This is a genomic window from Nocardia mikamii NBRC 108933 (assembly GCF_001613505.1).
Classification (GTDB): Bacteria; Actinomycetota; Actinomycetes; order Mycobacteriales; family Mycobacteriaceae; genus Nocardia; species Nocardia mikamii.
Map to the genome: position 1 here is coordinate 1 of NZ_BDCM01000024.1, position 54,330 is coordinate 54,330.

General features: G+C 68.7%; 60 protein-coding genes and 1 pseudogene. 38 read left to right on the plus strand and 23 right to left on the minus strand.

What is annotated here, in order from left to right; translation table 11 throughout:
• Positions 1 to 246: 246 nt before the first annotated feature.
• The 8 genes from NMI01S_RS35465 (at position 247) to NMI01S_RS30465 (ending at position 7,123) form a co-directional block, all read left to right on the plus strand.
• Positions 247 to 1,299, plus strand: coding sequence for an Rv0497 family membrane protein (locus tag NMI01S_RS35465; RefSeq protein ID WP_439956323.1), 1,053 nt, complete (start codon positions 247 to 249; stop codon positions 1,297 to 1,299).
• 14 nt (positions 1,300 to 1,313) lie between these two features.
• Complete coding sequence (locus NMI01S_RS30440) at positions 1,314 to 2,198, plus strand: sugar phosphate isomerase/epimerase family protein (RefSeq protein ID WP_245717091.1); 885 nt, start codon at positions 1,314 to 1,316, stop codon at positions 2,196 to 2,198.
• Positions 2,199 to 2,316: 118 nt separating this feature from the next.
• Positions 2,317 to 3,207 (plus strand): thioesterase family protein, encoded by an 891-nt coding sequence (locus NMI01S_RS30445; protein WP_084513408.1) that lies wholly within the window; start codon positions 2,317 to 2,319, stop codon positions 3,205 to 3,207.
• 89 nt (positions 3,208 to 3,296) lie between these two features.
• Positions 3,297 to 4,115 (plus strand): pyrroline-5-carboxylate reductase, encoded by an 819-nt coding sequence (gene proC / locus NMI01S_RS30450; RefSeq protein ID WP_084513400.1) that lies wholly within the window; start codon positions 3,297 to 3,299, stop codon positions 4,113 to 4,115.
• Between the two features lie 167 nt (positions 4,116 to 4,282).
• A complete protein-coding gene (locus NMI01S_RS30455; RefSeq protein WP_030516190.1) occupies positions 4,283 to 4,510 on the plus strand; it encodes a helix-turn-helix domain-containing protein in 228 nt (75 codons plus the stop codon).
• A 230-nt stretch (positions 4,511 to 4,740) separates the two neighbouring features.
• On the plus strand, positions 4,741 to 4,842 hold the full coding sequence (locus NMI01S_RS34510; protein WP_003402602.1) for a 30S ribosomal protein bS22: 102 nt from the start codon (positions 4,741 to 4,743) through the stop codon (positions 4,840 to 4,842).
• Between the two features lie 191 nt (positions 4,843 to 5,033).
• Positions 5,034 to 6,116: an NAD-dependent epimerase/dehydratase family protein gene (locus NMI01S_RS30460; protein WP_063002210.1), complete on the plus strand. Its 1,083-nt coding sequence runs from the start codon at positions 5,034 to 5,036 to the stop codon at positions 6,114 to 6,116.
• Positions 6,113 to 7,123 (plus strand): lysophospholipid acyltransferase family protein, encoded by a 1,011-nt coding sequence (locus NMI01S_RS30465; protein ID WP_063002211.1) that lies wholly within the window; start codon positions 6,113 to 6,115, stop codon positions 7,121 to 7,123. Before NMI01S_RS30460 ends, NMI01S_RS30465 begins: the two co-directional genes overlap by 4 nt.
• A gap of 73 nt (positions 7,124 to 7,196) precedes the next feature.
• On the opposite strand, the gene NMI01S_RS30470 is transcribed toward NMI01S_RS30465, so the two are convergent.
• Positions 7,197 to 8,234, minus strand: a complete 1,038-nt coding sequence (locus NMI01S_RS30470; RefSeq protein ID WP_369974802.1) for an HAD family hydrolase — start codon at positions 8,232 to 8,234, stop codon at positions 7,197 to 7,199.
• A gap of 81 nt (positions 8,235 to 8,315) precedes the next feature.
• On the minus strand, positions 8,316 to 8,576 hold the full coding sequence (locus tag NMI01S_RS30475; RefSeq protein ID WP_036505996.1) for a glutaredoxin family protein: 261 nt from the start codon (positions 8,574 to 8,576) through the stop codon (positions 8,316 to 8,318).
• Positions 8,577 to 8,928: 352 nt separating this feature from the next.
• Here NMI01S_RS30475 and NMI01S_RS30480 point away from each other — a divergent pair, with 352 nt between their 5' ends.
• From NMI01S_RS30480 to NMI01S_RS30495, 4 genes are all read left to right on the plus strand, one after another.
• Positions 8,929 to 9,804 carry a redox-sensing transcriptional repressor Rex gene (locus NMI01S_RS30480; RefSeq protein WP_036506067.1) on the plus strand — a complete coding sequence of 292 codons (876 nt, stop codon included), beginning with the start codon at positions 8,929 to 8,931 and terminating at the stop codon, positions 9,802 to 9,804.
• Positions 9,801 to 11,189, plus strand: coding sequence for a glutamyl-tRNA reductase (locus tag NMI01S_RS30485; RefSeq protein ID WP_063002212.1), 1,389 nt, complete (start codon positions 9,801 to 9,803; stop codon positions 11,187 to 11,189). Before NMI01S_RS30480 ends, NMI01S_RS30485 begins: the two co-directional genes overlap by 4 nt.
• 62 nt (positions 11,190 to 11,251) lie before the next feature.
• Positions 11,252 to 12,256, plus strand: a complete 1,005-nt coding sequence (hemC, locus tag NMI01S_RS30490) for a hydroxymethylbilane synthase (RefSeq protein ID WP_063002270.1) — start codon at positions 11,252 to 11,254, stop codon at positions 12,254 to 12,256.
• Positions 12,253 to 13,815, plus strand: coding sequence for a bifunctional uroporphyrinogen-III C-methyltransferase/uroporphyrinogen-III synthase (locus NMI01S_RS30495; RefSeq protein WP_036505992.1), 1,563 nt, complete (start codon positions 12,253 to 12,255; stop codon positions 13,813 to 13,815). Before hemC ends, NMI01S_RS30495 begins: the two co-directional genes overlap by 4 nt.
• 62 nt (positions 13,816 to 13,877) lie before the next feature.
• Here NMI01S_RS30495 and NMI01S_RS30500 read toward each other — a convergent pair whose 3' ends face one another.
• Complete coding sequence (locus tag NMI01S_RS30500; protein WP_039781183.1) at positions 13,878 to 14,147, minus strand: hypothetical protein; 270 nt, start codon at positions 14,145 to 14,147, stop codon at positions 13,878 to 13,880.
• Between the two features lie 329 nt (positions 14,148 to 14,476).
• On the opposite strand from NMI01S_RS30500, the gene hemB reads away from it, so the two are divergent.
• The 5 genes from hemB to NMI01S_RS30525 all read left to right on the plus strand — a co-directional run bounded on the left by hemB (position 14,477) and on the right by NMI01S_RS30525 (position 17,652).
• On the plus strand, positions 14,477 to 15,454 hold the full coding sequence (gene hemB, locus NMI01S_RS30505; RefSeq protein WP_063002213.1) for a porphobilinogen synthase: 978 nt from the start codon (positions 14,477 to 14,479) through the stop codon (positions 15,452 to 15,454).
• Positions 15,451 to 15,969, plus strand: a complete 519-nt coding sequence (locus NMI01S_RS30510; RefSeq protein WP_063002214.1) for a hypothetical protein — start codon at positions 15,451 to 15,453, stop codon at positions 15,967 to 15,969. Before hemB ends, NMI01S_RS30510 begins: the two co-directional genes overlap by 4 nt.
• A gap of 358 nt (positions 15,970 to 16,327) precedes the next feature.
• Entirely contained in the window at positions 16,328 to 16,990 is a 663-nt protein-coding gene (gene mce1N / locus NMI01S_RS30515; RefSeq protein ID WP_439956320.1) for a transport-regulating membrane protein Mce1N, read from the plus strand.
• Positions 16,987 to 17,226: a hypothetical protein gene (locus NMI01S_RS30520; RefSeq protein WP_157126446.1), complete on the plus strand. Its 240-nt coding sequence runs from the start codon at positions 16,987 to 16,989 to the stop codon at positions 17,224 to 17,226. Before mce1N ends, NMI01S_RS30520 begins: the two co-directional genes overlap by 4 nt.
• Positions 17,227 to 17,316: 90 nt before the next feature.
• On the plus strand, positions 17,317 to 17,652 hold the full coding sequence (locus tag NMI01S_RS30525) for a hypothetical protein (RefSeq protein ID WP_157126447.1): 336 nt from the start codon (positions 17,317 to 17,319) through the stop codon (positions 17,650 to 17,652).
• Between the two features lie 32 nt (positions 17,653 to 17,684).
• Here NMI01S_RS30525 and NMI01S_RS30530 read toward each other — a convergent pair whose 3' ends face one another.
• Entirely contained in the window at positions 17,685 to 18,068 is a 384-nt protein-coding gene (locus NMI01S_RS30530) for a hypothetical protein (RefSeq protein WP_063002217.1), read from the minus strand.
• Between the two features lie 249 nt (positions 18,069 to 18,317).
• Here NMI01S_RS30530 and hemL point away from each other — a divergent pair, with 249 nt between their 5' ends.
• The 6 genes from hemL to ccsB all read left to right on the plus strand — a co-directional run bounded on the left by hemL (position 18,318) and on the right by ccsB (position 24,612).
• A complete protein-coding gene (gene hemL / locus NMI01S_RS30535) occupies positions 18,318 to 19,655 on the plus strand; it encodes a glutamate-1-semialdehyde 2,1-aminomutase (RefSeq protein ID WP_063002272.1) in 1,338 nt (445 codons plus the stop codon).
• Positions 19,656 to 19,855: 200 nt separating this feature from the next.
• Positions 19,856 to 20,461: a histidine phosphatase family protein gene (locus NMI01S_RS30540; protein ID WP_051025203.1), complete on the plus strand. Its 606-nt coding sequence runs from the start codon at positions 19,856 to 19,858 to the stop codon at positions 20,459 to 20,461.
• A gap of 26 nt (positions 20,462 to 20,487) precedes the next feature.
• Positions 20,488 to 21,066: a TlpA disulfide reductase family protein gene (locus tag NMI01S_RS30545; protein ID WP_039781250.1), complete on the plus strand. Its 579-nt coding sequence runs from the start codon at positions 20,488 to 20,490 to the stop codon at positions 21,064 to 21,066.
• A gap of 20 nt (positions 21,067 to 21,086) precedes the next feature.
• Positions 21,087 to 21,908, plus strand: coding sequence for a cytochrome c biogenesis CcdA family protein (locus NMI01S_RS30550; RefSeq protein ID WP_063002271.1), 822 nt, complete (start codon positions 21,087 to 21,089; stop codon positions 21,906 to 21,908).
• A gap of 5 nt (positions 21,909 to 21,913) precedes the next feature.
• Positions 21,914 to 23,617 (plus strand): cytochrome c biogenesis protein ResB, encoded by a 1,704-nt coding sequence (gene resB, locus NMI01S_RS30555; RefSeq protein WP_063002218.1) that lies wholly within the window; start codon positions 21,914 to 21,916, stop codon positions 23,615 to 23,617.
• Positions 23,618 to 23,619: 2 nt separating this feature from the next.
• Entirely contained in the window at positions 23,620 to 24,612 is a 993-nt protein-coding gene (gene ccsB / locus NMI01S_RS30560; protein ID WP_063002219.1) for a c-type cytochrome biogenesis protein CcsB, read from the plus strand.
• Here the strand turns inward: ccsB and NMI01S_RS30565 are convergent.
• On the minus strand, positions 24,609 to 25,976 hold the full coding sequence (locus tag NMI01S_RS30565; protein WP_063002220.1) for a wax ester/triacylglycerol synthase domain-containing protein: 1,368 nt from the start codon (positions 25,974 to 25,976) through the stop codon (positions 24,609 to 24,611). The genes ccsB and NMI01S_RS30565 overlap by 4 nt on opposite strands.
• Before the next feature lie 273 nt (positions 25,977 to 26,249).
• On the opposite strand from NMI01S_RS30565, the gene NMI01S_RS30570 reads away from it, so the two are divergent.
• From NMI01S_RS30570 to NMI01S_RS30580, 3 genes are read left to right on the plus strand one after another with little or no spacing between them, the layout of a single operon-like run.
• Positions 26,250 to 26,594, plus strand: a complete 345-nt coding sequence (locus tag NMI01S_RS30570; RefSeq protein WP_063002221.1) for a DUF1801 domain-containing protein — start codon at positions 26,250 to 26,252, stop codon at positions 26,592 to 26,594.
• Positions 26,595 to 26,609: 15 nt separating this feature from the next.
• Positions 26,610 to 27,035, plus strand: a complete 426-nt coding sequence (locus tag NMI01S_RS30575; protein WP_063002222.1) for a YciI family protein — start codon at positions 26,610 to 26,612, stop codon at positions 27,033 to 27,035.
• A 9-nt stretch (positions 27,036 to 27,044) separates the two neighbouring features.
• Positions 27,045 to 28,295 carry an RNA polymerase sigma factor gene (locus tag NMI01S_RS30580; RefSeq protein ID WP_063002223.1) on the plus strand — a complete coding sequence of 417 codons (1,251 nt, stop codon included), beginning with the start codon at positions 27,045 to 27,047 and terminating at the stop codon, positions 28,293 to 28,295.
• A gap of 674 nt (positions 28,296 to 28,969) precedes the next feature.
• Here NMI01S_RS30580 and NMI01S_RS30585 read toward each other — a convergent pair.
• Positions 28,970 to 29,182, minus strand: a complete 213-nt coding sequence (locus tag NMI01S_RS30585; RefSeq protein ID WP_063002224.1) for a helix-turn-helix domain-containing protein — start codon at positions 29,180 to 29,182, stop codon at positions 28,970 to 28,972.
• Entirely contained in the window at positions 29,179 to 29,484 is a 306-nt protein-coding gene (locus NMI01S_RS30590) for a hypothetical protein (protein WP_063002225.1), read from the minus strand. The genes NMI01S_RS30585 and NMI01S_RS30590 overlap by 4 nt, the downstream gene beginning before the upstream one ends.
• Before the next feature lie 106 nt (positions 29,485 to 29,590).
• Between NMI01S_RS30590 and NMI01S_RS30595 the strand changes: the two genes are divergently transcribed.
• On the plus strand, positions 29,591 to 30,751 hold the full coding sequence (locus NMI01S_RS30595; RefSeq protein ID WP_063002226.1) for a helix-turn-helix domain-containing protein: 1,161 nt from the start codon (positions 29,591 to 29,593) through the stop codon (positions 30,749 to 30,751).
• A gap of 350 nt (positions 30,752 to 31,101) precedes the next feature.
• Here the strand turns inward: NMI01S_RS30595 and NMI01S_RS30600 are convergent, their stop codons facing one another.
• The 4 genes from NMI01S_RS30600 to NMI01S_RS30615 all read right to left on the minus strand — a co-directional run bounded on the left by NMI01S_RS30600 (position 31,102) and on the right by NMI01S_RS30615 (position 33,990).
• Positions 31,102 to 31,554 carry a nuclear transport factor 2 family protein gene (locus NMI01S_RS30600; protein WP_084513401.1) on the minus strand — a complete coding sequence of 151 codons (453 nt, stop codon included), beginning with the start codon at positions 31,552 to 31,554 and terminating at the stop codon, positions 31,102 to 31,104.
• Between the two features lie 152 nt (positions 31,555 to 31,706).
• Positions 31,707 to 31,934 (minus strand): deoxyribodipyrimidine photolyase, encoded by a 228-nt coding sequence (locus NMI01S_RS30605; protein ID WP_245717092.1) that lies wholly within the window; start codon positions 31,932 to 31,934, stop codon positions 31,707 to 31,709.
• A 163-nt stretch (positions 31,935 to 32,097) separates the two neighbouring features.
• Positions 32,098 to 33,072, minus strand: a complete 975-nt coding sequence (locus NMI01S_RS30610) for a quinone oxidoreductase family protein (RefSeq protein WP_063002228.1) — start codon at positions 33,070 to 33,072, stop codon at positions 32,098 to 32,100.
• Positions 33,073 to 33,111: 39 nt separating this feature from the next.
• A complete protein-coding gene (locus NMI01S_RS30615) occupies positions 33,112 to 33,990 on the minus strand; it encodes a helix-turn-helix transcriptional regulator (RefSeq protein WP_245717093.1) in 879 nt (292 codons plus the stop codon).
• Between the two features lie 160 nt (positions 33,991 to 34,150).
• On the opposite strand from NMI01S_RS30615, the gene NMI01S_RS30620 reads away from it, so the two are divergent.
• Both NMI01S_RS30620 and NMI01S_RS30625 read left to right on the plus strand, forming a co-directional pair.
• Positions 34,151 to 34,813: a lysophospholipid acyltransferase family protein gene (locus NMI01S_RS30620; RefSeq protein WP_063002229.1), complete on the plus strand. Its 663-nt coding sequence runs from the start codon at positions 34,151 to 34,153 to the stop codon at positions 34,811 to 34,813.
• Between the two features lie 84 nt (positions 34,814 to 34,897).
• Entirely contained in the window at positions 34,898 to 35,545 is a 648-nt protein-coding gene (locus NMI01S_RS30625; protein WP_063002230.1) for a hypothetical protein, read from the plus strand.
• 120 nt (positions 35,546 to 35,665) lie between these two features.
• On the opposite strand, the gene NMI01S_RS30630 is transcribed toward NMI01S_RS30625, so the two are convergent.
• Complete coding sequence (locus NMI01S_RS30630; RefSeq protein ID WP_063002231.1) at positions 35,666 to 36,562, minus strand: LysR family transcriptional regulator; 897 nt, start codon at positions 36,560 to 36,562, stop codon at positions 35,666 to 35,668.
• A 71-nt stretch (positions 36,563 to 36,633) separates the two neighbouring features.
• Here NMI01S_RS30630 and dapA point away from each other — a divergent pair, with 71 nt between their 5' ends.
• Positions 36,634 to 37,512 carry a 4-hydroxy-tetrahydrodipicolinate synthase gene (gene dapA, locus NMI01S_RS30635; protein ID WP_063002232.1) on the plus strand — a complete coding sequence of 293 codons (879 nt, stop codon included), beginning with the start codon at positions 36,634 to 36,636 and terminating at the stop codon, positions 37,510 to 37,512.
• 65 nt (positions 37,513 to 37,577) lie between these two features.
• Here dapA and NMI01S_RS30640 read toward each other — a convergent pair whose 3' ends face one another.
• Both NMI01S_RS30640 and NMI01S_RS30645 read right to left on the minus strand, forming a co-directional pair.
• Entirely contained in the window at positions 37,578 to 37,781 is a 204-nt protein-coding gene (locus NMI01S_RS30640; RefSeq protein WP_036506051.1) for a hypothetical protein, read from the minus strand.
• 78 nt (positions 37,782 to 37,859) lie between these two features.
• Positions 37,860 to 38,093 (minus strand): BldC family transcriptional regulator, encoded by a 234-nt coding sequence (locus NMI01S_RS30645; RefSeq protein ID WP_051025198.1) that lies wholly within the window; start codon positions 38,091 to 38,093, stop codon positions 37,860 to 37,862.
• Between the two features lie 222 nt (positions 38,094 to 38,315).
• On the opposite strand from NMI01S_RS30645, the gene NMI01S_RS30650 reads away from it, so the two are divergent.
• The 5 genes from NMI01S_RS30650 to NMI01S_RS30670 all read left to right on the plus strand — a co-directional run bounded on the left by NMI01S_RS30650 (position 38,316) and on the right by NMI01S_RS30670 (position 41,224).
• Positions 38,316 to 38,654 carry a DUF4229 domain-containing protein gene (locus tag NMI01S_RS30650; RefSeq protein ID WP_063002233.1) on the plus strand — a complete coding sequence of 113 codons (339 nt, stop codon included), beginning with the start codon at positions 38,316 to 38,318 and terminating at the stop codon, positions 38,652 to 38,654.
• 155 nt (positions 38,655 to 38,809) lie between these two features.
• Entirely contained in the window at positions 38,810 to 39,895 is a 1,086-nt protein-coding gene (gene cds1, locus NMI01S_RS30655) for an L-cysteine desulfhydrase Cds1 (RefSeq protein WP_063002234.1), read from the plus strand.
• Positions 39,896 to 39,990: 95 nt separating this feature from the next.
• On the plus strand, positions 39,991 to 40,212 hold the full coding sequence (locus NMI01S_RS30660; protein ID WP_036505955.1) for a helix-turn-helix domain-containing protein: 222 nt from the start codon (positions 39,991 to 39,993) through the stop codon (positions 40,210 to 40,212).
• A complete protein-coding gene (locus NMI01S_RS30665) occupies positions 40,212 to 40,802 on the plus strand; it encodes a Clp protease N-terminal domain-containing protein (protein ID WP_063002235.1) in 591 nt (196 codons plus the stop codon). The genes NMI01S_RS30660 and NMI01S_RS30665 overlap by 1 nt, the downstream gene beginning before the upstream one ends.
• A 32-nt stretch (positions 40,803 to 40,834) precedes the next feature.
• The gene (locus NMI01S_RS30670) at positions 40,835 to 41,224 is read left to right on the plus strand and encodes a phage holin family protein (RefSeq protein ID WP_063002236.1); all 390 of its coding nucleotides are present in this window, start codon (positions 40,835 to 40,837) and stop codon (positions 41,222 to 41,224) included.
• A gap of 20 nt (positions 41,225 to 41,244) precedes the next feature.
• Here NMI01S_RS30670 and NMI01S_RS30675 read toward each other — a convergent pair whose 3' ends face one another.
• Positions 41,245 to 42,114, minus strand: coding sequence for a 1,4-dihydroxy-2-naphthoate polyprenyltransferase (locus tag NMI01S_RS30675; RefSeq protein ID WP_063002237.1), 870 nt, complete (start codon positions 42,112 to 42,114; stop codon positions 41,245 to 41,247).
• Positions 42,115 to 42,439: 325 nt separating this feature from the next.
• On the opposite strand from NMI01S_RS30675, the gene NMI01S_RS30680 reads away from it, so the two are divergent.
• Complete coding sequence (locus tag NMI01S_RS30680) at positions 42,440 to 45,802, plus strand: AfsR/SARP family transcriptional regulator (protein ID WP_245717094.1); 3,363 nt, start codon at positions 42,440 to 42,442, stop codon at positions 45,800 to 45,802.
• Between the two features lie 110 nt (positions 45,803 to 45,912).
• Here the strand turns inward: NMI01S_RS30680 and NMI01S_RS30685 are convergent, their stop codons facing one another.
• The 8 genes and pseudogenes from NMI01S_RS30685 to NMI01S_RS30720 all read right to left on the minus strand — a co-directional run bounded on the left by NMI01S_RS30685 (position 45,913) and on the right by NMI01S_RS30720 (position 52,880).
• Positions 45,913 to 46,752, minus strand: a complete 840-nt coding sequence (locus NMI01S_RS30685; protein ID WP_039781152.1) for an ABC transporter permease — start codon at positions 46,750 to 46,752, stop codon at positions 45,913 to 45,915.
• A 43-nt stretch (positions 46,753 to 46,795) separates the two neighbouring features.
• The gene (locus NMI01S_RS30690) at positions 46,796 to 47,812 is read right to left on the minus strand and encodes an ATP-binding cassette domain-containing protein (protein ID WP_063002238.1); all 1,017 of its coding nucleotides are present in this window, start codon (positions 47,810 to 47,812) and stop codon (positions 46,796 to 46,798) included.
• 173 nt (positions 47,813 to 47,985) lie between these two features.
• The gene (menE, locus tag NMI01S_RS30695) at positions 47,986 to 49,119 is read right to left on the minus strand and encodes an o-succinylbenzoate--CoA ligase (RefSeq protein ID WP_063002276.1); all 1,134 of its coding nucleotides are present in this window, start codon (positions 49,117 to 49,119) and stop codon (positions 47,986 to 47,988) included.
• 102 nt (positions 49,120 to 49,221) lie between these two features.
• Positions 49,222 to 49,572 (minus strand): DUF3349 domain-containing protein, encoded by a 351-nt coding sequence (locus NMI01S_RS30700; RefSeq protein ID WP_083871302.1) that lies wholly within the window; start codon positions 49,570 to 49,572, stop codon positions 49,222 to 49,224.
• Between the two features lie 40 nt (positions 49,573 to 49,612).
• Positions 49,613 to 49,891, minus strand: coding sequence for a hypothetical protein (locus NMI01S_RS30705; protein ID WP_063002239.1), 279 nt, complete (start codon positions 49,889 to 49,891; stop codon positions 49,613 to 49,615).
• A gap of 314 nt (positions 49,892 to 50,205) precedes the next feature.
• Positions 50,206 to 51,399: pseudogene (locus NMI01S_RS30710) on the minus strand (inorganic phosphate transporter); the annotation flags it as partial.
• 81 nt (positions 51,400 to 51,480) lie between these two features.
• Complete coding sequence (locus NMI01S_RS30715; protein WP_063002240.1) at positions 51,481 to 51,876, minus strand: VOC family protein; 396 nt, start codon at positions 51,874 to 51,876, stop codon at positions 51,481 to 51,483.
• Between the two features lie 101 nt (positions 51,877 to 51,977).
• The gene (locus NMI01S_RS30720; RefSeq protein WP_063002277.1) at positions 51,978 to 52,880 is read right to left on the minus strand and encodes a 1,4-dihydroxy-2-naphthoyl-CoA synthase; all 903 of its coding nucleotides are present in this window, start codon (positions 52,878 to 52,880) and stop codon (positions 51,978 to 51,980) included.
• 142 nt (positions 52,881 to 53,022) lie between these two features.
• On the opposite strand from NMI01S_RS30720, the gene NMI01S_RS30725 reads away from it, so the two are divergent.
• Positions 53,023 to 53,679 (plus strand): PaaI family thioesterase, encoded by a 657-nt coding sequence (locus NMI01S_RS30725; RefSeq protein ID WP_063002241.1) that lies wholly within the window; start codon positions 53,023 to 53,025, stop codon positions 53,677 to 53,679.
• Between the two features lie 87 nt (positions 53,680 to 53,766).
• A complete protein-coding gene (locus NMI01S_RS30730) occupies positions 53,767 to 54,213 on the plus strand; it encodes a DUF6918 family protein (protein ID WP_030516248.1) in 447 nt (148 codons plus the stop codon).
• Positions 54,214 to 54,330 lie beyond the last annotated feature (117 nt).

Genomic DNA, 54,330 nt, shown 5'->3' on the forward strand with positions numbered 1-54,330 from the left:
CCCGCCTCGTTCGACTCGCCGGGCGGATACGGCTCGTCGCCCGAGTTCGGCGCGGGCCCCGGATTCGATGCTCCCGGATACGGCGCCCAGCCCGATTCCACCCGGCACGCCGCGCCGGAGGGCCTGCCCGCCCCGTACGGTGTGGATTCCGCGCCGGCGCCCACCGGCCGCCGCGCCCGCCGCGAACTGCGGGAGGCGCTGGCCGAGCGGGAGGCGGCGGGTTCGTTCGCCGCCCCGGAGGCGCCGGTGGATTCGGGCCGGACCGGGCGCCGGCATCGGCCGGAGCCCGACGAGCGCAACACCGTGATGGTGCCGCCGTTCCGGGGCGGGATGGGAACCGACGCCACGCCGCCGACTACTGCCTGGGCGCCGCCGCGCCCGCCCGAAACTCCTTCGCCGCACCGCGAATTCGGTGCTCCGGCGGGCCGCGAATTCGGTGCCCCCGAGTTCCCCACACCGGGCCGCGCGGACCTGCCGCGCCGCAACGGTGCGAAGCCGGGGCGCGACGGGGCCGACGCGCCCGGCGGCGGTCCCGCGGGCGGGCGCAACGGTGCCGACGCGGGCCAGGGCCTTCCCGCGTGGTCGGCCCGGCGGCGCCCGGGTGCTCCGGTTTCGGCTCCCCGTGATTTCGACGAGTCCGGACCGGGCGGCCACGAGGACGAGCCGGCCGAGGATCGGTCGCCGGGATGGTCGCTGGCCGCTCGTGAGCAGCCGCTGCTGTCCGGGCAGACCGTTGCCGGCGATCTGCTGCGCGACGCCGGAGCGCGTGAGGAGCGGCGCGAAGCCGCGGCGCGCCGGGATCGCGGGCCGCGCCGGGGGGTCATCGATCTGCTCGATCCGGCCGAGGCGCGCACCGAGTTCTACGCACCGGTCGAACTCGACGAACCCGAGGACGACTACGACGACGATCTGCTCGACGACGAGGAGATCGAGGCCGCCCCGCGCCGGCGCCGGGCCGCCCCGCGCGGATTCTCGCTGCGGGACAAACTGCCGCAGTTGAGCCGGCCGGCCGCCCGCCGTGGCTCGGTCGAGGATCTCAACCGCCGGCAGTGGATGATCCTCGGCGGCCAGGCCGTCGGCGCCGCGGTCGCGGGGATGTTGCTGTTCAAGGGCTTCGAGCAGATGTGGGACATCATGCCGTTCGTGGCCCTGGTGCTGGCGATGGTTGTGATTCTCGGTCTGGTCGCGCTGGTTCGCGTGCTGCGCCGCACCGACGACATCCTCAGCACGGTGATCGCGGTCGTTGTGGGCATCTTCGTGACACTCGGACCGCTAGCCTTTCTTCTCAGCACGAACTGAGCAGGGAGCAGCAAGTGGGGCACAGCGATCAGGTGGGGACCACCGTTCAGGTGGGATTGTCGACGGCGTCGGTCTATCCGGAGAACACCGAGGCGGCGTTCCGGTACGCCGCCGAATTGGGTTACGACGGTGTGGAACTGATGGTCTGGGCCGAACCGGCCAGCCAGAACATCGCCACCGTCCAGTCGTATGTGCGCCGGTACTCGGTGCCCGTGCTGGCGGTGCACGCGCCTTGTCTGCTGATTTCGCAGCGGGTGTGGGGCGCCGACCCGGTGGCCAAGCTCGAACGCAGTGTGCGGGCCGCGGAGTCGCTGGGGGCGGCGACCGTGGTGGTGCACCCGCCGTTCCGCTGGCAGCGGCGCTATGCGGAGGGCTTCGCGCAGCAGGTGGGCGAACTCGAGGACAGCAGCCCGGTCGTGGTCGCGGTGGAGAACATGTTCCCGATGCGCGCCGACACGCTGTTCGGGCGCCGCGCCGGCTCGGCGCGCCGGCTGGAACGCCGTGGTGGACCGGGGCTTTCGGTGACCGCGTTCAGTCCGTCCTACGATCCGACCGACACCGGCTTCCGGCATTACACGCTGGATCTGTCGCATACCGCGACCGCCGGAACGGATGCGCTGGCACTGGCCGACCGTATGGGTAGCGGTCTGGCGCATCTGCACCTGGCCGACGGCCGCGGTGCCGCGCACGACGAACACCTGATTCCCGGTGAGGGGGCGCAACCCTGTGTCGAAGTGTGTGAAGCGTTGGTGCGCAACGGTTTCCGTGGTCATGCTGTGATCGAGGTGAACACCCAGAACGCGCGGACCACCGCCGACCGCGCGGCGATGCTGGGACGGTCGCTGCGGTTCGCCCGCACCCACCTGAACAGCCTGCCGGCGCCGACGCGGCAGCATTGATCGCCCGCGACCCGGTACGGCTTCGTCACACCCGGTAGGGAATCGAGCGGGCTTCCGGCAGACTTATACGGTGTACGAGCCGGGTCGGAACCGGCCGGCCCACGGAGAGGAGCGGCGGGTGACGGAACTGGCGGTCGAGACGGTACGGCCGGAGGTGGGCGACGCACCGTTCAGCCGGGTGTGCGCGGTGACCGAGGTGGAGGCTTCCGCGGAGTTCGCGCGCTATCGCGGCGTCATCGATCCGGTGTGGACGATCGGCAAGAAGCTGCACGGCGGGACCATGATCGCCTCGTCGGCGGCCGCCGCTACAACCCGGTTGCGCACCACGCACCCCGATCTGGCCGAGATGTTCCCGATCGCGGCGAGCACCGATTTCCTCGGCGCCCCGCATCCGGGCGAGGTCGAGTACGAGGTCCGTATCCGCAAGACCGGCCGCCAGATCTGCCTGGTCGACGCCGATCTGGTCCAGGGTGGGCGCACGCTGGTGCATTCGGCGTTCACCTTCGGTCGCCTCGACGACGCGGAACCGGCCTATCGGCGCGAGACCGTGGCGGATATGCCGCCGGAGCCGCCCGCCGACGCCCTGGGATACGACGAGCCGGATTCTCCGATGGGCCGGTTGGTCAACGTCGCGCGGGGCGCGTCGGTGGCGATCGATCCGTCCTGGGCGCGGTTCCTGTCCGGCGAGCAGGGCGAGCCGCGGCTGCGCCTGTGGATTCGTCCGCGCGCCGCCGACGGCAGCGATCCGGACGTGGCCGCCTATTTCGCCATGATGGCGGGCGATATGAGTCCGCCGGTGCCGATGAATTTGGGCCGGTTCGGCTGGGCCCCGACCGTGCAGCTCACCACCTACCTGCGGCGGCGCCCCGCGCCGGGGTGGCTGCGGGTCATCGCGACCGCCCACGAGATCGGTGAGCGCATGTTCGACGAGGATCAGCTGGTGCTCGACAGCACCGGTGCGGTGGTGGCGCAGACCCGCCAGCTCGCGCTGATTCCCCTGCCGCGCTGATTCCTCTGCCGCGCTGACTCGCTGCCTCGCCGGCCCCCTGATCGCCCCTGCCCCGCGCCGCCCGCCGCGCACGGATAGCCTTGGGCCTCATGACGAGAATTGCGGTGATCGGTGGCGGACGGATCGGCGAGGCGTTGATTGCCGGGCTGCTCGAGGCCGGGCGACCGGGTAAGGATCTGGTCGTGGTCGAGATGGTGACCGCCCGCGCGCAGGTGTTGAGCGAGCGGTTCGGCATCCGGGTCACCGACAGTCTGGCCGAGGCCGCGGCCGGCGCGGACGTGCTGGTGGTCGCGGTGAAGCCGCACGATGTCGACGCCGTGCTCACCGAACTCGGCAAACTCGAACTCGACAACGACCGCGATCAGATCCTGGTGTCGCTGGCCGCCGGCGTGACCACCGCCCGGGTGGAGTCGAAGTTGCCCGCCGGATTCCCGGTGGTGCGGGTCATGCCGAACACTCCGATGCTGGTCGGCCAGGGCATGAGCGCGATCGCGGCCGGACGCTACGCCAAATCCGCCGAGCTCGATACGGTCTCGGAACTGCTGGGCGCGGTCGGCAAGGTCGTCACGGTCGCCGAGAGCCAGATGGACGCGGTGACCGCGGTGTCGGGCTCCGGGCCCGCGTACTTCTTCCTGGTGGTCGAGGCCATGGTGGAGGCCGGTGTCGGCCTCGGCCTGACCCGGGATGTGGCCACCGAACTGGTGGTGCAGACCATGCTCGGCTCGGCGGCGCTGCTGGAGGAGTCCGGCCAGGATGCCGCGGAGTTGCGTGCCGCGGTGACCTCGCCGGCGGGAACGACCGCGGCGGCCGTGCGCGAGCTCGAGCGCGGCGGCGTGCGCTCGGCGTTCTGGGAGGCGCTGCACGCGGCCAAGCGCCGCTCGGTCGAACAGGGGGCGACCGGCGAGTAACCGCGCGGTGGCCGCCGGGTGTGACGTGACATCCGCTGGTGACACTGCTATTTCTCCCACCCGTCGCAGCAATCCCACTGGTCACGCTAAGCTCGAGGGAGCACGTGCGTGTCTGTTCCGCCGGTGGGGAAGCCGGCGGCGCGGACGTGCCGGAGGTCAGTGGCGCAATGATGTCTGGAAACAGCTCTGCGAGTTCCGGTCCTGTCATCGGCGGTGGAGGAACACAGTTCCTCACCGTTGCCGAGGTGGCGAATCTGATGCGGGTTTCCAAGATGACGGTGTATCGGCTGGTTCACTCGGGAGAACTACCCGCTGTCAGAGTCGGTCGATCGTTCCGGGTACACGCCAAGGCGGTGCACGACTATCTGCAGACGTCGTACTTCGACGCCGGGTAGAGACGTGTGAACGCCGGTCGGCGGTGTCGGCGACCGGGCACATCGGTGCCCGTTTCGTTCGCCGTGGGTTGGCCCGGTACGATGAACCACCGTTGTGTTACCCGCTGCCGATCTGGGTCAGGTCGGGAGCTGAACACTGGTTGCCAGGCGGCCGCCGAGCGAACCGGAAGATGGGCGTACGTAACCGGCGTGCGTGCCGAGGGTAGAGAGAGAACGCGAGGAACAACCCTATGGGTTCTGTGATCAAGAAGCGCCGTAAGCGGATGTCGAAGAAGAAGCACCGCAAGCTGCTTCGCCGTACGCGTGTGCAGCGTCGCAAACTCGGCAAGTAAGCCTACACGCTGGAAATTAGCTGAAAGCCCGCCACCGTTTCAGGTGGCGGGCTTCGGCATTTGTTTCCGGTGACTGAAGTCATCGTTAGATCCTGGTTAATACTGTCGGCCGCCTCCGTAACAGCCGCTACTCTGGTTGACGGAACTAGCCAAGCAGGGGTGCACAGGTGGGATTCGGCGTGGGTTCAGATATGCGGGACGGGCGTACGGCTGGCCGCAATGACCAGCCGCCCACAGTTGTCCTCGTCACCGGCGCGAGCCGCTTCTTCGGCGGCAATGTCGTCACTCGGCTGGCGGCCGATCCCACGATCGAACGCGTCATCGCCGTCGATGCCCGGCTGCCCAGCCGCGATCTGCTGCGCCGGATGGGTCGCGCCGAGTTCGTCCGCGCCGATATCCGAAATCCGTTGATCCGCAAGGTGATCGACGGAAACAACGTCGACACCGTGGTACACCCCTCCGTGCTCTCCCGCCCGCCCGCCGGTGGCGGCCGCGCGGCGATGAAGGATTACAACGTCTTCGGCGCCATGCAGCTGATGGCGGTCTGTCAGAAGGCGCCCAGCGTGCGCCGCGTCGTGCTCCGGTCCTCCTCGGCGGTGTACGGTTGTGGTCCTAAGGATCCGGCGAAATTCACCGAGGAAATGAGTGCGCGCACGCCGCCGAAGGGCTGGTTCGCTCGCGATATGATCGAGGTCGAGGGTTTCGTCCGTGGAATGGCGCGTCGGCGTCCGGATATCGCCGCGGCGATCCTTCGATTTCCACCGATTGTGGGGCCGCGTCTGGCGGGCCGGGGTGTGCAGTATTTTCGCTCCCCGATCACGCCGACGATCTTCGGTCGCGACCCCCGTATGCAGCTGTTGCACGAAGAGGACGCGATCGCGGCGCTGGCGCATGCGGCGCATTCCGCACCGGGCGGCACGTTCAACGTCGCCGGGGACGGGTCGCTGGCTTTGTCGCAGGCCATCCGTCGCGCGGGTCGCGTCGAACTACCGGTGCCGATGAGTGTTTTCCAGACGGTCGGCCGGTCGTTCATGGGCCCGGTGATGCGTGAGTTCACCACCGAGCAGATCGACTACTTCCACTACGGCTGTGGATTGGACACCACGAGAATGCGCACCGAACTCGGCTTCGCACCGCGCTGGACGACGGTGCAGGCGTTCGACGACTTCATCGGGGGCGCAGCGTTGCGGCCCGTCATAGATCCGCACTGGATCGACGCTGCAGAAAACAGACTCCTCGGCCTCGTCGGGGCCGGGACGGGAGCACATCGATGAACGACGTGGCCAAAGTCATCCACCTGCACGAGACGGATTTCGAGGCCCGGCAGCGCCCCGCGTCGCGGCGTTGGCCGGTGGAGCCGGCCATGCAGCCGGTGACCTCGCTGACCGAGCGGCTGGCCGAATCGGCCGCGCCGCGCTCGCTGGGTGATCTGGTGCGGGGTGCGGTGGCCGGCGGTATTCGCAATACCGCCGATTTCGCCCGCCGCCGCCTCACCGGGGACTATCAGGTCGACGAGTTCGGTCGCGACGAACATCTGCTCCAATCGGTCATCCTGCCGACGTTGCGACCGCTGTCGGATCTGTGGTTCCGGGTGGACGTCAACGGCATCGACAACATCCCGTCCTCCGGTGGTGCGCTGGTCGTCTCCAATCACGCCGGCGTGGTGGCATTGGACGCGCTGATGCTGCAGCTGGCGGTGCACGACCGGCATCCCGCCCATCGGTCGCTGCGATTGCTGGCCGCCGATCTCGTGTTCGAGATGCCGGTGGTCGGCGGGCTGGCCCGCAAGGCCGGCCACACCCTGGCCTGCCCCGCCGACGCCGAACGGCTGCTGCGGTCGGGCGAGGTCGCGGGTGTGTTCCCCGAGGGCTTCAAGGGCATCGGCAAGCCGTATGCGGAGCGCTACAAGTTGCAGCGCTTCGGCCGCGGCGGATTCGTTTCGGCGGCGGTGAAAACCGGTGTGCCGATCATTCCGTGCTCGATCGTCGGGTCCGAGGAGATCTATCCGAAACTCGCCGATATCAAGCCGTTGGCGCGGCTGCTCGGCTTGCCGTATTTCCCGGTGACCCCGACCTTTCCGCATCTGGGACCGCTGGGCGCGATTCCGTTGCCGTCGAAGTGGACCATCGAATTCGGCGAGCCCATCGCGACCGAGGATTACACGGCCGAGGCGGCCGACGATCCGATGACGATGTTCGAGGTCACCGATCAGGTCCGCGAAACCATCCAGCAGACGCTGTACAAGCTGCTCACCAAGCGGCGCAACCCCTTCACCGGCTGACGCCGGGAGAGACGAGAAAACCGAGCCTCCTCGCCGCGGCGAGGAGGCTCGGTGATTGCTTCGGGGGACACGTTCAGCCGTGTTGTTCGCGCTTGCGGGTGAGCACGGCCGCCGCCGCGCCACCGGCCGCACCCAGCGCCAATGCCGTGGGCACACCGATCTTGGCGGCCTTGCGGCCGGTGCGGAAATCGCGAATCTCCCAGCCGCGGTTCTTGGCGACCTCGCGCAGGTCCGAATCCGGGTTGATCGCCACCGCGGTACCGGCCAGCGAGAGCATCGGCACGTCGTTGTGGCTGTCGGAATAGGCCGTGCAGCGTTTGAGATTGAGACCCTCGCGAATGGCCAGGGTGCGCACCGCATGCGCTTTACCGAGGCCGTGCAGAATATCGCCGACCAGCCGTCCGGTGAAGACGCCGTCCACACTTTCGGCGACCGTGCCCAGCGCGCCGGTCAGCCCGAGGCGTTTCGCGATGACCTGCGCGAGTTCCACCGGCGTCGCGGTCACCAGCCACACCTGCTGCCCGGCGTCCAGATGCATTTGCGCCAGCGCGCGGGTGCCGGGCCAGATCTTGTCGGCGATGATTTCGTCGTAGATTTCCTCGCCGAGTGCGGCGAGTTCGGCGGTCGAGCGGCCGGCGATGAATGACAGCGCTTTTTCCTTACCGCTGGCCATATCGCCCTGGCTTTCCTTGCCGGTGACCCGGAATTTCACCTGCTTCCAGGCCATATCGACGAGGTCCGAAGTCTTGAAATATTTCCGCGCCGCCAGGCCGCGCGCGAAGTGCACGATCGAGGCGCCCTGCACCATCGTGTTGTCCACGTCGAAAAATGCCGCCGCGGTCAGGTCGCGAGGCGGGCGCGCATGTGGCGGTAATTCCGAATCGGATTCGGCGCCAAAGGTTTCGGCCAATTCCGCGTCGTGCAGTGCGAGGGCCGCGTCGGCGCTGGCCTCACCGGCGAGGTTGGCGCGTACCTCCTCCTCGCTGGGCCCGAACGGGCTGCGCGCGATCCGCGTGAGCTGGTCCGACAGACCCTGCCCCCAGCGCGCCGGGAATTCGCCGAACCTGCCCGCGATGAAGCCCGTCCTCGCATCTTTCGATCGTTCCGGCACCAGTACCTCCGCCTGTTCGCGCGAACACTCCAACATTAGCCGAGCACAGCGTTGTCTCGACGGCTGCTCGGCGATGTGTGCTCAGCGACTCAGATCGGCCCGCAATCGCGGTTCGTCGACATCGAAGTAGCTGTGTTCACGGCCGTCGAGCAGCACCACCGGCAGCCGGTCGCCGAACTCCGCCCGCAGCGACGGGTCGGTGGCCGCCGCCGCGTCCACGTCGACGGTCGCCGGTTCCAGCCCGAAGTCCGCGCAGATGGCGCGCAGTTGGGTCAGTGCGACCGTGCACATACCGCAGCCGTCGCGGGTCAGCAAAGTCACCGAATGCGTGGCAGTACTCATATCGCCATTAAATGCCACGGCGCCGACAGACCTGCGATTAGCCGCGAATCGCCGGATTCGCGCGACGAAATCGCCGGTCCGGCGTGCCTGTACCGAAGCCCGTGCCACGGCGGTCGAATGTGAGCAGGCATTCGTGAGGCCGACGAGTGGAGAGTGACTGAATTCACCGACTTTGTGCAGGGCTTCACAAGCGGTTACGGTGGTGACACGCGACCCGCCTGCTTCTGGCGGCGGACGCAACCGCACCCCGTGTATCAATACCGATCCGATACCGATGCCTGTGCCCGGTATCGGCGGCGGACCAAGCGAAAACCCGGACACTACCCCCCGGCCGGACGAGGAGCCGAACGACGTGACAGAGCAGCATGAGACGCCGAGTGGCGTCTCCGGCAGAGCTCTGAACAGCGTTTCCGGCAAATCCATCAACAAGGACATCCCGCAGGCGACGGTGACCCGTTTGGCCACCTACCTCCGAGTGCTCGCCGTCCTGGCCGACGAGGGTGTGCTCATCGTATCGAGTGAAGAACTGGCTGTCGCGGCGGGTGTCGGTTCGGCCAAGCTCCGCAAGGATCTATCCTTCCTCGGCCCCAACGGGGTTCGCGGTGTCGGCTACGACGTGGCCAAGTTGCGCAACCGCATCGAAGACGTTCTCGGCCTGGCCGACGGCCATCGCGTGATCCTGGTCGGCGCCGGAAATCTGGGCCGGGCACTGGCCGGTTACGGCGGATTCTCGCGGCGCGGATTCACCATGGTCGGCATCTTCGACAACGATCCCGCCGTGATCGGCGCCTCGGTCGCCGGGCTGCGGGTGCTCGACACCGCCCGGCTGCGGGCCGCGGTCGCCGAACTCGCCCCCACGATCGCGGTCGTCACCGTTCCCGATGCCGCGGCCCAGGGCGTCTGCGACGAACTCGTCGCCGCCGGGGTGCAGTGCATCCTCAGCTTCTCGCCGGTGAACCTCGCGGTTCCGGCCACCGTGGAGGTCCGCCGCGTCGACCTCGCTGTCGAACTGCAGATGCTGTCGTTCGAGCGCGCTCGCAGCGCGGAACTCGAGGCCGCCGAGCCGGCCGCGACCGAGCGCGTCGCCGCGGGGGAGACCGTGCACGCGGTATCCACCCCGATCGGGCGGCGAATGGCCGGACGCGCGGCCCATCAGCCCGCACCCCGCAAGACAACCTCGCATTCGGCAACGGAGCCAACCAGCAAGGGATCGGTGGTCGCACCATGAGTGTGCTTCTCGTCGGAATTTCGCATCGCAGCGCTCCCGTGGCGGTGCTGGAGAAGGTCGCGGTCACCGAGGAGGACCGGCCCAAGCTGACCGATCGCATGCTGGCCTCCCAGCACATCTCCGAGGCGATGATCGTCTCCACCTGCAACCGCGTCGAGATCTACGCCGTGGTCGACGCCTTCCACGGTGGGCTCGCCGAGGTCGGCGATCTGCTGGCCAGGCATTCCGGTCTGCCGTTGCCCGAACTGACCAAACACGCCTACGTGCGCTACAGCGAGGCGGCGGCCGAACATCTGTTCGCGGTGGCCAGCGGCCTGGATTCGATGGTCGTCGGCGAGCAGCAGGTGCTCAGCCAGATCCGCTCGGCCTACGCCGCCGCCGATGCCCAGCAGGCCGCCGGGCGCACCCTGCACGAATTGGCCCAGCACGCCCTGCGCGTCGGCAAGCGGGTGCATTCGGAGACCGGGATCGACCGCGCGGGCGCCTCGGTGGTGTCGGTCGCGCTGGATCGCGCCGCGAACGTGCTCGGTGATCTGGTCGGCCGCACCGCGGTCGTGGTCGGCGCGGGCGCGATGGGCGGGCTGTCGGTGGCCCATCTGGCACGGGCCGGAATCGGCAGGATCATCGTGGTCAACCGCACCCTCGAGCGTGCCCAGCGGCTGGCCCACACCGCGACCACCATGCACGGCGCACCGGCGACGGCGTTGGAGCTGTCGAACCTGGTGAACGCCATGGCCGATGCCGACATCGTGATCACCAGCACCGGTGCGGTCGGTTCGGTGGTGAGCCTGGCCGACGCCCACCGCGCACTCAACGTCTCCCGTGCCGGACATCAGATGGTGATCTGCGACCTGGGACTGCCGCGCGATGTGGATCCCGCGGTGGCCGGCCTGCCCGATGTCACCGTCATCGACATGGAGACGTTGCAGCGCGATCCCGCGGCGGGTGCGGCGGCCGACGACACCAGCGCCGCGCGCGCCCTGGTCGCCGAGGAGCTCGCCAAATATCTGTCCGGCCAGCGGATGGCCGAGGTGACCCCGACCGTCGCGGCCCTGCGCCAGCGCGCGGCCGAGGTGGTCGAGGCGGAACTGATGCGGCTGGAATCCAAACTGCCCGACCTCGGCGATCCGCAGCGTGAAGAGGTGGCCCGCACGGTGCGCCGGGTGGTCGACAAACTGCTGCACGCGCCCACGGTCCGGGTCAAGCAGCTGGCCTCGGCGCCCGGCGGCGGCAGCTACGCGGAGGCGCTGCGCGAATTGTTCGAATTGAAACCCGGTGCGGCACAAGCTGTTGCGGCGCCGATGGAAATCGCGACCCTCGGCGGTGAACTGGCCGACGACTTCACCACGAGCCATCTCGGAGACGAACAGGGGCATCCGCAGTGAGCGCTGATACGGCCACCGCATTCGGGGGCGCGGCCACCGGGGTCGACACGCAGGAGCACAGCATGACGCGACGTGGCACCCCAGACGCCCCGTGGCGGATCGGCACCCGCGGTAGCGTGCTGGCACTGACCCAGGCCGGCACCGTGCGCGACGCGCTGATCGCCACCGGGCAGCACGCCGAATTGGTGATCGTGAAGACGGCGGGCGACCAGTCGTCCGACCCGGTCGAGAAGATCGGCGTCGGGGTGTTCACCGCCGCGCTGCGTGAGGAACTGGCCGCCGGGACCGTCGACATCGCGGTGCACTCCTACAAGGATCTGCCCACCGCGCCGGACCCGCGTTTCACCATCGCCGCGATCCCGCCGCGCGAGGATCCGCGTGATGCCTTGGTCGCCCGGGACGGCCTGGTGCTGGGCGAACTACCCGCCGGCTCCCGGGTCGGCACCTCCGCGCCGCGGCGTGCCGCCCAGTTGCGCGCGCTCGGACTCGGTCTCGAGATCGTGCCGTTGCGCGGCAATATCGACACCAGACTTCGCAAGGTCGCCGAGGGTGAACTCGACGCCGTGGTCGTCGCGCGGGCCGGGCTGTCCCGCGTGGACCGGCTCGGTTCGGTCACCGAGGCCCTGGAGCCCGTGCAGATGTTGCCGGCACCGGCCCAGGGGGCGCTCGCGGTCGAATGCCGCAGCGAGGAAAGCGATCTCGTCAGCATCCTGTCCACCCTCGACGATCCGGGCAGTCGCGCCACGGTCGTCGCCGAACGCGCGCTGCTCGCCGAACTGGAAGCCGGTTGCACGGCGCCGGTCGGTGCGCTCGCCGAAGTCGTCGAATCGCTCGACGACGAGGGCCGCGTGGTGGAGGAACTGTCGCTGCGCGGCGGCGCGGCGGCGATCGACGGTTCGGATGTCATCCGGGCCTCGGCGGTCGGCTCGCTCGCGAACGCAGAGCAGCTGGGCCGCGATCTGGCGCGTGAGCTCCTGGAGCTGGGGGCGCGCGACCTGCTGGCCGGCGAGGTATCCGCCGGCGCGTCCGACTTCACCAATCCCAGCCCGATGGAGAACAAGCCATGAGCCGAGCCACCAAGAAACATCCCGGTCGGATTCTGTTCGTCGGGTCGGGTCCTGGTGACCCGGCGCTGCTCACGGTCCGCGCCCGCGAGGTGCTGGGACGAGCGCGCCTGGCGTTCACCGATCCCGATGTCGACAAGGGCGTGCTGGCCATGATCGGCACCGCCGTCGAGCCGGGGCCCGACGGGGAATCCGCCGTCGACGTGCGCCCCGCGCTGGGCGAGCCGGCCGAGGTCGCGAAGACGCTGGTCCACGAGGCCCGCGCCGGACACGATGTGGTGCGGTTGGTCTCCGGCGATCCGATGACCACCGATTCGGTGATCTCCGAGGTCAACGCCGTCACCCGGTCGCATATGAACTTCGAGGTGCTGCCCGGGCTGCCGTCGGCGACCACGGTGCCGGCGTATGCCGGTATCGCGCTGGGCTCCTCGCACACCGAGGTCGACGTGCGTGGTGAGGTCGACTGGGCATCCGTCGCCGCCGCTCCCGGCCCGCTGGTGCTGCACGCCACCTCCGGCCACCTGGCCGAGACCGCGAGCGCGCTGGTCGAGCACGGCCTCGCCCCGCAGACCCCGGTGGCGGTGACCGTGCGCGGCACCACCCGCCAGCAGCGCACCATCGAGGCGACGCTGGCCACCCTGAACTCCGCCGCCTCGGAGCTGGTCGGACCGCTCGTGGTCACGGTCGGCAAGGAGGTCGAGAAGCGGTCCAAGATGTCGTGGTGGGAGTCGCGGGCGCTGTACGGCTGGACCGTGCTGGTGCCGCGCACCAAGGAGCAGGCCGGTGAGATGAGCGAGAAGCTCGTCATGCACGGCGCCATCCCGATGGAGGTTCCGACCATCGCCGTCGAGCCGCCGCGCAGCCCCGCGCAGATGGAGCGCGCGGTCAAGGGCCTGGTCGACGGGCGCTACCAGTGGGTGGTGTTCACCTCCACCAACGCCGTGCGCGCGGTGTGGGAGAAGTTCGGCGAATTCGGTTTGGACGCACGGGCTTTCTCCGGTGTGAAGATCGCGTGCGTCGGTGAGGCTACCGCCGACAAGGTGCGCTCGTTCGGTATCAACCCCGAGCTGGTGCCCAGCGGTGAGCAGTCCTCGGAGGGTCTGCTGGCCGACTTCCCGCCCTACGACGATGTTTTCGACCCGGTCAACCGCGTGCTGCTGCCGCGAGCCGATATCGCCACCGAAACGCTGGCCGAGGGTCTGCGCGACCGGGGCTGGGAGATCGACGATGTCACCGCGTACCGCACCGTGCGGGCCTCGCCGCCGCCGGCCGAAACGCGGGAGATGATCAAGACCGGCGGTTTCGACGCCGTGCTGTTCACCTCCTCGTCCACGGTCCGGAATCTGGTCGGTATCGCCGGAAAACCGCACGCGCGCACCATCGTTGCCTGCATCGGCCCCAAAACCGCCGAAACGGCCATCGAATTCGGCCTGCGCGTCGATGTCCAGCCCGAGATCGCCCAGGTCGGCCCGTTGGTCGACGCCCTGGCCGAACACGCCGCCCACCTGCGCGCCGAGGGCCTGCTGCCCCCGCCGCGCAAGAAGAGCCGCCGCAGCCGCTGAGCGGCTCGATCGGACAAGCCGCTGAGCGGCTCGATCGGCCGAGCCGCTGAGCTCGACAGCACTCACACCCGGCGCACGCGCATGAGGTCGCGCACGAGGCTGCAGGTCTTGTTCGAGGGCGGACGGATGCCGACGACCTCGGCGGTGTGCCGGATGGTCTGGTTGTCGGCGAGGTTGGCGCGGTAGACGCCGGAGTCGAGCAGGGCGATGGCCAGTCGCATGGCCTTCAGCCTGCGGTTGTGCATGACGTACCAGGAGCGCGGCCGGCCGGCCGGTAGGGGCTGTTTCAGCAGCGGCGCGTAGGGATCGATGATCGTCGGTGCGGTGGGCATGAGAATCCTCCCCTCGGATGGAGATTCGCCGGGTCGTCGGTGGGCCGAATCGAAGGCGGGACGGATATGGGCAGTCCGTCCCACCGCCGATCGATCGGTCGTGCGCCGTGGGCAGTAGCGCGCTACCGAGGCCGGTTCGACTGTTGACGAATCCCCTCGAACACATCTTCGATTCTACCGGAGGGCACCGACAAAAACCGGTCCCCGCAACGGGTTTCGGGGCGCGGCCGGGTCGCCCGCGCGTCGCCCGGAATTTGCCGGCTGTGATCCGCGCCAACCGGCCGGGAGGTGCCTGGGAGCCGGGCTTTCGCGCGGCGTATCGTGCGGTTATGACCGGAATGGACCGCCCGCGGCGGTTGCGTCGTACCCCCGCGATGCGTCGCCTCGTCGCCGAAACCACCTTGGAACCAAGGCAATTGGTACTGCCCATGTTCGTTGCCGACGGACTGGCCGAACCACGCGAGATCAGTTCGATGCCCGGCGTGTACCAGCATTCGATGGATTCGCTGCGCAAGGCCGCGGCGGAGGCGGTCGGCGCGGGCGTCGGCGGGCTCATGCTGTTCGGCGTGCCGCGTCCGGAGGACAAGGACGCGGTGGGCAGCCAGGCCAGTGCCCCGGACGGCATTCTCAACCGCGGCCTGCGCGCGCTGACCGAGGAGGTCGGCGGCGACACCGTCGTGATGGCCGATACCTGTCTGGACGAATTCACCGATCACGGGCACTGTGGGGTGCTGGCCGGCGACGGCTCCGTCGACAACGACGCGACCCTGGACCGCTACGTCGAGATGGCGCTGGCCCAGGCGGAGGCGGGCGCGGAACTGCTGGGCACCAGCGGCATGATGGACGGCCAGGTCGGCGCGATCCGCGCGGGTCTGGATGCCGCCGGCCACATCGATACCGGGATCCTCGCCTACGCGGCCAAATACGCCTCGGCGTTCTACGGCCCGTTCCGGGAGGCCGTCGGATCGTCGCTGCACGGCGATCGCCGCACCTATCAGCAGGATGCCGCGAATCGGCGCGAATCGCTGCGCGAACTCGAGCTGGACCTGGCCGAGGGTGCCGACATCGTGATGGTCAAACCGGCCATGTCGTATCTCGACATCCTGCGCGACGTCGCCGATCATTCGCCGGTTCCGGTCGCGGCGTATCAGATCTCCGGCGAGTACGCGATGATCACGGCCGCCGCCGAACGCGGCTGGATCGACCGCCGCGGCGCCATCCTCGAATCGCTTCTCGGCATCCGCCGGGCGGGCGCGGATATCGTGCTGACCTACTGGGCCACCGAGGCCGCGCACTGGCTGTCGTGAATCCGGCGACCTTGCCGGCCGAGCCCGGCATCCGAACCAGACCCGAAGATGTGCGCACCGCCTGCCAACTGTGGTGGGCGGTGGTCGCGCTCGGGGTGTTGCGGCTGATCCTCGGCGCGGTCGACCGCCTCGGCAATCGCCGCCAGGTCGCCCAGGACTTCTACGACCAGCTGCACGGCGAGCGGCCCGACTTCAGCGTGGCGCAGATGGAGCTCGTGGTCTCGATCCTCGAGGTGCTGGTCCTCACCTATGGCCTGGCCTTCGGGGTCGGCGCGGTGGCCGTGGTGCACCAGCTCGGTCGCGGGCGACTGTGGGCGCGCACGGTTGCCGATGTGGCGGCCGTGGTGCTGGTGCTCGGCGCCGTCGGGTCGATGTTCGGGCTCGGCGCGGTCGCGGGCGGCCCGGCGGTGCTGATCGGGGCCGCGGCGATATTACAGGCGGTCCTGGCCTGCGGAGCCGTATTCCTCTGCCGCAGAAAGGAATCCGAGGCTTTCTTCCGAGCGAACGGCAACTGAGACGCGAGGCCGAATTTGTCGCGTGCCGACCGGGATGTATGGTGAGAGTTGTCACAGATAGCTCGGGAACTGAAAGTCGTTGGTTGTGCGTTGTTCTTCGGATGTGGTTTTTCGGTCGGTGGTCGCATCGATCGGTCACCGCGATGAGAGCGCAGCACGGATGGCTTCGGTGGATCGGAGACATCGATGCGCGTGGTGATTCAGCAGCGACAAAGCATTCGACGCGATGTTCTGGTGATGGGACTGCTGCTGCTTTTGGCATTGCTCACCCTCGCCGGCCTGCTGCTCCCGGGGAAGGTCGGCTGACTCCGCCGCCACCCGCCCGGTCCGGCACGCGCGTCGTATTCGGAGGTCTTGCGTGAGCGACGCCCAACCCGCCGCCGTGGTGCGGCCGGATTCCGTGCTGTTCAGCGAGCCCGGCGCCCGCTGGCGCACGGTCGCCTACGGCCCGCTGCTCTGCCTGCTGGTGCTGATCCTCGAACTCGCGCTGCGGCGCGGCCCGGTGCACTGGTTCGGTCTCGCCTTCTGCGCGATTCTGCTCGCCGGCTTCGTGACCCTGCAGGTCGTGGCCGGAAAACGCCACGTCAGCGTCGAACTCACCGACTCCGCGCTGCGCGAGGGCACCGAAACGCTGCCGCTGGAGTCGATCGCGCGAGTCTTTCCCGAACACGACGAGCAGTCGTGGGACGACGATCCCTGGGAGTCCGCCCGCGCACTGGGTGAGCTGACCGGGGTGCCGCGCCGCCGTCGCGGTATCGGCTTGAAATTGCGCGACGGCGCCATGGTGCAGGCCTGGGCGCGCGATCATCAGCAGTTGCGCGCCGAGCTGAGCGCCGCACTCGATCGGCTCGCCGAGGAATCGGCTCCCGCGGCGAAGAAGTCCGCGGCGGCGGATGCTCCGGCGAAGGAGTCCGCGGCCGTGCTCGCCGCGAGCGCCGACGACGCGCAGAATTCGGTGGTGGCGTCCGGTACGGACAGCGAGGGCGACGTGGGTTCCGAGGGCAAGGAGGATGTCGCGTGATGCGCCGACTGTGGATCCTGCTCGATCTGGTGCTGGTCGTGGCCTGCGCGGTGGCCGCCGTGCCCATCTGGCGGCACGGTGTCCAGCGGACCTGGTTCGCGGCGGTGGGCGATCAGCCGGCCTTCGAGTCCACCCGCTACGTCGGTCCGTGGCTGGCGCTGGCCACCGTCCTGGTTGCCGCTGCGGGACTCGCGGCCATCGATCTGGTGGTGCGGTGCGCGGTGCGCCCGCGCTGAAACGCCTCTTCGCCACAGCCGCACCCGTTTTCGCGGCGCGTCGCCCGATAGCGGATCGAGTGTTGTGGGTATTGCCGGAAAATGAGCACCATGACGCGCACCCAGGCGGTGCGGAAATCCTCGTTCACGATTCTCGCGGCGGCAGCGATCGGTATGGCCTCGGTGGCCGTGGCCGCCGCCTCGCCTGAAAGTCCTTCGGCCGCAGGCACTTCGGCGGTCATTGTGGAGCCGGCCGGCCCGCAGGTGCCGGGCGCGGCCGGCGCGCAGAGCCCTGCGGCCGCGGTTGTCGCCGATTCGGCCGCCGTTACTCCGGTGTCGCCGCGCGCCGGGCAGGTTTCCTCACTGCTGGATCTGCTTCCCACGCCGCTGAATTGCCTGCTGTCCACCGGCTACGCCCTGCTGTGCCTGGGTGTTCCGGTTCCTTGAATCGGCGCCGCACGGGGGTCGAAGACCTTCGATCAGTGCCACTGCTGGAAGACGTCGAGCAGGCGCGTGCCGTGCGATCCGGGCACGTTCGCCATCACCACGACGCTGCCGTCCGGGTGGCTCGCCGCCTCCTCGATCACCTGCCGCAGTGAGGCGTGCACGTTGCCGTTCCGATCGTGATAAAGCTGGGTGTCCGGCTCGAGACCCGCACCGATCCGGCTCTCCGGAACGACCATCGTGACCAGTGCCGGAATCGGCCCGTCGCCCAGCGCGGCGGTCTCGTCGTGGGTGAGGATCACTCCGGCGCGCTGCTGCTCGGGCTGGACGACGGGCGTCACGGCGGCGGCCTGGGTCGCTGCCGCGACGGAGCCGACGAGGGTTGTCAACAGGGCTACTCCGAATACTGCTTTACGCATGAACCCTCCCGGCGGTGAGCGTGATGGTGGGTACGAGGTTACGCATGGGCAACCAGGCCACAACCCTTATGACAGGAAATTTACGTCGCGTGTTGCGCTGCGGGGCCTGACGGGCGGATGTGAGGAAATTCTCGGCAAACTGCTGGTCGGGCGAGTGCGAGTACAATGTGGCGGCTCGTCCTGTGGGGTGGCTCACCCCACTACACCCTGTCGTCGACCACTCCGGCGGGGGCTGCGACACTGGTGGTCGTGAGTTCTTCTCCGCGCGCGACCCAGGTAAACGTGCCGGTCTCCGCCCGACTCTTCGAACGCGCCGCCGCGATCATCCCCGGCGGTGTGAACTCGCCTGTGCGGGCCTTCAATTCGGTCGGCGGCACCCCGCGATTCATCGCTTCGGCGCGCGGGTACACGCTCACCGACGCCGACGGCAACGACTATGTGGACCTCGTGTGTTCCTGGGGGCCGATGATCCTCGGACATGCGCATCCGGCCGTCGTGGACGCGGTGCAGCGGGCCGCCACCGGTGGGCTGTCCTTCGGCGCGCCGACCGAGGCCGAGATCGAGCTGGCCGAGGCGATCGCCGCGCGGGTCGATCCGGTGCAGCGAGTGCGGCTGGTGAACTCCGGCACCGAGGCCACCATGAGCGCGGTGCGGCTGGCGCGCGGATTCACCGGGCGCAGCAAGGTCGTCAAGTTCGCGGGCTGCTATCACGGCCATGTCGACGCGCTGCTGGCCGATGCCGGCTCCGGTGTCGCCACCCTGGGTCTGCCCACCTCGCCGGGTGTGACCGGGGCGCAGGCCTCCGACACCCTCGTGCTGCCCTACAACGACCTCGAAGCCGTCGCCACGGCCTTCGCCGAATATCCGGGCCAGATCGCCGCCGTGATCACCGAGGCGGCCGCCGGCAATATGGGCGCGGTCCCGCCGCTGCCCGGCTTCAACGCCGGCCTGCGCGAGCTGACCAGCGAACACGGCGCCCTGCTGATCATGGACGAGGTGATGACCGGCTTCCGCGTGAGCGCCGCGGGCTGGTACGGCCGCGATCCGGTGGCGGGCGACCTGTACACCTTCGGCAAGGTGATGAGCGGCGGACTGCCGGCCGCGGCCTTCGGTGGCCGCGCCGAGGTCATGGACCATCTCGCGCCGATCGGGCCGGTGTATCAGGCGGGCACGCTCTCGGGTAATCCGGTGGCGGTGGCGGCCGGGCTGGCCACGCTGCGCGCCGCCGACGCGGACGTCTACGCGGCCCTCGACCGTAACGCCGACCGGCTCGGATCCCTGATCACCGAGGCTCTGACCACCGCGGGGGTCCCGCACACCGTGCAATTCGCGGGCAATATGGTGAGCGTGTTCTTCGCCGAGGGTCCGGTTACCGACTACGCCACCGCCAAGGCCACCGCCACCTGGCGTTTCCCGGCCTTCTTCCACGCGCTGCTGGAACGTGGCGTCTACGCGCCGCCGAGCCCGTTCGAGGCCTGGTTCGTCTCGGCCGCCCTCGACGAGGACGCATTCGACCGTATCGCTGCCGCTCTGCCCGCCGCCGCCGCGGCAGCCGCGGCCGCCACACCCGAAGGACCCCGCGCGTGAGCGACTCAGATCAGCTCGAATCCGTCACTGCCGCAACAGAATCCCCCTCGCACGAAGAACCGGCGTCCTCCGGTGCGGCCGCGGCGACCGGGGACACCGAATCGTCGCGGGCGCCCGTCCCCGGCTCGGGAGCCGATGCCGGCAAGGTGCCCTCGCTTCCCGGTGACGTCGCCTCGGATACCGAGACGATCGTGCACGTGATGCGCCACGGCGAGGTGCACAACCCCAAGGGCATCCTCTACGGCCGCCTGCCCGGCTTCAGTCTTTCGGTGACCGGCCGTTCGCAGGCGGCGACGGTCGCGCGCACCCTCGCCGACCACGACATCGCCCTGGTCGTCGCCTCGCCGCTGCAGCGCGCCCAGGAGACCGCCGCGCCGATCGCCGGACAGCACGGGCTGATCGTGCGCACCGACGACAACCTCATCGAGGCCGGCAACACCTTCGAGGGTCTGCGGGTGTCGGTCGGTGACGGTGCCTTGCGCAAGCCGCGGCACTGGTGGAAGCTGCGCGATCCGTTCACCCCGTCGTGGGGGGAGCCGTATCTGCAGATCGCGCATCGCATGCTCGCCGCCGTGAACAAGGCGCGGGTGGAGGCGGCCGGGCACGAGGCGGTGGTGGTCTCGCATCAGCTGCCGGTGTGGACGTTGCGGCGCTTCCTGGAGGGCAAGCGGCTGTGGCACGATCCGCGGCAGCGGCAGTGTTCACTGGCTTCGCTGACTTCGCTTGTGTACCAAGGCGATACGTTGATCGACATCGTCTACTCCGAGCCTTCCGGCGGCTCGGATCCCAGGGTGACCGGGGCGTGAGCGGGGCGGTCCGGCGTCTGCTGCCGATGCTGCTGGCCTGCGTGGCGGTCGTCGCCGCGCTGGCCGGTTGTTCGTCGGGTAACGACGCGGTCGCCCAGGGCGGCACCTTCGATTTCGTCTCACCCGGTGGCAAGACCGATATCCGGTACGACCCGCCGGCCGCCCGCGGCACGATCGGTCACCTCTCGGGACCGAATCTGCTGACCGGCAAGACCGTCTCGGTCGACGACTTCCCGAATCAGGTCGTCGTGCTGAACCTCTGGGGGCAGTGGTGTGGGCCGTGCCGGGCCGAAGCGCCCGCGCTGGAACAGGTCTACGAACAGTCCAAGGACAAGGGCGTCGCCTTCCTGGGGATCAATGTGCGTGATCCGCAACAGGACAAGGCGCGCGACTTCGTGACCGACAATCACGTCGGCTATCCCTCCATCTACGACCCCGAGATGCGCAGCCTGCTGGCGCTCGGGGGCAAATTCCCCACCAGCGTCATCCCCACCACGCTGGTGCTGGATCGGCAGCATCGCGTCGCCGCGGTCTTCCTGCGGTCGTTGCTGGCCGAGGATCTGCTGCCGGTGGTGAATCAGGTCGCGCAGGAGGGCCGGCAGTGACGGCGTCGGCCTCCCCGGCGGTGCCGGCATTGGCTTCGGTCGGCGAATCGTTCCAGCAGACCGCGGCCACCGGACCGCTGCTGCTGGCGTTGGGCGCCTGCCTGCTCGCTGGGCTGGTCTCGTTCGCGTCGCCGTGCGTGGTGCCGCTGGTGCCGGGATATCTGTCGTATCTGGCCGGGCTCGTGGGGGCCGAAGCGCCGCCGGTCACCGTCGGCGAGGCCCAGGGTAAGAGCGCGGCCGTCGCGCTGCGCACCGGGCGGATGCGCGTGGCGGGTGCGGCGGGACTGTTCGTCGCCGGTTTCACCGTGGTGTTCGTGCTGGCCTCGGCCACGGTCTTCGGGGTCATCCAGACCTTGAACGTCAATCGTGAACTGCTGCAACGCATCGGCGGCGTGGTGACGATCGTGATGGGGCTGGTGTTCCTCGGCTTGGTGCCGATGTTGCAGCGCGACACCAGAATGCATCCGCGCCGGCTCACCGGAATCGTCGGCGCACCGCTGCTGGGCGCCGTGTTCGCCCTCGGCTGGACGCCGTGCCTGGGTCCGACGCTCTCCGGCGTGATGGCCGTATCCGCCGGCACCGAGGGAGCGACGGCCGCCCGGGGTGTCGCCCTGATCGTGGCGTACTGCCTCGGTCTCGGTCTGCCGTTCGTGATTCTCGCGTTCGGGTCGGCCACCGCGCTGCGCGGAGTCGGCTGGCTCCGGCGCAATTCGCGCACCATCCAGATCATCGGCGGCGTACTGCTGGTCGTGGTCGGCATCGCACTGGTCACCGGGATGTGGGATCAGTTCGTCGGATGGATCCGCAATGTATTCGTCTCCCAGGTAACCCTGCCGATCTGAGCCCCATGACTGCCACGATGACGCCCCCGTCCACCGCCGCGAAACCGCCGCGCCGGTCGCTGCCGCGCCGCGCGTTCGCACTGCTGCGCAACGCCTGGCGCGGATTGACCAGCATGCGCACCGCGCTCATGCTGTTGTTCCTGCTGGCGCTGGCGGCGATTCCGGGGGCGTTGCTGCCGCAGCGCAGTCTCAACCCGCAGAAGGTCGACAAATACATCGCCGATCGGGGCACTCTCGGTCCGTGGATGGACCGGCTGCAGCTGTTCGACGTGTTCTCCAGCTTCTGGTTCACCGCGATCTACGCCCTGCTGTTCGTCTCGCTGGTCGGCTGCATCGTGCCGCGCGTCTTCGACCATTACAAGGCGCTGCGCACGCCGCCGGTCATGGTGCCGCGCAACCTGTCCCGGCTGCCGCATCACGCCGCGACCACCACCGATGACACTCCCGCCGCGGCGATCGAGCAGGCGCGGCGCGGGCTGCGCGGCTGGCGCGCGGTGGTGCGCGACGAATCCGACGTGCGCAACGGCCGTCCCGGTGAGGTGACGCTCTCCGCGGAGAAGGGGTATCTGCGCGAGCTCGGCAATCTGGTCTTCCACCTTGCCCTGGTCGGCCTGCTGGTGGCGATCGCGGCGGGCAAGCTGTTCGGCTACGAGGGCAACGTGATCGTCGTCGCCGACGGAGGTCCCGGATTCTGCACCACCTCGCCGGCGGTCTTCGATTCCTTCAAGGCCGGGCGGGTCAACGACGGCACCGGACTGACCCCGGTCTGCGTGCGGGTCAAGGATTTCAAGGCCGACTACCTGCCCAACGGGCAGGCCGAGATGTTCACCGCCGACATCTCGTATCAGACCGGCGATGATCTGGCGACCGACACCTGGCGTGACACCACCATCCAGGTCAACCATCCGCTGCGCGTCGCCGGCGACCGCGTCTACCTGCAGGGGCACGGCTACGCGCCGACCTTCACCGTCACCTATCCGAACGGGCAGAAGCGCACCGAGACCATCCAGTGGCGGCCGGACGACGGCGCCACCTTCCTGTCCAGCGGTGTGATGCGGTTCGACCCGCCCGGCGGCATGTACGGCAGCGAGGACGAGCGGCGCAAGAACCAGATCGCGATCGAGGGCTTGTTCGCCCCCACCGCGCTGATGCACGGCAGCCTGCTGACCTCCTCGTATCCCGGACTGACCGATCCGGCGGTGGCGATCGACATCTACCGCGGCGAGACCGGACTCGACACCGGGCGCGCGCAGTCGCTGTTCTCGCTCGATCCGGAGATGATCAAACAGGGCCGGCTGACGAAGCAGCAGCGCGTCAATCTGCGACCCGGTGAATCGGCCACGCTGGCCGACGGCACCAAGGTCACCTTCGACGGCGCGCAGCAGTACGCGAATCTGCAGGTCTCCCACGATCCGGCGCAGAGCTGGGTCCTGGTGTGCGCGTTGACGATGATGGCCGGTCTGCTCGTCTCGCTGGTGGTGAAGCGGCGGCGGATCTGGTTGCGCGCCTATCCGGAAGGCCCGGACGACGACGGTTCCGGTGAACGACGTACTGTAGTAGAAATGGGTGGGCTGGCCCGCACCGACCAGGCGGGCTGGGGCGGCGAGTTCGACCGCTTGCTGACGCGGCTGCTCGGCTCCGACCGCACCGACACCGGCAGCCCCACGGATCAGCGCCCGGTCGCCCGGACCGAGAGCACGGGAGAGTGAACATGCCGATCGACGAAACACTCGCCGGTTACAGCAATCTCGCCTTCAAGACGGCGTTCGTCGTCTACCTGCTGGTGCTGGCGATGCTGATCGTGCAGTACGCCTCCGCGAAGAAGAAGGTGACCAGCGCCCAAGAGCGTGAGCGCGAACTGGTCGGCGTCGGCGCCTCCGGTGGCGTGAGCGCCGACCGGCCGATGGTGCCCGGCAAGGTGGAGCCCGCCCCGAAGCGTTCGCTGGCGGAGCAGCTGGGCAATATGGCGTTCGCGGTCGTCTTCGTCGCGATCGGCCTGCATCTGGCCTCGATCGTGTTGCGCGGCTTCGCGACCCACCGCTTCCCGCTCGGCAACATGTACGAGTTCATCACCATGGCGACCGCGGCCGCGATGGTCACCGGCCTGGTGTTCATCCACGACCGTCGGTACCGCGCGATGTGGGTGTTCCTGCTGGTCCCGGTGCTGATCCTGATGTTCCTGGCCGGTCAGGTGCTCTACGCCGACGCCGCGCCCGTGGTTCCGGCGCTGAAGTCGTACTGGCTGCCCATCCACGTCACCATCGTCAGCATCGGCAGCGGCATCTTCATGCTCTCCGGTGTGGCGAGCCTGCTGTTCCTGCTGCGCATGTACCAGCCGGAGGGGCGGGAATCGAGCAACCCGCTCGGCGTCCTCGCCCGCCGCCTGCCCGACGCCCGCACCCTCGACCGCCTCGCCTACCGCACGACGGTCGTGGCCTTCCCGCTCTTCGGCACCGGCATCATCCTCGGCGCCATCTGGGCCGAAAGCGCGTGGGGCCGCTTCTGGGGCTGGGACCCGAAGGAAACCGTCTCCTTCATCGCCTGGGTCATCTACGCGGCGTATCTGCACGCCCGCGCGACTTCCGGCTGGCGCGAAACCAAGGCCGCCTGGATCAACGTGGCCGGTTTCGTCGCGATGCTGTTCAACCTTTTCATCATCAACATCGTGGTGAGCGGGCTGCACTCCTACGCGGGACTCAACTAGTAGCCCAGTTCCAGCACGGCGTGGAAACCTTCGGCGAGGCAATCGGTGAAGGTGTCCACGTCCGGGATCGCGGCGGTGTCGGCGTTGATGCCCACGCAGCAGGTGTCGGTGTGTGAGATGAGTGTGACGTTGAACGCTGTGCCGGTGGTGGGGCCGAAGGCGTACATCCGCTCGACCGCGGCGCCGGCGATGTAGATCGGCACGGGGGAGCCGGGCACGTCCGAGGCGACGAAGTCCACGTGCTCGAGCATCGCGGCGACGATGGCGACCGGCAGCCGGTTGAGGGTGGCGGCGACGGCGGCCGAATAGGGGATCGCCGGTTCGTGCCGCCAGCCCACCACCATCGCGTCGAGTACGGGCATCAGCGCGGCCGGGTCGGTGATGCCGGCCGGCAGGGCGAATCTGACCAGGGTGATGCGATTTCCGCCGATCGGGTCGGCGTCCTTGCGCACGCTGACCGGCATGGTGACCCGCAGCCGCTCGACCACATTGCCGTGCAGTTCGTGATAGCGGTGCAGCCCGATGACGACCCCGGCCAGGAAGGCGTCGTTGAGTGTGCAGCCCACCGTGTGCGCGGCGCGGCGCATCGGGGCGAGCGGAACGTCGAGGGTCGAAAGATGGCGCGCCAGACCCCGTTTCGTCATCACGGGGGAAAGGGTGTCGACCACCGGCCGCGCCAGTTTACCGATCGAGACGGCCAGCCCCACCCCGTCGCGCACGGTACCCACCGGGTGGGTGAGGGCGTGCCGGGCCAGTGGCAGCACATGCGCGAGACCGCCGCGCAGCAACTCCGATCCCACCGCCCAGTTCCATCCGATGATGTCGGCCAGCCCACCACGGCTCTCCGGGGCGGGCTCGGGGTCCGGACGAGGTTCGCCGCCGGCCCGGGTGAAATCGACGATCTCGTTGGCCAATTGGATACCGCCCACACCGTCGGTCAGGCAGTGATGCACCTTGAGCACCAGCGCGCTGCCGCCACCGGCCACATCGCCGAGCACGGTCATCTGCCACAACGGGCGGACCGGGTCGAAGGCCGTCATGGCCTCGATGCGGGCGAATTCGAACACCGCCGTCCGGTCGACCGCGGCCGGCATGGCGACCCGGCGCAGATGCCAGGACAGATCGAAGCCGGGATCGGTCTCCCAGCGCGGCGGAGCCAGACCCGCGGGCAGCGCGACCAGCCGATCTCGGAAGCGGGGCGCCATTCGCGTCCCTCGATCGATGGCCCGCACCAGTCGTTCCCAGTCGGGCTCGGCGTCGAGCATCACGACCGAGACGATCGTCGAGCGCAGGATCGCGTCGCGCTCCATACTCCACGAGAGCAGGTCGGACTGGCTGAGATGGGATTCGCGCGTGTCCGTCATCGGCGTGCCTTCGCTGGGGAACCGGCGCCGTGATCGCCGCGGATGCGACTTTCGGCACCGCTCGTGTGTCGACCGTATTCACCGCACGCGCCGCGCCGGTAGGGCCGAACGTCGGTGCCGCCGTGACCAAGGGCTCGTGCCGCCACGGCGGTCCGACCCCGGGCATGCCGCGTCCGAAAAAGAATTCTTCGTTCCGTGTCGAAATCCCGGACCGTCGCACGAAGGACTTGTCGAGAGCCGGACCAGCCGGCCCAGCAGCGGAGGAATAGCGAGATGAACACCGACGTCACCGCCTACATCGACGGTAAGAAGCCCTGGCAGACCGGAATCTGCGCGAGCCTGCGCGAGACGGTCCACCTCACCCTGCCCGGGGTGGTGGAGGTATTCCAGTACGGCAAGCCGCATTTCGCGGTCGACGGGACGAACGTCGCCGTGCTGCACGTGGCCGCCGCTAAGGTCTCGTTCATGGTTTTCGGCGCACAGGACATCGAGCCGGTGCCGGGGGTGCTTCGTTCGCTGGGGTCCGGCGACCGCAAGGCTGTCGACTTCCGTGAGGGCGACGCTGTCGAGCTCGAGTACATCGCCGACCTGCTGCGCCGCGTGGCCGGCACCAACTGAGAAAGAGGATTCGTCATGCGCGTGATGGTGATGACCAAGGGCGATGCCGCCGACGAAGGTAAGGGGCAGCCGACCCAGGAGATGTTCGAAAAGATGCAGGCCTTCAACGAGAAGTTGGTGCAGGCCGGCATCATGCTCGGCGGCGAGGGTCTCCAACCGAGCAGCGCCGGGGCGAAGGTCACCTTCTCTTCTTCCGGGACCTCGGTGGTGGACGGTCCGTTCACCGAGTCCAAGGAAGTCATTGCGGGATACTGGATTTGGGAGGTCAGCTCGCTGGCGGAGGCCGTCGAGTGGGCGAAGCGCTGCCCGTTCGATCCGTCGTACGGTGATTCCCAGGTTCTCGAGGTTCGCCCGCTCTTCGATATGGACGACTTCGCCGAGACCGTCGACGCCGAGACCCTGGCCCGCAGCGAGCAGCTGCAGCACCGGCCCTCGGACTGATTCCGGCCGATGGAACTGCGCGAATCGGTCGAGGCGCTGTGGCGGATCGAGGCACCTCAGCTGATAGCAACGCTGGCCCGTCGCATCGGAAATCTCGACATCGCCGAGGATCTGGCCTCCGAGGCTTTCGTGGCCGCCCTGGAGCAGTGGCCCGCCGAAGGTATTCCGGCCAGGCCCGGCGCGTGGTTGACGAGTACCGCGTGGCACAAGGCGATCGACCGTGCCCGGCGGGAGGAGACGGCGCGCAAGAAGGCGCCCCTCCTCGTCGCCGGGCGCGACGGTGAGCTCCCGGATGTGACCGCCGAGGCGCTCACCCCCATTCCGGACGATCTGCTCACCATGGTCTTCACCACCTGCCATCCGGTGCTCTCGCCCGAGTCGCGAGTCGCGCTCACCCTGCGGTTGTTCGGCGGCCTGACCACCGAGGAGATCGCGCGCGCGTTCCTCTGCCCCCCGGCGACCATCGGTCAGCGCATCTCGCGCGCCAAGCGCACCCTGGCGGAGGCCCGGGTCCCGGTCGAGTCGCCCTCGGCCGGGGAACTGCCCGAGCGCCTGCGCGCGGTGCTCGAGGTGCTGTATCTGATCTTCAACGAGGGGTATTCGGCCTCCTCCGGCGAGAGCATCGTCCGAGCCGACCTCGCGACGGAGGCCATGCGGATGGGACGTGTCCTGGCCGGCCTGTTGCCGTCCGAACCCGAGGTGTTCGGCCTCGCGGCGCTGATGGAACTGCAGGCCTCCAGGTTTCGCACCCGCGTCGATGAGAACGGCGTTCCGGTCCAGCTCGAGCACCAGGACCGCCGCCGCTGGGACCGCACCCTGATCGAGCACGGTCTCGGCATGCTCGACCGGGCCTTCGATCTGGCGCACCCGCTCGGGCCGTATTCGCTGCAGGCGGCGATCTCCGCATGTCATGCTCGCGCCGCCACCTTCGCCGAGACCGATTGGGTGGCGATCCTCGCCCTCTACGACGCGCTCGCTCAGCTCACCGCGTCTCCCGTGGTCGAGATGAACCGCGCGGTCGCGGTTCTTCACGTCGACGGCCCGGAAGCCGCACTGGCTGCCACCGAGCCGCTGCTCGGTGATCGGCGGATGGCTCGATACCACCTGCTCGGCGCGGTCCGCGGCGATTTCCTCACCCGGCTCGGCCGGTATCACGACGCCGCCACCGAATTGGAACGAGCTGCGGATCTCGCTCCGACCAGGCAGGAACGGCAGCTGCTGCTGGACCGCATGGCCGCCGCACTCGCGGCCGGCGGATAAGGCGGCAGCGGGCCGCCGCGAGTCGTGCCGGTCTCGCCCGGCCGCGCTTTCGGCGGCGTGGGTGCGGTTCGATGGCCGCCCACATCGGCCGCCGGGCGGCCGGGCGATGGTTTCGGTGGTCTGTGAGTGCTTCCGGTCGACGGCTGCGCAACCTTGCGATCTTCGTGCTGGGAGCCGACACGACCGGATGCACACCCGCACAAGGCGGGCCAACCTGCATAGACGGTGGCAACTCTCGCACCTGCGGGGTTGTGGCTCGATATCGGCAGCCAGGTAACGATTCATTGCAATCGCATTAATGCGAACTAACCGGAGGGGTTTTACCGGTTACCGTGTACGCGCGGAGGTTGCCCTCCATGGGGAGCGGATACGTCGGCCTCCGTTGTCAGGGATGAACCGGTGCCCCACTTCTGCGGGTCTGAGCCGCCCAGCGGGTGGGGCACTGTCCTCCTCTCGCGCTGCGTCGGCGAATGCGACGGTGGGTGCGGGCGGTCCTCACGGCACTGCGTCGTCGTCACGGCACTGCGTCGTCGTCACGGCTCTGCGTCGTCGTGGTTCTGCGTCCGCCGGGTGTGAGCGCCTCGGCCGCAACAAGGTTTCGCCCGTACAGGTGGGCCAGCAGATGGCCCAGAGCATGACAGTCGTCGGGAGACCCGCCGCTACCAGCAGGCCGATCACCGGATCGTCGCCGCGACGGCGCGACCGCGCGGGCTCAGCTGCCATCGGCAGCGGTCCCGGCTCGGGACGATCAGGCCGCGCGCGTGCAGACGGGCCAGGGCGTTGCGAATGCTGCGGGCGGGGTGCGCTGTGGCTCGTTGCAGTTGGGCGGTGGTGAGGAGACCGCCCGGCGCGAGCGTTCGCAGCACGGCGCGCTCGCTGGGATTCACGCTCGGGCTCCGGAGGCGTTCCATCGTGCGAAAGACAGTCGAGGGCACGCGGTTTCGACATCCGCGAGGTGCATGATCAGGTCGAGAGTGGGGGCGTCGAGATGGGCGGGTGTGGGCATGACGATCGCATCCACGTCGGCGGTGCGGATCTGGTCGAGCAGCGGAATCGTCCGATTCGGCACCGGCCAGAGCAAGGTGTAGCCGAGGTGGCGGGCAAGCCGTTTCACCTGTGCCGCATCCCATTTCGGTGCGATGCTGACCTCCGGGTCGATCCAGGCCAGCGCTGTCGGACGTGTTCTCATCCCTACCCCTCCTGTCTGTGTATGTCAGATTCGGCGCAGGTAGGAGCCCCGAGGACCAGTGAAGGGACAGGGGGACAGCACGGCGGTATCGATCTACTCTCGGAGCATGGGCGAACACGTGGGGCGGCGGATCGCATCCGAGCGCAAGATTGCCGGTTTGGGGCAGCGTCAGTTGGCGGCGCGCGCGAACTACTCGTTGTCGATGGTGAAGGCGGTCGAGCAGGGACGAGAGGTGGCGTCGCCAGGGTTCATCTCGGCCGTCGCGCGAGCGTTGCACATTACGCCCGAACAGCTCACCGGGGCGCCGTACGACGACGGAAAGCCGTTGTCGGACGCGGTGAACGGGCTCTCGGTACTGCTCACCGAGGGGCGATACGCGCGCGCGGCCGAACCGGGATCTCTGGTGCAACTGGAATCGGAACTGACTGCGGCGCAACAGCTCTACCGGAGCGATCGAACGCGTCAAACGATCGAGGTGCTGCCGGACCTGATCCGCCGTCTGCACGGCGCTGTCCGAGACCGCACCGGCGACGAGCGAGCGCGAGCATATACGCTGCTGACCTCTGCCTACGTTCTGGCCGAGTGGTCGGTGCGCCGCACCGGACACATGATGCTCGCCCTTCCGGCGCTGGATCTGGCGGACACCTACGCCCCGCTCGCCGACGACCCCAATTACGCGGCCTTCTCGGTACTGGCTCGCGCCCGAGCGCTCACGCACTACGGCGAATCGGAAGTCGCTGCGCGGCTGATCGATTCGGCATTGATGAGTGCGGACGATTCCCGTGCCGGGATGGTTATCGCCGGTTACTCGCATCTCGCTGGCGCGATCAATGAGGCGCGTTCGTTGAATTACGCACGTGCGCTGGACCATATCGACTCCGCGCGTGAACTGGCTGCCCATACCGGGGAGACCGACTTGTACATGACTGCGTTCGGCCCGCTGAACGTAGACATACATGCTCACGCAGTAGAACTCGAAACGGGCGATCCGAACAGGGCGGCTGTCGACGGCGCGCAGCTGGCCGCACCTCCGGGCGCGCCGCCTACGCGCGTCGGCCATCATTGGCAGGACAATGCGCGGGCGTGGTTGATGTCGGGTAAGCCGGATCGGGCGCTGGCGGCGCTGAACAAGGCCCGTGCCGCCGCACCGCAGCAGACGCGGTTGCATCCTTCGGTTCGCGAAACCGTGTATGGCATCGCGGCGGCGCAGCGCCGTCAATCCGAGGGGTTGCTGGGATTCGCGGCGTGGATCGGGGCGGGGCTCTAGCGAAACCCCGCCGCCTTTTCGTGCCTCGGCGTGTGGTGTCGGCTGAACTATTCGTGCAACCTCCGCGAAAATCACGGAAAAATCGAAAAATAGACGAGGTTCGCACGATCAGTTCAAGGGCCGCCCCTCGAATGCATACCTCGGCCTACGGGCGGTCGACACCTCACGGCGTGGAGCGGCGCGGGGCTTGAGCGGAATCGCGTCGTCCCAGGGCTTTTCATTCGCGGGCCGAATCTTTCGTGGAACCTGCACCGGAATGAAGGAAAACCCGCAAAGTGGGCGCGGTTTGCACAATCAGTTCGGGGCCCGCCCGCCCCGAACGCATATCTCGGCCCACGGTGGTCCATACCTCACGGCGCGGCGACGGTCGTGGCGTCCGGGGCGAACGCCCGGGCGACGGCAAGGCTGTCCTCGTAGACGTGGTGGCGGGTGATCAGGCCGTTCTCCACCGTCAGGTGAAGGGCGAAGCGGGCGCGGTAGGGGCGTCCGGTTGCGCGTGCGGTTTGGCGAATCTCGCCCATTACCACCGCATCCGGGCCGTCGACGAGAATGCGTTCGACCACCGTGCCGACCTCTTCGGGAACATGGTGCTCAGCGATCTCGCGGAAATGCGCCGCCGCGTCGGCGCGGGTGGAGCGGTGTGTGATCCACGGAGTGGCGACGCGGCCGTGTTCGTCCTCCGGCCAGTTCAGTTTCCAGTCGCTCGTCGGGGCGTACAGCGCGGCGATGGTGTCCGGATCGCCGCCCGCCATGCGGGTCAGCAGATCTTCGACGACGGTGCGGGTGGCGGCGGAATCGTTCACTCTGTCGACCTTGCCCGCGCGGGGGCCGCAAGTCCATTACCTCCGACGTCATGCGGATCGAGCCGTTATCGACAGCGGGGACGTTCACGAAGCGCGCGCGGAATTCGCCCCGGATGAACGGATTTCCGGGGCGAGTTGCGCGCGAAGAACTTTCAGGACTTCTTGCTCGGGATGACGATGACTACGATGAGGGTCAGGATGCTGAAGAACAGTCCCAGTAGCCCCCAGCCGAGCGGATTGCGGCCCTTGGTGGCGGCGATGGCGGCGCAGATGAACGCGGCGATGATGCTGCCGATGGCGACGAAGATTCCTTTGACGCCGCGCAGAATGAATCCGGCCGCTTCCGGATCGGTGTGGGCGGCAGCCAGCAACAAGTTCATGATCACTCCTCCTGTGCCGCGAGCTTCCGGCCGAAGAGACTCCGGTGTGCGGCTTCTCAGCAGTACCCGGGCGCCGACACCGCAAACGGCGGCGCTCCCCGCGATTAGCGACCCCCGCACCGACGGTACCGGCGTGAGATCCACACGCCGTCCGGGTCATTGTTCACTCTGTCATCGCCAACACCAATTTGCCCGTGCTGGAACCTGATTCGATGCGGCGATGTGCTTCGACAACCCGGTCGAACGGCAGCGACTCGACTTGGACGCGAAGCGCGCCGCGAGCGGCGGCGTCGACCGCCCGGCGCAGCGCTGCTCCCGCTTCGGCGGGGTAGGCGGCGGCGAAGGCGGCGAGATTGAATCCCGAGACCGTTTTGTTGGTGAACCACAGCTCGTTCGCGGAAACTCCGACGTCCTCGGCGCCGGAAGCGTTGCCCATCACGATCATTCGGCCCAGCGGGCGAAGCCGGTCGAGGCCGGCGCGACGGGCCGGGCCGCCGACCATATCGACCACGATGTCGAATTCACCTGCGCGGGAGATGTCTTCGCGAAGGATCACCTCGTCGTAGCCGAAGGATCGAGCCACTTCGATCTTCTCGGCGCTGCCGACCGTGCCGACCACCCGGCCCGCACCGAGCAATCGTGCGGCCTGGCCGAGTTGGCTGCCGACGCCGCCGGCGGCCGCATGTACCAGCACACTCTCCCCGGGTTCGATCCGCGCCACCCGATCGAGAACGAGAAAGGCGGTGGTGCTGTTGGACGGCAACGCCGCCGCGACTTCGAGGCTCAGGTCGAGGCCGTCGAGCGGTGCGACCAAGGCGGCGGAGGTGACCACGACCTCGGCGTAACCGCCACTGTCGACGATGGTCAGCGCCGCGACCGGCTGGCCGACCGTCAGGCCCGCCACGTCCGGTCCGACGGCACGGATCCGGCCCGAGACCTCGATACCCGGCACGAACGGCAACGGCACACCGACCACGCCCTGCCGGTACAACACCTCGGCGAAGTTGGCTCCGGCGTAGGCGACGTCGATGGCGACCTGGCCCGGGCCGGGTTCCGGGATGTCGACGGTGGCCGGCCGCAGCACCTCCGCGGGACCGAATTCGGGGATGGTGATCGCCTGCATCTGTGCATTACTCATGAGAACGATCCTCGGCGCGCGGCAGGCGAGGAGGCAGTGTCAGCTCATCCTGGGTGTGAGACCACCAGGCTGCAACAGCCGTTCCAGGCGTTCGGCGGTCTCGGTGCCGGGGCGCGGATTGTGCAGGATCAGATGGTGGCCGGGGTGGTCCGGCACCGGGAACAGGGTGGCGTCGAAGATCAGCAAGCCCACGTCGGGATGTTCGACGGCCTTCACCGCGACACTGTGTTCGGCGGCGTCGTGCCGGGCCCAGAGCTCGGCGAACTCAGGGCTGACTTGCGCGAGATCGGTTGCGATGCGGTCGAATTCGGGATCGTCGGGATAACGGGCGGAGTCGGCGCGGAACCCGGCCGCCACGCCCGGCGCATTCTCCGCCCACTGCTGATGCAGGACGCGGTAGCGAGCATTGGTGAAGTAGGACACCAGGCAGTTGTGGTCGGTATCGCCGTAACCGAATACGCGCCGCGCGGCGTCGTTGACGGCGGTGAAATTCCAATGCCGGTCCCTGATGTATCCCGGGCGCGGGGCCCATGCGTCCAGCAAAGCCTGCATCTGCGGTGACGCCGGGACCGACGGCGCGGCCGCGCGCTGCGGCGGATTCAGGCCGGAGAGGCGATACAGATGTGCGCGCTCGGCCTCGTCGAGCAGCAGCGCGCGGGCCACCGCGTCGAGCACCTCGCCCGAAACCTTGATATCGCGCCCCTGCTCGAGCCACGTGTACCAGGACACACCGACCCCGGCCAGCACAGCGACCTCTTCACGCCGCAAGCCGGGAGTGCGCCGCCGCCCGGCCTCCGGCAGTCCCACCTCGGCGGGCGTGAGCCGTTCGCGGCGGCTGCGCAGATATTCACGCAGCTCCGCTCGCCGCCGATCCCGCGCACTCGTGCCGCGTGGATCATCGTTCGCGCTGATACTCACCCGTTCACGATAATGAGGCGATGGGGTGCCGATGCGCCGCGCCCGAAAAAGCATTGCCTCGGCCCGCGGCCGGCATCCGTCCCCCGCGCTCGCGGGACCCGAACATGTCGGTGCCCCGTGGGAGAATCGAATTCGTCGGGGACTCGAATCGGGGGGTGGAATGAACGAGCAATCCGAGCGCCGGCCCAGAGGGTTGGGTAAGCGGGCATGGCTCACCACGCAGTTCGTGCGGCGGATTCTGCGCACGCTGGCGTGGTCGAACTTCGTGCACGTCACCGTGGTGGGGCGAGAACTGGTGCCGCAGGCGGGACCGGTGATCGTGGCGAGCAATCACATCTCGATGCTGGACGCGGTATTCCTGTGGGGTGCGTTGCGGCGCAGGGCAATTGCCATCGCGATGGCCGAGTTGTGGTCGTGGCCGGTGGTCGGGTGGCTGGTGCGGCGACTGGGTCATATTCCGGTGGTGCGGCGCGACAGTGTGTCCGGGCAGTCGGCGATGGCGCAGGCGGAACAGATATTGCGGTACGGCGGGGTGCTGATCATCTATCCGGAAGGGCGGCTGGTCGCATCGGGCGACACCGAGCCGTACAAGCCGGGCGTGGCGAAACTGGCTCTGGCGACCGGAGTTCCGATCGTCCCGGTGGGCACCACGGGCACCGATCGAGTGCTGCCGATGCGCCGCAATCGAGGCGACGGCCCCGCATTCGATCGCCGCCAGCGGGTACGGATCCATTTCGGCACCCCCGTCGATCCCGCGGAGTTCGACGATCCGGAGAAATTACTCGACCATCTGCGCGGGCGCATCGAAGACCTGCGGCGATGAGCCCGGCGGATCGCCGTGCCGAAGCTCGCGCGGTGTCCTCCCGTATGGTCGGGATGTGGCCATTCCGGAAGGAACCGAGCTCCGATGACCGCGGAGCGCGTGTGGTACGCCGCTTACGGATCGAACCTGTTCGAGAAGCGGTTCACCTACTACCGGGCGGGCGGCAATCCGCCGGGCACCCCGCGCCTCTACGGGGGGTTCCGCGATCCCACGCCGCCCGCGCGGAATCGTCCGCTGTCACTTCCCGGATGCGTCTATTTCGCCGGGCAGAGCCCGGTGTGGAGCGGGGGTGTGGCCTTCTATGCCCACCGGCCGCCGACGGACTGGCCGGTCGGCGCGGCGGCGCGAGGTTACCTGCTGACCGTCGGTCAGTTCAGCGACCTGATGGCTCAAGAGATGCACAGGCAACCGGGACATGGGCCGGTCTTCGACCCCGAGGAGGTGGTTCGCCGCGGCTCGCTCCAACTCGGCGACGGCCACTACGAAACGCTCTGGCACGTGGACGACGTCGACGGCATCCCGGTCCTGACCTTCACCGCCCCGGACAGCCCCCTGACTGTCGCTCTGACCAAACCGTCCGCACGGTACCTCGGCATGCTGGCCGGCGGCCTCGGCGAATCCCACGGCTGGCCTCCGGACCGGATACTGCGCTACCTGTCGGATCTCCCGGGCGTCCGAGACTTCTGGGATCCCGAAGAACTCCGAACGGTGGTCGACGGCCGGAGCCTCTGACCGGCCCGAGCCCTGATCAGCCGCGGCCTTCGAACCGGCCGAGCCGCTGAACAGCCGGAACCTCTGGCGTGACGGCTGCGGCCCACCGGCTCGGCCGTGCACGGTGGTACGACCCGCGGTTCAGGTGAGTTCTTCCACCGGCGGGATGGTTCCGGTGGTGGCGTGCAGGGCGGTGCGGGCGGCGGAGATCGTGGGGTGGGTGCGGGTGCCGGCGCGGTAGGCGATCCGGGTGCGGCGGCGGATGGGCAGCGGGGTCAATTCGACCGGGGTGGTGTCGGTTTCGGGATGGAGGGGAATCGCGAGCTGAGGAATGAACGCGACACCTTGGCCGGCGGCGACCAGAGCGAGCACGGTGCCGAAGTCGTCGGAGCGGTGGCGGATACGGGGAACGAAACCCGCTGCCTCGCAAGCTCTTACGGTCATCGTGTGGCAGAGGGTGCCGGGTGTACCGGAGATCCAGGCCGCCTCGCGGTAGGCGGCCAGCGGCTGGGTGGTGCGGGCGGCCAGATAGACCGGTTCCTCCAGGAACGGTTCGGTTTCCAGGCCGGCCTCCGGTTCTGCGGGCACGTAGTCGTACTCCTGGATGAGTGCGATATCCAGCGTGCCGGTGCGCAGTGCCGCGGGCACGGCCGCCGGATCCAGTTCCGTCACATGCAGTTCCAAGCCCGGATGAGCACGGCTGAGCGAGACCAGTGCATGCGGCAGTATCCGCTGCACGGCGGTGGGGAAGGCGCCGATGTGCAGGGCGCCGGTGAGTTCGGCGGTGGCCAGTTCGGCCTCCGCCTGCTCCAGGATCGCGAGGACCGATTCCGTGTGCTCCACCAGGCGGCGCGCCGCCGCGGTGAGGGTGACGCGGCGTCCGCTGCGTTCCAGTAGCGTGACCCCTGCCTCGCGTTCCAGCGCGGTGAGCTGCTGGGATACCGCCGACGGGGTGTAGGACACGGCCTCGGCGACCGCAGCAATCGTCCGGCGATGGGCCAATTCCCGCAACAGCCGTAGGCGGCGTACATCGAGCATAAGTTCAGCTTAATCTCGACGGAAGATTTGTGAACTGGACCTGAATCAACGCCTAGACGAGGGTAGGTGGCATGACGTTCAGCGGTCTCTTCGTTCCACTCGTCACACCGTTCACGGCGGACGGCGAGCTGGCCTGCGACGCTCTGGGCCGGCTCGCCCACGACGTCCTCGACGCGGGTGCCTCGGGCATCGTCGCCCTGGGCACCACGGGCGAGCCGGCCACCCTGACGCCGGAGGAGAAGCGCCGGATCATCGATATCTGCGCCCAGGTGTGCGCCGAGCGTGACGCGCCGCTGATCGTGGGCACCGGCTCCAATTCGACGGCCGATTCCGAGCACGCGCTGGCCGCGCTGGACGAGCGAGTGGCGGCGGCGCTCACGGTGGTCCCGTATTACACGAAACCCTCGCAGCGCGGGGTGGTGGAACATTTCCGGCGGCTCGCGCAGCGCAGCCCGGTGCCGCTGCTGATCTACAACGTGCCGCATCGCACGGGCCGGCCGCTCGATCCGGAAACGTTGACCGAGCTGGCCGAACTGCCGAATGTCGCGGGATTCAAACATGCCGTGGGCGTCGTGGACGAGACCACGGTCGCGTGGCTGGCGGCGGCCGGCGACCGGACCACGGTGCTGTGCGGCGACGACCTGTACGCGGCGCCGCTGCTGGCGATGGGCGCGCAGGGGGCCATTCTGACCTGCTCGAATGTGGCGCCCGCGGCCTATGCGGAGTTGATCGCGGCCTGGCGGGACGGGCGGGTCGAGGCGGCACGCAAAATCGGCAACCGGTTGGTCGAGCTGGCCCGGGCACTGTTCGCCGAGGCCAACCCGACCGTGGTGAAAGGGGTGCTCGCCGCGCAGGGCCGGATACCGAGCGCGCACGTACGCCTGCCGCTACTGCCCGCGTGCGCCGATTCGGTCTCGGCGGCATTGGCCGCGGCGGGGCCTATCGGCTGAGCCCGCGGCGGGGCCTATCGGCTGAGCCCACGGCAGGACCGTCACCCGAGGTGAGGATATGTGCGTCAGTGATCCGTGCCCGGGTCGCCGTCGCGATGTTGGCGGGAGATCCGCCACAGGAATTCGGGGTCGTCATCGGGACCCACGACCCGACGTCGCTTCTCGGGCCCCCGTCCGATGCCGATCCGGGGCGCATGCTCCGGTCCGAACGCTTTCCAGCACAGCACCGCGACAGCCACGACCGCGATGAGTGCCAACAGGTACGCCACGTCGCTCACCTCCTGCCATCGAGGGTAATCCCGTGTGCGTACCTGTCGCATCGTGACCGCGAGAATGTGCCCTCGAGCTCAGGGGCGGGTCGCCTCGGTGGTCAGCGACTTCAGCAGCTGCATTACCTCCGACTCACGGAAGCGGCGATGTCCGCCCGGAGTGCGCAGCGAGCCCAGCCGTCCGGCATGTGCCCACCGAGTGACCGTTTTCGGATCGACGTGGAACAGCGCCGCCACCTGGCCCGGGGTCAGGAGGGCCTCCTGGCCGTTGACGGAACCCAACGTGCGGCTCGCCGCGGTGATCGCAGTCATTCGCAAACCTTTCCGTAATCGACAGATCCCTCATCAGATAGCGACATCGTTGCACCCGGACCCCCAGGTGTTCGAACGATCTAACGTTGGTAAAGGGGAAGTAATAGACAAAACGGATATACGTACGGCTGAGTAGGTCGCGTCGGCGAACATCCGGCGATCGAACTCGGTGGGGCCCGGACAGGTCGGAGCGGGTGCGGCGGCGTCGCCTACCCTGGTCGTGTGAGTGAAGCATCCCGATCCGACGACGCCGCGAGCGATCGGGCCCCGGCCTCGGCGGGTCGGCGGCTCGCGCGCAACCTGGCGCTGTACACCCTGGCCCGGCTGGCCCTCGTCGCCGTGATCGCCGCGATCATCCTGGTGGTGGCGCACGTGGTGAGCGTCGACATCCCGCTGGTCGTCGCGCTGCTGTTCGCGCTGATCGTGGCGATGCCGCTGTCGCTGGTCCTGTTCAAGCGGCTGCGGGCGCGCGTGAACGAGGACATCGCCGCGGTCGACGAGAAACGCCGCAACGACAAAGCGAACCTGCGAGCTCGCTTGCGCGGCGAGGAGGCGCAGTGAGCGACAATCGCGTAGCGGCTCGCTGCGCCGACCGGGTGCGGGTGTCCCGCAAGGCGCAGGAGGCGCAGTGAGCGACAATCGCGTAGCGGCTCGCTGGGCCGACCGGGTGCGGGTGTCCCGCAAGGTACAGGAGGCGCAGTGAGCGGGCGGCTGCGGTGAAGTACTGCGATCGCAGTGCTTCGCGGGAGTGGGTCGACAATGCGGTGCGGCTGATCGAGGCCGATGCGCAGCGCAGCGCCGACACCCATCTGCTGCGGTATCCGCTGCCGCCCGAATGGGGGGTGCGGCTGTATCTCAAGGACGAGTCCACGCATCCGACGGGCAGCTTGAAACATCGGCTGGCGCGTTCGCTGTTCCTCTACGCGATCTGCAACGGCTGGGTTTGCGAGGGGACGACCATTGTCGAGGCGTCTTCGGGGTCGACCGCGATCAGCGAGGCCTATTTCGCGAAACTGCTCGGCTTGGACTTCGTCTCGGTGGTGCCCGCGAAGACCTCGCCGGAGAAGATCGCCCTGATCGAGGCGCAGGGCGGCCGATGCCATTTCGTCGACCGCGCGCCCGATATCTATACCGAGGCCGTGCGCCTGGCCGCCGAGTCCGACGGCCACTACATGGATCAGTTCACCTACGCCGAACGGGCCACCGACTGGCGCGGTAACAACAACATCGCCGAATCCATCTATCAGCAAATGATTTTGGAGACCCACCCGGTGCCGGACTGGGTGGTCGTCGGTGCGGGCACGGGCGGTACCAGCGCGACCATCGGCCGGTATATCCGCTACCGGCGCCACGCCACCCGGCTGGCCGTGGTCGATCCGGAGAATTCGGCGTTCTACGGCGGGTACGAGGTCGGGGATTCGGGATATCAGACCGGTATGCCGTCGCGGATCGAGGGCATCGGCCGGCCGCGGGTGGAGCCGTCCTTCATCGGCGATGTGGTCGACCGGATGATCGAGGTGCCCGATGCCGCCTCCATCGCCGCGTGCCGCCATGCCAGCGCGGTGCTCGGCCGGCGGGTGGGCGGATCCACCGGAACCAATCTGTGGGGCGCGTTCGCCCTCATCGCCGAGATGATCGCCGCGGGTCGCGAGGGCAGTGTGGTGACGTTGCTGTGCGACGGCGGGGACCGTTATGCCGGAACGTATTTCAACGACGAGTGGGTTGCTGGGCAGGGGCTGGATCTGGCCGAGTCGCAGGCGATTCTCGACGAATTCACCGCCACGGGTATCTGGACCGCCTGAGTCGCGGAAGCTCTCCATCACCTTTCGCCGCGGGCGAACGCGTCTGGTGTCAATTTTGATTGACGCGCCCGCGATGTCAACGTAAATTGACGTACATGAGTGAGGCGACAACGCTGGCGGCCGCCGCCGGCAGTCCCGACCCCCAGGTCGGGCTGCGGGCGGTGCTCGCGCTGCGGCGATTGCTCGAGCGGCTCGAGGCGATCCAGGTGGCCAATGCCCGTAAGCAGGGCTGGTCCTGGCAAGCCATCGCCGAGGCGCTCGAGGTCAGTCGGCAGGCGGTCCATCAGAAGTACAACCGGAAAGGCGGAATCCACTGATGTTCGAGAGATTTGCCAAGGCGGCGCGCTCCGCCGTCGTGGACGCGCAGGAGGAAGCGCGTGAATTGCGTTCGCCCAGTATCGATGTCGAGCACCTGCTGCTGGGGCTCGCTACCTGTTCCGATGCGCAGCTGCGAAAGGTGCTGGAGGACAACGGCATCAGCGCCGAGGCGATTCGGAGGGCACTACCCGGCCGGCCGCGGACCGAGGAACCGCTGGGCGAGGAAGACGCGGCCGCACTGAAGTCGATCGGCATCGATCTGGACGCGGTGCGAGACAGTGTGCAGGCCACCTTCGGCGAGGGGGCCTTCGACGAGGCGGTGCCGGTTCCGGACAAGGGCCGCGGGCGGTTCCGATTCGGCGGTGGAATGAGCTTCGGCCACATCCCCTTCACCCGCGAGGCGAAGAAGACCCTGGAACTGTCACTGCGGGAAGCGATCTCCCGCGGTGACGACCGCATCGAGGCGGGTCACGTCCTGCTCGGCATCCTGCGCGCGCCCAACCCTGCCACCCGAGACCTGCTGGGCGGGAGCGAAGGGATGGAACGAGTGCGCACCGCGGTGCAGGAAATGCTCGACCGCGCGGCCTGAATGCCGACGGTCTCCGCCGTTAGCATTGCCGCATGGCACTTCTGCTCCGTTTGGCGATCAACGCCCTCGCGATCTGGCTCGCGGCGGCCTGGGTCGGCGGTATCGAACTCAAAGATCCGGCCGATGCGGGCACCGGCGGCAAGATTCTCGTCGTGGTCTGCGTCGCGATCGTCTTCGGGCTGGTCAACGCGCTGATCAAGCCGATCGTGAAATTGCTGTCGCTCCCGCTGGTGATCGTCACGCTGGGGCTGTTCCTGCTGGTGATCAATGCCCTCATGCTGTGGCTGACGGCGAAGATCACCGAAACCACCGATTACGGCCTGCGGGTCGACGGGTTCTGGGCGGCGATCCTCGGCGCCGTCATCGTGACCCTCGTCAACTGGGTGCTCGGCGTCTTGGTCCCGGAGGGCGGCCGGGACTGACGCTGTGGCGCCGCCGTTCGTCAGCCGAGGCCGAGCGCCAGCGCGGTGAGCAGGGACCAGCCCAGCATCGCCAAACCGGTATCGCGCAGCGAGGGAATCAATCCCGGTCCCTGCTGCCCACCGCGCACAGGGGCGTTGGATCGCACGGCGAGCGGTATCGCCAGCAGGCCCACCAGAGCCCACGGCGTGCGCATCACCAGCAGCAGCGAGGCCACGAACGGCACCACCATCAGCACCAGATGCAGTGTGCGGGTGCGGGTGTCGCCCAGTTTGACGGCGAGGGTGGTCTTCCCGGTCACCGAATCGGTGGGGATGTCGCGCAGATTGTTGGTGACCAGCACCGCGCTGGAGAACGCGCCGACCGCGATCGCGCCGACCAGTCCGGCCCAGTCGAGCCGTTCGGCCTGCACGAATTCGGTGCCCAGCACCGCGACCAGGCCGAAGAAGACGAAGACGGCGATCTCACCGAAACCGCTGTAGCCGTAGGGTTTACTACCGCCGGTGTAGAACCAGGTGCCGGCCAGGCAGGCCGCGCCGATCAGCAGCAGCCACCACGCCGTGGTGATCACCAGGATCAATCCGAACACCGCGCCCACGCTCAGGCAGGCGATGGCCGCGCCGCGCACCGCGGCCGGACTCGCCAGACCCGAGCCGACCAGTCGCAGTGGGCCGACGCGCTCGTCGTCGGTGCCGCGAATGCCGTCGGAGTAGTCGTTGGCGTAGTTGACGCCGATGATGAGAGCCAGCGAAACCAGCAGGCTCAGCAGGGCCTTCCACCACACCGCGGCATCCAGCGACGCGGCCGCGCCGGTGCCGACGAGGACCGGGGCGATCGCATTGGGCAGCGTCCGCGGGCGGGCGCCTTCGAGCCATTGTGCTGCACTAGCCATATCCGGCAGCCTAATGGTGGTAGCCGGGAGGCGGCAGCGCAGCGTCACCGGAGACGGCAGTGCGGCCTCTCCGCACGACTGCTGTCGACAACATTATTACGATATATCGGAGTAAACTCGACGAGATGCGTGGCCCGGGGAGCGGTCGGCCCCGGCGCAGCGCCCGATATTCATTCGACCGGTCACATACGATTGCGACGGCATGTTTCCTGATCACAGCGGCTCCGGGCCGGCATCGCGCGCCGCCCGTGCGAATGCCGGGACGACGCATACCCGGCCGGACGGCGGCGGCCGGGACGAAAGGCTGCCCGAGATGGATGTTCGCGTGGCACTTCTGGGGGAGGTCGCGCTGCGCCGCGCCGCGGATCTCGTCCCGGTGCCCGGCGCCCGGGCGCGGTTGCTGGTCGCCGCGCTCGCGGTTCATCCTGGGCGCAGCCGCAGTGCCCAGGCGCTGATCGACGACATCTGGGGCGAGCAGCCGCCGCGCGCGCCGATGAACGCCCTGCATACGCAGGTCTCGCGGTTGCGGTCGGCCTTGCCGGAAGGTGCGCTGGAAATCGGCCCGGCGGGATACCGGCTGCTGCTGACCGAGGAGCAGGTCGACCTGAGCCTGGCCCGCGGCCTGGAACGGGAGGCGCGGCTGCGGTTCGAAAGCGGCGACACCGCCGGATGCCTCGGCCTGGTGCAGCGGGCTCGCGCCCTGTGGCGGGGCGAACCCGGTGCGGATCTGCCGCCCGGCCCTGTCGCCGACGAACTGCACGAATTCGCGGCCGCGCGCTGGTCCGCCCTGGACACGCTGGAACTGGCGGCGCGGGAGGCCGCCGGGGATCTCGGCGGTGCGCTGCGAGTGGCGCGGCGGGCGGCCGCGGCCGAGCCGCTCGACGAGCCCGCGCACGCCACCCTGATGCGCTTGCTCGCCGGCGACGGGCGGGCGAACGAGGCCCTGGAGGTCTTCGCGGGGCTGCGGACGCGGCTGGGCGAGGAATTGGGCGCGGACCCCGGACCGGCGCTGGTGGCGTTGAACACCGCGATTCTGCGTGGCGACCATTCCGCGGTGGGCACGGCGCATTCGCACCCTGTGCCGGTCACCTCCGCGACACAGCGGGTGTCCACCGCCCAGCACGCGCTGACCTCGGAACAGTCGTACGGCCACCCGGAAAGCGCTGCCGCGCCGCCCAATACGGCCCTGGGCCTGCGCGCGGCCCCCAATCCGCTGCTCGGCCGCGACGGCGATCTGGTGGCGCTGGAGAAACTCGTTCAGCAATTCCGGGTGACGACCGTGCTCGGCCCGGGCGGTACCGGCAAGACCCGCGTCGCCAACGAGCTGGGCGCTCGGATCGCGGGCAGACAGGCGGTGGCGCTGGTCGAATTGGCCTCGCTGCGTGCCGCTTCCGACGGCGACGCCGGAGAGCGCCACGCCGCGACGTGCGCGGAGATCGAGGCGGCCATCGGTGCGGTCCTCGGCGTCAACGAATACTCCCGCGAAGCGAATGTGTTGCGCCGCAACCAGACCATCGACGGCCGCCGCCGATTGCGCGAGGCGCTGTCGTTGCGTCCCGTCCTGCTGATCCTGGACAACTGCGAACATCTCATCGACGCGGCGGCCGACGTGGTCGCCGACCTGGTCGGCAGTTGTGAACATCTCACGGTGGTGACCACCAGCCGGGCGCCGCTGGCCATTACGGCGGAGACGGTATATCCGTTGCCGCCCTTGGCGATCGACGCGCAGGGCTCACCGGCCACCGAGCTGTTCACCAGCCGGGCGCGGGCGGTACGGCCCTCGGCCAGGCTGGATCCGGCGGTCGTCGCCCGGTTGTGCCGCACGCTGGACGGACTGCCGCTGGCCATCGAACTCGCCGCGGCACGAGTGCGGACGATGAGTGTGGAGGAGATCGAAAGCCGGCTCGAACATCGGTTCGCGCTGTTGCGTTCGGGCGACCGCAGCTCACCCGAACGCCACCGCACCCTGCACGCGGTGATCGAGTGGAGCTGGAATCTGCTCGAACCCGAACAGCGGGTGGCGCTGCGGCGGCTGTGCCGGTTCCCCGCCGGATTCTCCTTGGACGCAGCCGAATCCGTGGTGGCGGGCACGGATTCGATCGACGCGGTGGCCGCGGTGGACGGATTGGTGAGCCAGTCGCTGCTGACCGTACTGGCCGACGACGAGATGGTCGCCACCCGCTATCGCATGCTCGAGACGGTGCGCGAATTCGGTGAGGAACAGCTGATCGCGGCCGGTGAAGCCGATCTGGTGATGGATCGGATGTGCTGCTGGGCACGGGAATTCGCGCGCGATACGGCACTGAACTATGCCGGACCGGATCAGGTCCGCACGGTGCTGTCGCTCGCCGCCGAACTCGACAACCTGCTGGCGGTGCTGCGCCATGCCGTGGAGACCGCCGATTCCCGCACGGTGTTCTCGGTCTTCGCGCCCGTCGCCATGCTGTGGGTCATGCGTGGCGCGCATATGGAGCTGATGAGCTGGGCGCCCCGGGTCGTACCGGTGCCGCCGCCCGAGGGCCCGCGCACCCGGATCGAGTCGGATCTGGAACTGCAGAGCTATGTCTTCCTGGCCATGCATCTGGCCTTCGGCGAGCCCGGACTGCGGCCCCTCGCGGTGATCCGGGCCCGCGCCCGCCGCGTGCTCGCCACGGACGACCTCACGCCCGGGATCCGGTATCTCGGCGAAATGCTCTGCGCGCGAATAAATGTCGCTCACGGCGTGCGTTTGATGGCGGCGGGCACCCGTTCCGACGACGAGCTCGTCCGCTCGCTCGCCCTGCTGCTGCGCGCCAATATGCGTGAGAACGCGAGCTATACCGCCGGGTCGATCCGCGATGCGCGGGCCGCTCTCGCATTGGTCGAGGGCCGCGATGTCTGGGCCACCGCGATGTGCTCCCAGCATCTCGGGCAGATGGCCTCGCAGGCGGCGCGATACGAGGAGGCGGTGGGCTACTACCGTCGCGCGGCCGAGCTGATGCAGGAGTTGCGCTGCTTCGAGGAAAGTGTGGAAGTGCGTAGCTTCCTCGCCGTCTCCATGGTCGGCGCCGGACAGTTGGTCGATGCGCGGCGGGAACTCGAGTACGCGCTGGGTGTCATCGACGACGGCGTCGGGCTGGACGAACCGGTGACGCAGCCGAACCACCGCAAGGGTGCGGTGGTCGCCGGAATGGCGGAACTCGAACTGGCGGAGGGCGATATCGAGCGTGGTCTGCGCACGTTCCGGCGCAGTCTGCAGCTGTTCGATTGGCCGAATGGCGGTCCCGGTCCCGGACCGGGCGATGTGATCGTCGCCGCCGCCGTGCTCGACGCCCATGTTCTCCATGACGCCGTGCACGAGGTGCCGGAGTTGCCCGGTCAGGTGGCCCGGGTCGCGCGGGAACGGCTCACCCAGTTCGTCGATCTCCCGCAGATCGGTGGTGCCGCCTGCGCGCTCGGCTCCCATCTCGTGCGATCCGGAGTCGATCCGGAAACCGGCGCGACGCTGCTGGCGCTGGCGATGAAAGTGGTGGGTCGCCAGGACTATTCCTCGATGCGCTGGAATCGTCACCTGGCGCTGGCTCGGGCCACCGTCGGCGCGGAGCTGATCGCCGCCGGGCAGGACGCGGTCTCGAGTGTCAACCGTCGGTCGGCCGCGCAGCGCGTCCTCGCGATGCTGCCGGAACTCGAGATCCTGCTCGGCGCCTGAGGCGGCAGTCGAGCGGTCGCCGGGCTGTGTGCCGGGCGATGCGGCCACATCCGCGAAAAGTGGTGTCCGCCGGTCGCTCTCGCGACCGGCGGACAGGGTGGAGCGGGACATCACGCCCGGCGCATGTAGGCCCGGATGGCCAGCGGGGCGAAGATCGCGATCACGACCGCCGAGCCGATCAGGCACCACGCCAGGTTGCTGCTGTAGATGTTGCCGTTCATCAGCTCGCGGCACGAATTCACCATGTAGTACACGGGATTGGCCTTGTTGATGCCCTGCATCCAGCCGGGCATGGTGCTGACGAGAGCGAACGCGCCGGACATGAAGGTCAGCGGGAACATGATCATCATGGAGATGCCCTGCACCGAGGCGGCGCTCTTACCGGTGACACCGACCAGAGCCCAGATCCAGCTGACCGCGAACGAGCAGAACACCACGACCAGACCGGCGACGACCACGCCGACCACGCCGCCTTCGGGCCGGTAGCCCAGGATCAGGCCGACCACGATGGTGAGCACCGTGGCGATGCCGTAGCGCACCATATCGGCGATCAGCGCGCCGGCCAGAGCCGAAACCCGGGCGATGGGAAGGGATTTGAAGCGGTCGAAGACGCCCTTGTCCATATCCTCACGCAACTGGGTGCCGGTGACGACCGAGGTGAGCACGACCGTCTGGACCAGGATGCCCGGAATCAGCACCGGTAGGTAGGCCTGCACGCTGCCGCCGATCGCGCCGCCGAAGATGTAGGCGAACAGGGCGGTGAACAGGATCGGCTGCACGGTGACGTCGAACAGCTGTTCCGGATTGTGCTTGATCTTGAGGATGCCGCGATACGCCATGGTGAGTGAATTCGCGACGGTCTGGCGCAGTGAAATGCGGTTGCTGGCAACGGGAATCGCGGCGCGTGCGGCGTGCCGGCCGGTTGCGGGAGCGGGAAGAGTGGTGGTCACGATATGTCCTTCGGGGGAGTGGGGAACGTGGCGGGGGCCGGCCTCACGCCGCGGTGTCCTCGGAATCGGTGTCGGCGTCCTCGGATTCGGCGGCGTGGCCGGTGAGGGCGAAGAACACCTCGTCCAGGCTCGGTTTGCTGACGGTGATCTCGTCGACGCGGATATCGTTGTCGCGCAACCGGATCAGCAGATCCGCCGTCACGCTCGGGTCGCTGAGCGGGGCGGTGACGCGACCGGCCTCCGGGGAGATGCTCGCCTCGACCAGCTTGCCGTCGGCGCGCGAGAGGAATTCGCCGATCAGGGTGCGGGCTTGTTCGATGGTGTCGCGGTCGGCGACGGTGATCTGCAGCGCCGACTGCCCGACCGAACCCTTGAGTTCGTCGGAGGTGCCGTCGGCGATCACCTTGCCGTGGTCGATCACCGCGATACGGTCGGCGAGCTGGTCGGCCTCGTCGAGGTACTGCGTGGTGAGCAGCACCGTGGCGCCTTCGCGCACGAGCCGGCGGATGGTTTCCCACATCTGCGCGCGGGTGCGCGGATCCAGGCCGGTGGTCGGCTCGTCGAGGAACAGCAGCGGCGGCGTCGCGATCAGGCTGGCCGCCAGATCCAGGCGCCGGCGCATACCGCCGGAGAAATTCTCCAGGGCCTTGGTCGCCGCCTCGGTGAGCCCGAATTCCTCGAGCAGTTCGGCCGCGCGGCGCTTGGCCTGCGACCGGCTCAGCCCGAGCAGCCGGGAGAAGATGATCAGATTCTCGGTGGCGCTGAGCTTTTCGTCGACCGAGGCGTACTGCCCGGTGACGCCGATCAGTGAGCGGACCGCGGTGGGTTCGGCCACGACGTCGTGACCGAAGATCCGGGCCCGGCCGCCGTCGGGGCGCAGCAGGGTGGCGAGCATGCGGATGGTGGTGGTCTTGCCGGCCCCGTTCGGGCCGAGCACGCCGTAGACGGCGCCCTGCGGCACCGCCAGGCTCACGCCGTCGACGGCCCGCTGCTCTCCGAAGACCTTGACCAGCCCGTCCGCCTCGATGGCGAGTGCATCAGCAGGTGCGTAAGAAGTCATGCCACAACTGTGCGGGGGGCGTCTTGCACCCGGCTTGCGCCGCTGTTGCGCGGTCGCGCAAGCGTGGTCGCGAGCCGCTTGCACGCCGCTCGGGCGACGCAAGCGGCGGCATCGTCGCAGGTCGAAGGGGTCTTTCGCAGTGCGCGGGTGTGTGCCGCGTCACCCCGGGGCGGTCAGGGCGTCGCCTGCTCCAGCAGGTGCTCGCGCAACTTCACGCGATTCGGCTTACCGGGACCGCGCATCGGGATCTCGTCGAGGATCGCCAGTTCCCGCGGCGCCGCGATCGGGTCCAGTTCGGCCACCACGTGTGCGCGCACTTCGTCCAGCGTGAGGGTCGCGCCCGGATTGGGGACCACCGCCACCGCCACCCGCTGGCCCAGCCGTGGATCGGGCAGACCCAGCACCACGGCCTCGTTGATCGCCGGGTGGGTGGCGAGCACGGCCTCGACGACCTGCGGAATCACCAGGAGACCGCCGGTCATGATCGCCTCGTCCAGGCGCCCGGTGACGGTCAGCACGCCGTCGTCGAAGGTGCCCGCGTCCTCGGTGCGGAACCAGCCGGGCTCGGCGAACGCCGGATGATCGGGAATGCCGCGATAGCCCTTGGCCAGCATGGCCCCGCCCAGCAGCACCCGTCCGTCCTCGATGCGCACCTTCGCACCCGCGAGCGGCACACCTTCGTAGACGCAGCCGCCGCAGGTCTCGCTCATGCCGTAGGTGCGCACCACGTTGATCCCGGCCGCGCGGGCTCGGTCGAGTACCGGCTTCGGTGTCGCCGCGCCGCCGACCAGGACCGCGTCCAGCGCCGCGAGCGCCTGCGCGCCGACCGGATCGTCGAGCGCCTTGATGAGCTGCGTCGGCACCAGCGAGGTGTAGCGCCGCGGCCCGGTCATACCGGACACCGCTGTGGCCAGCCCACCGGGCAGGAAACCGCCCGAGACGTCCAGCACCGCCGGTTCGACGCCCGCCTGAATGCTGCGCAACAGCACCTGCACGCCGGCGATGTGATGGGTCGGCAGCGCCAGCAGCCACTGACCCGGACCGCCGAGCCGCTCATGCGTGGCATCGCCGCTGGCGCGCAGAGCGGCCGCGGTGAGCATCGCCCCCTTGGGCACGCCGGTGGTGCCGGAGGTGGTGACCACGAGGGCCACGTCGTCTTCGATCTCCTCACCCGGGCGCAGTGCGCTGGAGAGTCGATGGGATTCCCGGCGATCGCCGGTGGGGATCGGCAGCCACGCCGGACCGTTGCCCTCCAAGGCTTCCCGCAGATGCGGCAAGACCTCGCCCACCGCGGCTCCGGTGGGCATGGGGAGGGTCCGCAGGGTGGTGCTCACGTTCGCGATCGTGTCATGTCGAGGTCGATGACCCGTGAACGGGTCCGCACTTCCTTCGCTGAATCGGGGAGAAAGTCAGTCCGACGTCGGTGTCGCCAGCGGCCAACCACCCGCTGCCAGGTGCGATGCCACTCGAGCGATATCGTCCTCGCCCGGCAGCTCCTTGGCAACTCGGGCGATCGCCGCCTCGATCTCGTGCTGGGCGATCTCGTCGTCGCCGGCGCGTTCGCGCACCAGCTCCTCGACCACGAGATGCACCTCGTAGTCGGTGAGCCGGCGATGCAGGACGGCCAGCAGCGCGACATAGTCGGATTGCGGCACACCCTGCGGATATCCGGCGCGCAGCCAGCCCAGCACCTTCTGCAGGACCGACGGCGTGGTCTCGTTCGATTCGGGTTGCTGGGGAGATGCGGATTCGGTGGTCACGAATGTCCTTTCGACGATCAGGGCGGCGCCGTGCGGCCGCTCAGCCTTGACCGAACAGGTGGATGCCGAGCCGTGCGGCCAGAAAACCTCTGGCAACGAACAGCACTCCGGCGATGACGGTCAGCGTTACCACCGAATAACACAACCCCGCGCAGGCCGCAGCCGCACGCCGGCGGAGGGAATCCGGTTGTGGCGCGGCCCCCGCGATCGAATGCAGCCGCACCCCGAGCGCGAAGATCGCCGGCAGGCCCGCCCCGAAGATCAAGGCGGCGGCGGTGACTCGCCACAGTTCGGTCAGATCGTCGATCAGGGTCTGCATCAGTAGTTCCTTGCGGCGCGGTGGGAGGCGCGCTCGTCGTCGGTGCGAGCGTGTTCCCGGAGCTCGGGCGCGACGGGGCCCGCCGCGGTATCACCGGAAGCCGGGGCCGGTCGGTCCGATCCGGGACGGGCGGGGGAGCCGTCGTGACCGGTGCCGGGCGGTACGGGCGTCGCAGGGCCGTTGTCGGAGCCGGCGGACGGAGAGCCGGTGGGCGGAGAATCGGTAAACGGAGAATCGGTGGACGGAGAATCGGTGGACGGAGAGCCGGTGGCCCCGGCGTCGGTGCGCCCGGATCCGGTGGACGCCGAATCACCGGGTCCGGATTCGATGGCTGTGCCGGCGGCCGGTCCGGTGCCGTCGGTCCCCGGCAGACTCGTCCACTGCTCGTTGACGTTCGCGGCGTGCACCGGGGTCCGGCGCGAGCGCAGATAGATCAGGCCGGCCGTCACGATGAGGATGGCGAAGACCACCAGCACGCCCAGCAGTCCGCCGATCAGATGCGCCAGCGCCCAGCAGATCGCGCCCGCCAGCCCGGCCAGCGGGAGGGTGAAGACCCAGGCCACCACCATGCGCCCGAGCACCGACCAGCGCACCTCGGCGCCCGGACGGCCCATGCCCGTACCCAGGATGGCGCCCGTCACCGTCTGCGTGGTCGACAGCGGCAAGCCGAAATGCGCCGAGGTGAGAATGATCGCGGCGCTGGTGGATTCGGCCGCCAGCCCCTGCGGCGGGGTGATGTCGACCAGACCCTTGCCGAGGGTCCGGATGATGCGCCAGCCGCCCAGCGAGGTGCCCGCGGCGATGGCCACCGCACAGGCCACGATCACCCACAGCGGCAACGGGTCGCTGGGTTGTTTCGATCCGTAGGCGATGAGCGCCAGAAAGATGATGCCCATGGTCTTCTGCGCGTCGTTGGTGCCGTGGGCCAGCGATACCAGCGAGGCCGAACCGATCTGGCCCCATCGGAAACTCCGGTTCACCACCCGCTGATCGCTGCTGCGGGTGATCCGGTACACCAGCCAGGTGCCGATCGACGCGACCAGCGCCGCGACCACGGGCGCCAGCACCGCGGGCACGATGATCTTGGTGAGCACGCCCTTCTGCCCGGCCGACCAGATCACCCCGCTCCAGCCGAGCGCGGCGATGGTGGCCCCGATGAGCCCGCCGAACAGGGCATGCGACGAGCTCGACGGCAGCCCGAACAGCCAGGTGAGCAGATTCCACAGAATGCCGCCGACCAGTCCGGCGAAGACGATGGCGAGCAGATCGGCGCCGCTCACCTCGTCCAGGCGCACGATCCCCTCGGCGACGGTGGCGGCCACCTCGACACTGAGGAAGGCGCCGATCAGATTCAGCCCGCCCGACAGCAGTACCGCGGCGCGCGGGCGCAGGGCGCCGGTGGCGATCGAGGTCGCCATGGCGTTGGCGGTGTCGTGGAAGCCGTTGGTGAAGTCGAAAACGAGAGCCGTGACGACGACGATGAGCAGAACGAACAGTTCGGCGGTCACGCCTCCAGTGTGCGTTATCGATCCGTTAATGCGTCGGCCAGGTTCCCGACATGTCGGACGAACCGGGATGGTAAGGCGGGGTCATTCCGGGGGCTTGCGGGTGTCGCGCCGGATCGGATGGTCGGCGGGCACCTCTACCAGCACGATCGGAACGCCATCCGGATCGCGCAGCCACATCTCGATCAGACCCCAGGGCTCCCGCACGGGCGGGCGATCGATCGGGATTCCCCGGGTCGCCAATTCCGTGGCCGCGATACTCGCGTCGCGCACCTGTAACCACACCGCGCCCGCGAAACCGGCCGGGGCCGCCTCGTCGCGCCCGTGCGCGGCCACCTCGATCAGCGATTGCCCGGCGAAGAACACCGTGCCGCCCGGGTACTCCCGCGCGATCGCCAACTCGAGCCCGTCCCGGTAGAACGCCAGCGTGCGTTCGTAATCGCTCGGCCGCAGGATGATTCGACTGCTGAGGATGTCCACGAATCGAGCCTAGAGGGACGACCTCCGGCCGAGTGGCCGCTTCGCGAGGTCCGCCGGCGCCGTGACCGGACACCGGGCACGGAGCCGGCGGGAAGCCCTGCTCAGAAGTGGTACGGGTAGGGACTCCAGTCCGGCTTGCGCTTCTCCAGGAACGCGTCGCGGCCCTCGACCGCCTCGTCGGTCATGTAGGCGAGGCGGGTCGCCTCCCCGGCGAAGAGCTGCTGGCCCACCAGGCCGTCGTCGGTCAGGTTGAACGCGTATTTGAGCATGCGCTGGGCCTGCGGAGATTTCGCGAGGATGTCGGCGGTCCACTCCAGCGCCTCGTCCTCGAGCCGGTCGTGATCGACGACGGCGTTCACCGCACCCATGTGGTGCATCTGCTCGGCGGTGTAGGGGCGGCCCAGGAAGAAGATCTCCCGGGCGAATTTCTGCCCGACCATCTTCGCCAGGTAGGCGCTGCCGTAGCCGCCGTCGAAGCTGCCCACGTCGGCGTCGGTCTGCTTGAACCTGGCGTGCTCGCGGCTGGCCAGCGTCAGGTCGCAGACTACGTGCAGGCTGTGCCCGCCACCGGCCGCCCAGCCGTTGACCAGCGCGATGACCACCTTCGGCATGAATCGGATCAGCCGCTGCACCTCGAGGATGTGCAGGCGGCCGGCGCGGGCCTTGTCGACGGTGTCGGCGGTCTCGCCGTCGGCGTACTGATATCCGCTGCGCCCGCGGATGCGCTGATCGCCGCCGGAGCAGAATGCCCATCCGCCGTCCTTGGGGCTGGGGCCGTTCCCGGTGAGCAGGACCGCACCCACATCCGGCGTCATCCGCGCGTGATCGAGCGCGCGGTACAGCTCGTCGACGGTGTGCGGCCGGAAGGCATTGCGCACCTCCGGCCGATCGAAGGCCACGCGGACGGTGCCCTGCTCGATGTGCCGGTGATAGGTGATGTCGGTCAGGTCCTCGAAACCCGCGACGGGCTCCCAGAGTTTCGGATTGAACGTCACCCGAGCCATCATGCACCCCACCCGTCACCGGCTGTTCGCCCGCGCCGAGGCAGGCCGCCGAAAATGTGATGTTCGTCCGGTACGTCCCGGAACCGGCGAGCTACCGACGGGTTGGGTTGGACGGTGTAAGAACTGGCGTTACCGTGCAGGTATGAGTGAGCGCGCGGAACCGGCGATCGATACCAGTGCGGTCGATGCCGACCGGTACGAGAAGCACGGCGGATTTCCCAAGGTGGAGGAGGCCGAACTCGGCGCGAACTACGCGCCGTTCCTGGAGGCGATGCGCACACTCCAGGACCTCACCGTCTCCGTCGACTGCCCGGACGAGGTGTTCGGTCAGGCCCTCGCCCAGGCGACCGCATTGGCCGAACTGCTCGAGCCCTACCGTGCACCGGAACTGCAGGGCCCGTCGGGACGGGTGCCGGCGCTGCCGGGGCGCGGCAGCCTGCTGCTGCCGCCGTGGGTGATGACCGAGGCCGGTCCCACGGGTGTCCGCATGCGCGGCGAATTCCGCCGATATCACCTCGGCGGCAACAACGCCGTGCACGGCGGCGTGCTGCCCTTGCTGTTCGACGATCTGTTCGGCTCGCTGGTGCACTACGCCGGACGCCCGATCAGCCGCACCGCGTTTCTGCACGTCAACTACCGCAAGGTGACGCCGCTGGAGACGCCGTTGACGGTCGAGGGAACCGTCGATCGGGTGGACGGGCGCAAGACTTTCGTCTCCGCGCGACTGCGCGACGAATCCGAAACGTTGCTCGCCGATTGTGAAGGGCTCATGGTGCAGTTGCTGCCCTGGCAGCCGTAGTCGGCGAGAGGACGGTGTGCCCGGTGCGTCCGATGCGTATAGTTACCCGCGCTCGCTCATCGAAAAACTATCCGGAGGAACCTGAAAGTGGTTGCAGCACTGTCTGAATCCCTGCTCGATGACGCCAAACGCCCGGCCTTCCTGGCCGACGCCCAGGAGGTTCTGGATGCGGAGGTGTCGGATAAGGGGGGTGCATCGGGCCTGGCCGTGAAGGGCGGCTACGCCGCGGTGAAGAAGGTCAGCCCGACCATCGTCTCGGACGCGCTGGAGTCGTTCGCACCCAAGTTCGTCGAGCGGCTGGAACCGTACTGGGCTCAGTACCAGGCGGCGGGTAGCGGCTCGTTTGCCGATCTGCTGGTCGCCAACTCCGACGAGGTTGCCGAGTCGCTGCTCGCGGTGACCGACGCGCGTGCCGAGGCCTCGTCGCGGCCGGCGCTGAAGAAGGCGTACTCGTCGCTGCGTTCGTCGGCGAAAAAGCATGTGGTCGAGGCGCTCCCGCGCGTCGGCGACCTGGTCCAGCGGCACGCCGGCTGAGTTGCGGTTCTGCGACCTCGTCGTTCGGCATCCGGATGGAGTGTGATCCCCGGATGCCGAACGGCGGGGGCCGCGGCGGCACGAGGTGAGCGCCGCGGGTCCCGCCGGAATCCACCC

Excerpts from the sequence above, each read along its gene's own strand:
- proC (WP_084513400.1), top strand. The coding sequence starts at position 3,297 with ATGACGAGAATTGCGGTGATCGGTGGCGGACGGATCGGCGAGGCGTTG.
- NMI01S_RS30455 (WP_030516190.1), top strand. The coding sequence starts at position 4,283 with ATGATGTCTGGAAACAGCTCTGCGAGTTCCGGTCCTGTCATCGGCGGT.
- NMI01S_RS34510 (WP_003402602.1), top strand. The coding sequence starts at position 4,741 with ATGGGTTCTGTGATCAAGAAGCGCCGTAAGCGGATGTCGAAGAAGAAG.
- NMI01S_RS30460 (WP_063002210.1), top strand. The coding sequence starts at position 5,034 with ATGCGGGACGGGCGTACGGCTGGCCGCAATGACCAGCCGCCCACAGTT.
- NMI01S_RS30465 (WP_063002211.1), top strand. The coding sequence starts at position 6,113 with ATGAACGACGTGGCCAAAGTCATCCACCTGCACGAGACGGATTTCGAG.
- NMI01S_RS30475 (WP_036505996.1), bottom strand. The coding sequence starts at position 8,576 with ATGAGTACTGCCACGCATTCGGTGACTTTGCTGACCCGCGACGGCTGC.
- NMI01S_RS30485 (WP_063002212.1), top strand. The coding sequence starts at position 9,801 with ATGAGTGTGCTTCTCGTCGGAATTTCGCATCGCAGCGCTCCCGTGGCG.
- hemC (WP_063002270.1), top strand. The coding sequence starts at position 11,252 with ATGACGCGACGTGGCACCCCAGACGCCCCGTGGCGGATCGGCACCCGC.
- NMI01S_RS30495 (WP_036505992.1), top strand. The coding sequence starts at position 12,253 with ATGAGCCGAGCCACCAAGAAACATCCCGGTCGGATTCTGTTCGTCGGG.
- NMI01S_RS30500 (WP_039781183.1), bottom strand. The coding sequence starts at position 14,147 with ATGCCCACCGCACCGACGATCATCGATCCCTACGCGCCGCTGCTGAAA.
- hemB (WP_063002213.1), top strand. The coding sequence starts at position 14,477 with ATGACCGGAATGGACCGCCCGCGGCGGTTGCGTCGTACCCCCGCGATG.
- NMI01S_RS30525 (WP_157126447.1), top strand. The coding sequence starts at position 17,317 with ATGACGCGCACCCAGGCGGTGCGGAAATCCTCGTTCACGATTCTCGCG.
- NMI01S_RS30530 (WP_063002217.1), bottom strand. The coding sequence starts at position 18,068 with ATGCGTAAAGCAGTATTCGGAGTAGCCCTGTTGACAACCCTCGTCGGC.
- NMI01S_RS30540 (WP_051025203.1), top strand. The coding sequence starts at position 19,856 with ATGCGCCACGGCGAGGTGCACAACCCCAAGGGCATCCTCTACGGCCGC.
- NMI01S_RS30545 (WP_039781250.1), top strand. The coding sequence starts at position 20,488 with ATGCTGCTGGCCTGCGTGGCGGTCGTCGCCGCGCTGGCCGGTTGTTCG.
- resB (WP_063002218.1), top strand. The coding sequence starts at position 21,914 with ATGACTGCCACGATGACGCCCCCGTCCACCGCCGCGAAACCGCCGCGC.
- ccsB (WP_063002219.1), top strand. The coding sequence starts at position 23,620 with ATGCCGATCGACGAAACACTCGCCGGTTACAGCAATCTCGCCTTCAAG.
- NMI01S_RS30565 (WP_063002220.1), bottom strand. The coding sequence starts at position 25,976 with ATGACGGACACGCGCGAATCCCATCTCAGCCAGTCCGACCTGCTCTCG.
- NMI01S_RS30570 (WP_063002221.1), top strand. The coding sequence starts at position 26,250 with ATGAACACCGACGTCACCGCCTACATCGACGGTAAGAAGCCCTGGCAG.
- NMI01S_RS30575 (WP_063002222.1), top strand. The coding sequence starts at position 26,610 with ATGCGCGTGATGGTGATGACCAAGGGCGATGCCGCCGACGAAGGTAAG.
- NMI01S_RS30580 (WP_063002223.1), top strand. The coding sequence starts at position 27,045 with ATGGAACTGCGCGAATCGGTCGAGGCGCTGTGGCGGATCGAGGCACCT.
- NMI01S_RS30590 (WP_063002225.1), bottom strand. The coding sequence starts at position 29,484 with ATGAGAACACGTCCGACAGCGCTGGCCTGGATCGACCCGGAGGTCAGC.
- NMI01S_RS30595 (WP_063002226.1), top strand. The coding sequence starts at position 29,591 with ATGGGCGAACACGTGGGGCGGCGGATCGCATCCGAGCGCAAGATTGCC.
- NMI01S_RS30605 (WP_245717092.1), bottom strand. The coding sequence starts at position 31,934 with ATGAACTTGTTGCTGGCTGCCGCCCACACCGATCCGGAAGCGGCCGGA.
- NMI01S_RS30610 (WP_063002228.1), bottom strand. The coding sequence starts at position 33,072 with ATGAGTAATGCACAGATGCAGGCGATCACCATCCCCGAATTCGGTCCC.
- NMI01S_RS30620 (WP_063002229.1), top strand. The coding sequence starts at position 34,151 with ATGAACGAGCAATCCGAGCGCCGGCCCAGAGGGTTGGGTAAGCGGGCA.
- NMI01S_RS30625 (WP_063002230.1), top strand. The coding sequence starts at position 34,898 with ATGACCGCGGAGCGCGTGTGGTACGCCGCTTACGGATCGAACCTGTTC.
- NMI01S_RS30630 (WP_063002231.1), bottom strand. The coding sequence starts at position 36,562 with ATGCTCGATGTACGCCGCCTACGGCTGTTGCGGGAATTGGCCCATCGC.
- dapA (WP_063002232.1), top strand. The coding sequence starts at position 36,634 with ATGACGTTCAGCGGTCTCTTCGTTCCACTCGTCACACCGTTCACGGCG.
- NMI01S_RS30645 (WP_051025198.1), bottom strand. The coding sequence starts at position 38,093 with ATGACTGCGATCACCGCGGCGAGCCGCACGTTGGGTTCCGTCAACGGC.
- NMI01S_RS30660 (WP_036505955.1), top strand. The coding sequence starts at position 39,991 with ATGAGTGAGGCGACAACGCTGGCGGCCGCCGCCGGCAGTCCCGACCCC.
- NMI01S_RS30665 (WP_063002235.1), top strand. The coding sequence starts at position 40,212 with ATGTTCGAGAGATTTGCCAAGGCGGCGCGCTCCGCCGTCGTGGACGCG.
- NMI01S_RS30670 (WP_063002236.1), top strand. The coding sequence starts at position 40,835 with ATGGCACTTCTGCTCCGTTTGGCGATCAACGCCCTCGCGATCTGGCTC.
- NMI01S_RS30675 (WP_063002237.1), bottom strand. The coding sequence starts at position 42,114 with ATGGCTAGTGCAGCACAATGGCTCGAAGGCGCCCGCCCGCGGACGCTG.
- NMI01S_RS30690 (WP_063002238.1), bottom strand. The coding sequence starts at position 47,812 with ATGACTTCTTACGCACCTGCTGATGCACTCGCCATCGAGGCGGACGGG.
- menE (WP_063002276.1), bottom strand. The coding sequence starts at position 49,119 with ATGCCCACCGGAGCCGCGGTGGGCGAGGTCTTGCCGCATCTGCGGGAA.
- NMI01S_RS30705 (WP_063002239.1), bottom strand. The coding sequence starts at position 49,891 with ATGCAGACCCTGATCGACGATCTGACCGAACTGTGGCGAGTCACCGCC.
- NMI01S_RS30720 (WP_063002277.1), bottom strand. The coding sequence starts at position 52,880 with ATGGCTCGGGTGACGTTCAATCCGAAACTCTGGGAGCCCGTCGCGGGT.
- NMI01S_RS30725 (WP_063002241.1), top strand. The coding sequence starts at position 53,023 with ATGAGTGAGCGCGCGGAACCGGCGATCGATACCAGTGCGGTCGATGCC.